At 33.8% G+C, this 57,671-nt stretch carries 58 protein-coding genes and 3 pseudogenes (1 of these 61 running past the window's edge); 29 read left to right on the forward strand and 32 right to left on the reverse strand.

Features of this window, described 5'->3' with window-relative positions; genetic code table 11:
* Positions 1–177: pseudogene (locus MK119_RS18395) on the forward strand (IS982 family transposase); the annotation flags it as partial.
* Between the two features lie 176 nt (positions 178–353).
* On the opposite strand, the gene MK119_RS18400 reads toward MK119_RS18395, so the two are convergent.
* From MK119_RS18400 to MK119_RS18415, 4 genes are all read right to left on the reverse strand, one after another.
* Positions 354–1,121 carry a hypothetical protein gene (locus MK119_RS18400; protein WP_290681844.1) on the reverse strand — a complete coding sequence of 256 codons (768 nt, stop codon included), beginning with the start codon at positions 1,119–1,121 and terminating at the stop codon, positions 354–356.
* A gap of 989 nt (positions 1,122–2,110) precedes the next feature.
* Complete coding sequence (locus MK119_RS18405; protein WP_290681847.1) at positions 2,111–3,028, reverse strand: ion channel; 918 nt, start codon at positions 3,026–3,028, stop codon at positions 2,111–2,113.
* Between the two features lie 9 nt (positions 3,029–3,037).
* Positions 3,038–3,919, reverse strand: coding sequence for a 4-hydroxy-tetrahydrodipicolinate synthase (gene dapA / locus MK119_RS18410; protein WP_290681850.1), 882 nt, complete (start codon positions 3,917–3,919; stop codon positions 3,038–3,040).
* A 2-nt stretch (positions 3,920–3,921) separates the two neighbouring features.
* Complete coding sequence (locus MK119_RS18415) at positions 3,922–4,431, reverse strand: hypothetical protein (RefSeq protein ID WP_290681854.1); 510 nt, start codon at positions 4,429–4,431, stop codon at positions 3,922–3,924.
* Positions 4,432–4,736: 305 nt separating this feature from the next.
* Here MK119_RS18415 and MK119_RS18420 point away from each other — a divergent pair, with 305 nt between their 5' ends.
* Both MK119_RS18420 and MK119_RS18425 read left to right on the forward strand, forming a co-directional pair.
* Positions 4,737–5,486, forward strand: coding sequence for a 5'-nucleotidase C-terminal domain-containing protein (locus tag MK119_RS18420; RefSeq protein WP_290681857.1), 750 nt, complete (start codon positions 4,737–4,739; stop codon positions 5,484–5,486).
* A gap of 11 nt (positions 5,487–5,497) precedes the next feature.
* The gene (locus tag MK119_RS18425; RefSeq protein WP_290681860.1) at positions 5,498–6,415 is read left to right on the forward strand and encodes a metallophosphatase; all 918 of its coding nucleotides are present in this window, start codon (positions 5,498–5,500) and stop codon (positions 6,413–6,415) included.
* A gap of 45 nt (positions 6,416–6,460) precedes the next feature.
* Here MK119_RS18425 and MK119_RS18430 read toward each other — a convergent pair whose 3' ends face one another.
* Both MK119_RS18430 and MK119_RS18435 read right to left on the reverse strand, forming a co-directional pair.
* The gene (locus MK119_RS18430; RefSeq protein WP_290681863.1) at positions 6,461–6,970 is read right to left on the reverse strand and encodes a hypothetical protein; all 510 of its coding nucleotides are present in this window, start codon (positions 6,968–6,970) and stop codon (positions 6,461–6,463) included.
* 250 nt (positions 6,971–7,220) lie between these two features.
* Positions 7,221–7,859: a hypothetical protein gene (locus MK119_RS18435; protein WP_290681866.1), complete on the reverse strand. Its 639-nt coding sequence runs from the start codon at positions 7,857–7,859 to the stop codon at positions 7,221–7,223.
* A gap of 358 nt (positions 7,860–8,217) precedes the next feature.
* Between MK119_RS18435 and MK119_RS18440 the strand changes: the two genes are divergently transcribed.
* Positions 8,218–8,376 carry a hypothetical protein gene (locus MK119_RS18440; protein WP_290681869.1) on the forward strand — a complete coding sequence of 53 codons (159 nt, stop codon included), beginning with the start codon at positions 8,218–8,220 and terminating at the stop codon, positions 8,374–8,376.
* Positions 8,377–8,388: 12 nt separating this feature from the next.
* Here the strand turns inward: MK119_RS18440 and MK119_RS18445 are convergent, their stop codons facing one another.
* The 9 genes from MK119_RS18445 to MK119_RS18485 form a co-directional block, all read right to left on the reverse strand.
* Positions 8,389–9,078, reverse strand: coding sequence for a hypothetical protein (locus tag MK119_RS18445; RefSeq protein ID WP_290681872.1), 690 nt, complete (start codon positions 9,076–9,078; stop codon positions 8,389–8,391).
* Positions 9,079–9,777, reverse strand: coding sequence for a hypothetical protein (locus MK119_RS18450; RefSeq protein ID WP_290681875.1), 699 nt, complete (start codon positions 9,775–9,777; stop codon positions 9,079–9,081).
* A complete protein-coding gene (gene ligA / locus MK119_RS18455) occupies positions 9,778–11,775 on the reverse strand; it encodes an NAD-dependent DNA ligase LigA (RefSeq protein ID WP_290681878.1) in 1,998 nt (665 codons plus the stop codon).
* A 157-nt stretch (positions 11,776–11,932) separates the two neighbouring features.
* Positions 11,933–12,205: a hypothetical protein gene (locus MK119_RS18460; protein WP_290681881.1), complete on the reverse strand. Its 273-nt coding sequence runs from the start codon at positions 12,203–12,205 to the stop codon at positions 11,933–11,935.
* 126 nt (positions 12,206–12,331) lie between these two features.
* Positions 12,332–12,580, reverse strand: coding sequence for a hypothetical protein (locus tag MK119_RS18465; RefSeq protein WP_290681884.1), 249 nt, complete (start codon positions 12,578–12,580; stop codon positions 12,332–12,334).
* 124 nt (positions 12,581–12,704) lie between these two features.
* The gene (locus MK119_RS18470; protein WP_290681886.1) at positions 12,705–14,018 is read right to left on the reverse strand and encodes a sugar MFS transporter; all 1,314 of its coding nucleotides are present in this window, start codon (positions 14,016–14,018) and stop codon (positions 12,705–12,707) included.
* Positions 14,019–14,203: 185 nt separating this feature from the next.
* Positions 14,204–15,220, reverse strand: coding sequence for a N(4)-(beta-N-acetylglucosaminyl)-L-asparaginase (locus MK119_RS18475; protein ID WP_290681889.1), 1,017 nt, complete (start codon positions 15,218–15,220; stop codon positions 14,204–14,206).
* A 122-nt stretch (positions 15,221–15,342) separates the two neighbouring features.
* Complete coding sequence (locus MK119_RS18480) at positions 15,343–17,673, reverse strand: GH92 family glycosyl hydrolase (RefSeq protein ID WP_290681892.1); 2,331 nt, start codon at positions 17,671–17,673, stop codon at positions 15,343–15,345.
* Positions 17,674–17,687: 14 nt separating this feature from the next.
* A complete protein-coding gene (locus tag MK119_RS18485; protein ID WP_290681894.1) occupies positions 17,688–20,612 on the reverse strand; it encodes a GH92 family glycosyl hydrolase in 2,925 nt (974 codons plus the stop codon).
* Positions 20,613–20,652: 40 nt separating this feature from the next.
* On the opposite strand from MK119_RS18485, the gene MK119_RS18490 reads away from it, so the two are divergent.
* From MK119_RS18490 to MK119_RS18510, 5 genes are all read left to right on the forward strand, one after another.
* Positions 20,653–22,962: a family 20 glycosylhydrolase gene (locus MK119_RS18490; protein ID WP_290681897.1), complete on the forward strand. Its 2,310-nt coding sequence runs from the start codon at positions 20,653–20,655 to the stop codon at positions 22,960–22,962.
* A 137-nt stretch (positions 22,963–23,099) separates the two neighbouring features.
* Positions 23,100–23,480 carry a hypothetical protein gene (locus MK119_RS18495; RefSeq protein ID WP_290681900.1) on the forward strand — a complete coding sequence of 127 codons (381 nt, stop codon included), beginning with the start codon at positions 23,100–23,102 and terminating at the stop codon, positions 23,478–23,480.
* Between the two features lie 43 nt (positions 23,481–23,523).
* Complete coding sequence (locus MK119_RS18500) at positions 23,524–23,973, forward strand: hypothetical protein (protein WP_290681903.1); 450 nt, start codon at positions 23,524–23,526, stop codon at positions 23,971–23,973.
* Positions 23,974–24,021: 48 nt separating this feature from the next.
* Positions 24,022–25,200, forward strand: a complete 1,179-nt coding sequence (locus tag MK119_RS18505) for a PQQ-binding-like beta-propeller repeat protein (protein WP_290681906.1) — start codon at positions 24,022–24,024, stop codon at positions 25,198–25,200.
* A gap of 71 nt (positions 25,201–25,271) precedes the next feature.
* Positions 25,272–26,027 carry an endonuclease/exonuclease/phosphatase family protein gene (locus MK119_RS18510; RefSeq protein ID WP_290681909.1) on the forward strand — a complete coding sequence of 252 codons (756 nt, stop codon included), beginning with the start codon at positions 25,272–25,274 and terminating at the stop codon, positions 26,025–26,027.
* A gap of 423 nt (positions 26,028–26,450) precedes the next feature.
* Here MK119_RS18510 and cobC read toward each other — a convergent pair whose 3' ends face one another.
* From cobC to cobT, 3 genes and pseudogenes are all read right to left on the reverse strand, one after another.
* Complete coding sequence (gene cobC, locus MK119_RS18515) at positions 26,451–27,014, reverse strand: alpha-ribazole phosphatase (RefSeq protein ID WP_290681912.1); 564 nt, start codon at positions 27,012–27,014, stop codon at positions 26,451–26,453.
* Positions 26,999–27,781: an adenosylcobinamide-GDP ribazoletransferase gene (locus tag MK119_RS18520; RefSeq protein WP_290681914.1), complete on the reverse strand. Its 783-nt coding sequence runs from the start codon at positions 27,779–27,781 to the stop codon at positions 26,999–27,001. The genes cobC and MK119_RS18520 overlap by 16 nt, the downstream gene beginning before the upstream one ends.
* A gap of 4 nt (positions 27,782–27,785) precedes the next feature.
* A pseudogene (gene cobT, locus MK119_RS18525) lies at positions 27,786–28,785 on the reverse strand (nicotinate-nucleotide--dimethylbenzimidazole phosphoribosyltransferase).
* A gap of 227 nt (positions 28,786–29,012) precedes the next feature.
* On the opposite strand from cobT, the gene MK119_RS18530 reads away from it, so the two are divergent.
* A complete protein-coding gene (locus tag MK119_RS18530) occupies positions 29,013–29,450 on the forward strand; it encodes a hypothetical protein (RefSeq protein ID WP_290681917.1) in 438 nt (145 codons plus the stop codon).
* Between the two features lie 265 nt (positions 29,451–29,715).
* Here MK119_RS18530 and MK119_RS18535 read toward each other — a convergent pair whose 3' ends face one another.
* Positions 29,716–30,249 carry a DUF6261 family protein gene (locus MK119_RS18535; RefSeq protein WP_290681920.1) on the reverse strand — a complete coding sequence of 178 codons (534 nt, stop codon included), beginning with the start codon at positions 30,247–30,249 and terminating at the stop codon, positions 29,716–29,718.
* Positions 30,250–30,279: 30 nt separating this feature from the next.
* On the reverse strand, positions 30,280–30,450 hold the full coding sequence (locus tag MK119_RS18540) for a hypothetical protein (RefSeq protein ID WP_290681923.1): 171 nt from the start codon (positions 30,448–30,450) through the stop codon (positions 30,280–30,282).
* 636 nt (positions 30,451–31,086) lie between these two features.
* Here MK119_RS18540 and MK119_RS18545 point away from each other — a divergent pair.
* The 8 genes from MK119_RS18545 (at position 31,087) to MK119_RS18580 (ending at position 38,433) form a co-directional block, all read left to right on the forward strand.
* Positions 31,087–31,812 (forward strand): copper homeostasis protein CutC, encoded by a 726-nt coding sequence (locus MK119_RS18545; RefSeq protein ID WP_290681926.1) that lies wholly within the window; start codon positions 31,087–31,089, stop codon positions 31,810–31,812.
* Positions 31,809–33,017: a PNGase F N-terminal domain-containing protein gene (locus tag MK119_RS18550; protein ID WP_290681929.1), complete on the forward strand. Its 1,209-nt coding sequence runs from the start codon at positions 31,809–31,811 to the stop codon at positions 33,015–33,017. Before MK119_RS18545 ends, MK119_RS18550 begins: the two co-directional genes overlap by 4 nt.
* Positions 33,010–35,553 carry a glycoside hydrolase family 2 protein gene (locus MK119_RS18555; RefSeq protein ID WP_290681932.1) on the forward strand — a complete coding sequence of 848 codons (2,544 nt, stop codon included), beginning with the start codon at positions 33,010–33,012 and terminating at the stop codon, positions 35,551–35,553. Before MK119_RS18550 ends, MK119_RS18555 begins: the two co-directional genes overlap by 8 nt.
* Before the next feature lie 156 nt (positions 35,554–35,709).
* Positions 35,710–36,264: a hypothetical protein gene (locus tag MK119_RS18560; protein WP_290681935.1), complete on the forward strand. Its 555-nt coding sequence runs from the start codon at positions 35,710–35,712 to the stop codon at positions 36,262–36,264.
* A 9-nt stretch (positions 36,265–36,273) separates the two neighbouring features.
* A complete protein-coding gene (locus MK119_RS18565) occupies positions 36,274–36,780 on the forward strand; it encodes a hypothetical protein (protein ID WP_290681938.1) in 507 nt (168 codons plus the stop codon).
* Positions 36,781–36,857: 77 nt separating this feature from the next.
* Positions 36,858–37,370 carry a hypothetical protein gene (locus MK119_RS18570; RefSeq protein ID WP_290681941.1) on the forward strand — a complete coding sequence of 171 codons (513 nt, stop codon included), beginning with the start codon at positions 36,858–36,860 and terminating at the stop codon, positions 37,368–37,370.
* Positions 37,371–37,394: 24 nt separating this feature from the next.
* Positions 37,395–37,901: a hypothetical protein gene (locus MK119_RS18575; RefSeq protein ID WP_290681944.1), complete on the forward strand. Its 507-nt coding sequence runs from the start codon at positions 37,395–37,397 to the stop codon at positions 37,899–37,901.
* Between the two features lie 13 nt (positions 37,902–37,914).
* Complete coding sequence (locus MK119_RS18580) at positions 37,915–38,433, forward strand: hypothetical protein (RefSeq protein WP_290681947.1); 519 nt, start codon at positions 37,915–37,917, stop codon at positions 38,431–38,433.
* Here the strand turns inward: MK119_RS18580 and MK119_RS18585 are convergent.
* The 4 genes from MK119_RS18585 to MK119_RS18600 form a co-directional block, all read right to left on the reverse strand.
* Entirely contained in the window at positions 38,430–39,002 is a 573-nt protein-coding gene (locus tag MK119_RS18585) for a TIGR00730 family Rossman fold protein (RefSeq protein ID WP_290681950.1), read from the reverse strand. The genes MK119_RS18580 and MK119_RS18585 overlap by 4 nt on opposite strands.
* 155 nt (positions 39,003–39,157) lie before the next feature.
* The gene (prmC, locus tag MK119_RS18590) at positions 39,158–40,027 is read right to left on the reverse strand and encodes a peptide chain release factor N(5)-glutamine methyltransferase (RefSeq protein ID WP_290681953.1); all 870 of its coding nucleotides are present in this window, start codon (positions 40,025–40,027) and stop codon (positions 39,158–39,160) included.
* A 164-nt stretch (positions 40,028–40,191) separates the two neighbouring features.
* Positions 40,192–40,668, reverse strand: a complete 477-nt coding sequence (locus MK119_RS18595; protein ID WP_290681956.1) for a GNAT family N-acetyltransferase — start codon at positions 40,666–40,668, stop codon at positions 40,192–40,194.
* 45 nt (positions 40,669–40,713) lie between these two features.
* Positions 40,714–41,289 (reverse strand): pentapeptide repeat-containing protein, encoded by a 576-nt coding sequence (locus MK119_RS18600; RefSeq protein ID WP_290681959.1) that lies wholly within the window; start codon positions 41,287–41,289, stop codon positions 40,714–40,716.
* A gap of 185 nt (positions 41,290–41,474) precedes the next feature.
* Between MK119_RS18600 and MK119_RS18605 the strand changes: the two genes are divergently transcribed.
* Genes MK119_RS18605 through MK119_RS18625 form a run of 5 tightly spaced genes read left to right on the forward strand, consistent with a single transcriptional unit; the run spans position 41,475 to position 45,088 of the window.
* A complete protein-coding gene (locus MK119_RS18605; protein ID WP_290681962.1) occupies positions 41,475–41,936 on the forward strand; it encodes a hypothetical protein in 462 nt (153 codons plus the stop codon).
* Positions 41,936–42,982 (forward strand): bifunctional diaminohydroxyphosphoribosylaminopyrimidine deaminase/5-amino-6-(5-phosphoribosylamino)uracil reductase RibD, encoded by a 1,047-nt coding sequence (gene ribD, locus MK119_RS18610; RefSeq protein WP_290681965.1) that lies wholly within the window; start codon positions 41,936–41,938, stop codon positions 42,980–42,982. The genes MK119_RS18605 and ribD overlap by 1 nt, the downstream gene beginning before the upstream one ends.
* Positions 42,975–43,589 (forward strand): HAD family phosphatase, encoded by a 615-nt coding sequence (locus tag MK119_RS18615; RefSeq protein WP_290681968.1) that lies wholly within the window; start codon positions 42,975–42,977, stop codon positions 43,587–43,589. The genes ribD and MK119_RS18615 overlap by 8 nt, the downstream gene beginning before the upstream one ends.
* A complete protein-coding gene (locus tag MK119_RS18620; protein ID WP_290681971.1) occupies positions 43,586–44,461 on the forward strand; it encodes an EamA family transporter in 876 nt (291 codons plus the stop codon). The genes MK119_RS18615 and MK119_RS18620 overlap by 4 nt, the downstream gene beginning before the upstream one ends.
* Before the next feature lie 3 nt (positions 44,462–44,464).
* Positions 44,465–45,088, forward strand: a complete 624-nt coding sequence (locus MK119_RS18625) for a YigZ family protein (protein ID WP_290681975.1) — start codon at positions 44,465–44,467, stop codon at positions 45,086–45,088.
* Here the strand turns inward: MK119_RS18625 and MK119_RS18630 are convergent.
* The 3 genes from MK119_RS18630 to MK119_RS18640 are packed head-to-tail and all read right to left on the reverse strand — an operon-like array spanning position 45,085 to position 46,881.
* The gene (locus MK119_RS18630; RefSeq protein WP_290681978.1) at positions 45,085–45,930 is read right to left on the reverse strand and encodes a hypothetical protein; all 846 of its coding nucleotides are present in this window, start codon (positions 45,928–45,930) and stop codon (positions 45,085–45,087) included. The genes MK119_RS18625 and MK119_RS18630 overlap by 4 nt on opposite strands.
* Entirely contained in the window at positions 45,927–46,421 is a 495-nt protein-coding gene (locus tag MK119_RS18635; protein WP_290681981.1) for a hypothetical protein, read from the reverse strand. Before MK119_RS18635 ends, MK119_RS18630 begins: the two co-directional genes overlap by 4 nt.
* Positions 46,422–46,473: 52 nt before the next feature.
* Positions 46,474–46,881 carry a thioesterase family protein gene (locus tag MK119_RS18640; protein ID WP_290681983.1) on the reverse strand — a complete coding sequence of 136 codons (408 nt, stop codon included), beginning with the start codon at positions 46,879–46,881 and terminating at the stop codon, positions 46,474–46,476.
* A 200-nt stretch (positions 46,882–47,081) separates the two neighbouring features.
* Between MK119_RS18640 and dnaA the strand changes: the two genes are divergently transcribed.
* From dnaA to MK119_RS18660, 4 genes and pseudogenes are all read left to right on the forward strand, one after another.
* Positions 47,082–48,509 carry a chromosomal replication initiator protein DnaA gene (gene dnaA, locus MK119_RS18645; RefSeq protein ID WP_290681985.1) on the forward strand — a complete coding sequence of 476 codons (1,428 nt, stop codon included), beginning with the start codon at positions 47,082–47,084 and terminating at the stop codon, positions 48,507–48,509.
* Positions 48,510–48,519: 10 nt separating this feature from the next.
* Entirely contained in the window at positions 48,520–48,975 is a 456-nt protein-coding gene (locus tag MK119_RS18650) for a low molecular weight protein-tyrosine-phosphatase (RefSeq protein ID WP_290681987.1), read from the forward strand.
* A gap of 157 nt (positions 48,976–49,132) precedes the next feature.
* The gene (locus MK119_RS18655; protein ID WP_290681990.1) at positions 49,133–50,527 is read left to right on the forward strand and encodes a PQQ-dependent sugar dehydrogenase; all 1,395 of its coding nucleotides are present in this window, start codon (positions 49,133–49,135) and stop codon (positions 50,525–50,527) included.
* Between the two features lie 30 nt (positions 50,528–50,557).
* Positions 50,558–51,271: pseudogene (locus MK119_RS18660) on the forward strand (SAM-dependent methyltransferase).
* 597 nt (positions 51,272–51,868) lie between these two features.
* Here MK119_RS18660 and MK119_RS18665 read toward each other — a convergent pair.
* From MK119_RS18665 to dapF, 5 genes are all read right to left on the reverse strand, one after another.
* On the reverse strand, positions 51,869–52,507 hold the full coding sequence (locus MK119_RS18665) for a hypothetical protein (RefSeq protein ID WP_290681993.1): 639 nt from the start codon (positions 52,505–52,507) through the stop codon (positions 51,869–51,871).
* A 108-nt stretch (positions 52,508–52,615) separates the two neighbouring features.
* Positions 52,616–53,524, reverse strand: a complete 909-nt coding sequence (locus MK119_RS18670) for a DUF2279 domain-containing protein (protein WP_290681996.1) — start codon at positions 53,522–53,524, stop codon at positions 52,616–52,618.
* A gap of 3 nt (positions 53,525–53,527) precedes the next feature.
* The gene (locus tag MK119_RS18675; protein WP_290681999.1) at positions 53,528–54,103 is read right to left on the reverse strand and encodes an endolytic transglycosylase MltG; all 576 of its coding nucleotides are present in this window, start codon (positions 54,101–54,103) and stop codon (positions 53,528–53,530) included.
* Entirely contained in the window at positions 54,104–54,625 is a 522-nt protein-coding gene (locus MK119_RS18680) for a GNAT family N-acetyltransferase (RefSeq protein ID WP_290682002.1), read from the reverse strand.
* Entirely contained in the window at positions 54,619–55,398 is a 780-nt protein-coding gene (gene dapF / locus MK119_RS18685) for a diaminopimelate epimerase (RefSeq protein ID WP_290682005.1), read from the reverse strand. Before dapF ends, MK119_RS18680 begins: the two co-directional genes overlap by 7 nt.
* A 272-nt stretch (positions 55,399–55,670) precedes the next feature.
* Here dapF and MK119_RS18690 point away from each other — a divergent pair, with 272 nt between their 5' ends.
* On the forward strand, positions 55,671–57,098 hold the full coding sequence (locus MK119_RS18690; protein WP_290682008.1) for a trypsin-like peptidase domain-containing protein: 1,428 nt from the start codon (positions 55,671–55,673) through the stop codon (positions 57,096–57,098).
* A 259-nt stretch (positions 57,099–57,357) separates the two neighbouring features.
* Positions 57,358–57,671, forward strand: the 5' end (the start) of a protein-coding gene (locus tag MK119_RS18695) for a glyceraldehyde-3-phosphate dehydrogenase (protein ID WP_290682011.1). The gene runs 1,135 nt beyond the window's last position; 314 of the gene's 1,449 nt are visible here — the first part of the coding sequence; its start codon is at positions 57,358–57,360; its stop codon lies beyond the right edge, outside the window.

Here is a 57,671-nt window from a genome sequence, read left to right on the forward strand (position 1 = left end):
GAAACCTTGTTCTCACAATTGTGCGATCAGTTCATGATAAGACGCAACTATGCGAAATCTTTTGATGGGTTTAAGACAAGAATACTGTCTAAAAAATCAGCATTAACAACCATTCAATACGTCAATAAGTTTATTTTCAAAAGAAATATTAACAATATTAAAATTGGCATTATATAAAATGCACAACAGGTTAAGTAGATAAATAAGAAGACCTTATATTTTTTTGATACAAGGCCTTTTTTTATTTCTAGTGAAAGGAATATTTATGGTAACATAAATATTGGAATTTCTAAAATGCATGCTTCGTAAACAGGTGAACAGGAAGTTTGTGCAATTTTATAACATATCCGCATTTATTTACTTCTATTAGATTTAGTTCTTCCGCCACTGTGGAAACCAGATCCACCAGATCCTGAGTTCCAGTGTGCTGTATGCCAAGAGCCGTTGTGGAAGTAACGACCGTTAAAATTACTCGGTAATCGAGAATGCCAAGCATTGTTGTAATAGTACTTGTTTTGATTCGATTGCCATCCAGGAGGGAAATTATTGGTACCGTTGTTATTAGAATTTCCGTGCGCCGTATGCCAAGAGCCATTATGAAAATACGACCCCCAATAGTTTGCAGGTAATCTATTATGCCATCCACCTTGGTAATAATATTTTCCTTGATTCCATTGCCATCCAGAAGGGAAAGAACCATGATTTCCATTGTCAGAATTTCCATGTGCTGTATGCCAGGAACCATTGTAAAAATAGGAGCCTCTATAATTACTTGGTAATCTGCTATGCCATCCTCGATAATAGTAATACTTTCCCCTATTGTATTGCCAATTAGGAGGATAGTATCCTTGGTTATCATTGTTGGAGTTGCCATGGGCTGTATGCCAAGTACCATTATAGAAATAAGATCCCCAGTAATTGCTTGGCAACCTACTATGCCATCCGCCTTGGTAAAAGTATTTTCCTTGATTCCATTGCCATCCATCTGGATAAGAACTTGTTCCGTCATGAAATCCTTGTCCATGTCCAAAAGAAGAATCTGTATATAAGGAACAGGAAGTAAAGATAGTACAAAGGCACAACGTGCATAATGCTGTGATAAAAAATGATTTGATATTCATGATTTTAAAATAGATGCTACAAATTAAAACATTATGATGAAACGAACAATAGTTATTGCTAGAAGATTTTTTTTACCACGGTTCTAATACTACGGTAAGTATTTGGAATTACAAATACAGGGCGGTACACAATTATTATGAAACTGGCAGAAACAAAAAAATTATTAATCTCAAAATGGAATATTTACATTAGACTGGACAAAGAGTTAAGAGATTAAATTATTAATTAACTTAACTTTGAAAAGATGTCAAAAAAACGAAAGACGCAAACAGAGTCACTTAAGCGCTAGATAGTAGCATTAAGCTATCAAAAGGATAATGTATAAGAAACTTTCCGAGAATAAGGATTATCAACATCAGTATTGCATTGTTGGCGAAAAGCGTACAATGGATTTGGTTAAAACAGTTTTCCAGTACGTTAAAATCCAAAACAAACAGATGATCCAAAAGAAATAGCCAAACTAAAGAAACAATTACGAGTGCATAGCAAATAAAATGAAATATTAAAAAAAGCGGTAAGCATCTTCTCTAAGACCGACAGGACAACTATAGATTTATAAAACACAATAAGTTGAAGTTTCCAGTTGAGAAGATGAGTAAAGTATCAGAGGTAAGTAATAGTAGTTATTATAGTTGGTAGAGCAAAGGTCCATCAAAACGATGGTTAAACAATCATTCTATAATGTGTTTCATCAAACATATTTTTCAATACAGTTATCAAAGCAATGAAGCAGGAACAATGAAAGCTGAATTAGAGAAATATGGTCATCATATATCTAAACAGAATATAGAAAATCAAAAATAAGCACTGTAAATCCTTAACTTTTTGTCCAGTTTTTTGTTGCTATTCCAGTATTATCTTGCTCAACAAAATGGTCAAGTACTTTAAAGCTTGTGTTTTTTTTAACCTACGGATTTAATGCTATCCGAAGTGAAGGATTAGAAAACAAAGCTGGTTTAACAATCTAAACTAGACTAACAAGTTTAGATTACATTTTCTTAGTATGACTTATTTTTTGATGGTCAAGCACTGTAAAACCTTCATTATCGTAGTAGAAAGCATTTTCGAAAGCGACGTTCATAAGCACTTCTTCAAATGTGTATGAGTGTAGTTTGTAGACTTCTTCGTTGAACGCTTCATCATAATACGAAACCATGATTAGGAATTCCCCATTAAGTTGTTGCAATTCGCTTTCAGAGAACTCATGTAATGGCGATTTTTCATCAATTTCATGCACCAACGTCCATGTGGTTGGCAAATAAGTAATATGATCTCTTTCCAGCTCCAGCTGATAAAAATTACGTTTATAACCTTGTTGATCATCTGCTTCTGTAATTGCCAAAGTTACTTTTACACGCGGATTAATCATTACATCTGTTTTGTTGTTCATCAAACGAAACATCAATGCCTTTCCTTCTTTAAAATCGCGGTAAATGATATTCTCACTAAACTTGATAGATGCTTTCGGTTTGGAAAAACGACCATACAATAACCCAGTGACAAATGAAAAACTCAGCAGTCCAGCTACAGCTTGAAAACTAGAAATAATTCCTGCCAAAACACTTGTAGGCGCCATTGCGCCATATCCTAGCGTAGTAATGGTTTGTGAGGAAAAGAAAAAGGCATTCACAAAATTTTTCAGAAATCCTTGAGGTTCTACAGAAATATACTCCACTCCAATAGCAACATACACTAAAGCAAACACCATGTTTATGACGAAATAAACCAAAAAAACCCACAAGAAAAAACGCGACCAACTGATATCGACCAAATACGCATACAAAGTAGAAATTCCCACTTTACCGTTTACGTGTTTGATGTTAAACGAACCGTCTTTATTGACGATTCGTTTTGCTGTAGTGATAGTTGCTTCTCCTAAGCCTGGATCTTTTACTTTTTTTGCCATCTAGTTTATTTACGCATTCAATGCATCTGTAAAGTTATGCAACTTTTGTTTGAGTGCTTCCGAAGCTTCTATCAAAGGCAAACGCACTGTCGCTGTTGACAGGTTCAACTTTTCAAATACTGCTTTGATTCCTGCAGGATTTCCTTCCTCAAAGATATAATCAATAGATGGCATTATTTTGTAATGTAACTCGTTGGCAGCTTTTATATTTCCTGCCAAACCTAAACGCACCATCTCCGAGAATTCTTTTGGATATCCTTGTCCGATCACAGAAATAACTCCTGCTCCACCAGCATTTACCATAGGCAAAGTTATCATATCATCTCCTGAAATTACTAAGAAATCTTCTGGAGCATCTTTAATTAAACGCATAGCTTGTACAATATCGCCTGCTGCTTCCTTTACTGCGATGATATTCTCAAAATCGTTGGCTAGTCGAATCACCGTTTCTGGCAATACATTACTTGCTGTACGTCCTGGCACATTATACAATACAATTGGTTTTGGACTCGCTTCTGCAACTGCTTTAAAGTGCTGATAAATTCCTTCCTGCGTTGGTTTATTATAATAAGGAGAAACAGATAAAACGGCATCAAAATGCTGCAAATCTGTAGTTTTTAATTCATTCACAACAACAGCGGTATTATTTCCTCCAATTCCTAAGATCATTGGCAAGCGTTTCTTATTTGTCTTGATAATGGTATCAATAACTACCTGTTTTTCTTCCTTTGTCAAAACGGCACTTTCTGCGGTAGTTCCTAAAACTACCAAATATTCTATTCCGCCTTCAATTACATGCTCAACGATGTTTGCTAGTGCAATTGTGTCTATTGAACTGTCTTCGTTAAAAGGTGTTACCAACGCAACTCCAGTTCCTATGAATTTCTTCATTATTATAATTTATTAAGTATGTGTAAATATGTATGTAGTTCTTTTGCAAATGTTGTCACTTCATTTTCTTTTGTTTGAATAATGACATCATGTATTTCCTGATTGCTTCCTGCAATACCGACTTTAAAATTTGCTTTTTGTAAACCTGAAGCCAGTTGTAATGGTAAAATCTCATCACTGTAATAACTGATCAATAAATCGTATGGTTTATTAAGAAATTCCGCAAGCTCCGTTGTTTTAGCTTTTCCTTTCCATCCAAAGTCTTTTTCATAGAAAACAGGATAGTTCACTTCGCGTGTTTTTTGAAAGGCTTTATGATAACACATCACCTCAATTTCAACATTAAGTTGTAAACTCTTAACAATGTGCTGAAAATCTTCTGTTACGTCAGCATTTACGATAATACCAACTGTTTTAATTGGCGCTGCTTCCACTTCTTTTGTAGTGGTTTTGTTAAGCTTTTTCGTAAGTACTTTCTTAGCTAACTTATGTTGTAATCCTTTTAAAAACATGGATGCGAATTAATATTTTACAAAAATACTCTTTTTCGACAAAAAAAGAGATGCATGAATGTACATGCATCTCTCTTGTAACAAAAAAATGTTGATTATGTTCTTCCTCTTGAACGTAAGTTATACACAAAGTTACAAGGAGTTTTTGGGATGAAAAAAATTATTTTATAAGCGTCAATTTTTAACAATGAACGTCAATTTTTGGCAAGTAATCACAAAAAAAGTGTATGTTTTTAAAATTATTTAGTATTGTTGACAACGGTTGTATCTGCTATTTTTTATAATTTGCCGCATATTTTAAGTTTATGAGAAAAATTATTGCGCTGCTAGCCATTTTTATAGCAATTTCTTGTTCCAAAGAAAAACAGTCAGTTTCTAAGATTGAAGGAAAACGTATCAACATCAACGATTCCATAACTACCAATCAAGAAATTGAAGATTTTATCAAACCTTTCCGTAAGCGTATCCAAGAAGATATGAATAAAGTCTTGAGCTATGCCTCAAAGGATATGCACAAGAATGATGGCAAGTTAGAAACTACGATTGGAAATTTAATGGCTGATTTGGTAAAATCGCAAAGTGAACCTATTTATAAAAAACGAACTGAAAAAAGTATTGATATTTGTATCTTAAATCATGGAGGAATTCGTGCTCCTATTCAAGCAGGTCCAATTAAAACACGTACTGCATTTAATGTAATGCCTTTTGAAAACTCAATTGTTGTGGCTGAATTAACTGCTGAGAATGTACACGGCATGATTGATTATCTGGTAAAAGCAAAACGAGCTCATCCTATTTCAGGATTAACGATTAAGTTAGACCAAAATGATAAACTTGTTGAAGCCCTGGTTAATGGAAAACCTATTGAGGCTAACAAAACCTATGCTGTAGTTACTTCAGATTATTTGCAAAATGGCGGCGATCGTATGGATTTCTTGAAGAATCCTGAAAGCCTAGAGATTTTGGATTATAAAATTCGTAATGCAATGATTGATTATTTTAAAACTGTTGACACCATTCCTGCAAAATTAGATGGCAGATTTATTCAACAATAACTTATTAAGAAATGAAAAGAAGAGATTTTATACAAAATTCGTTGGCTTCTAGTGCTTTTGTAACATTGGGAGGTTTGTCACTACAGAGTTTTACAGCGAATTCCGCAAAAAAGCATATCACAATTTTACACACCAACGACGTACATAGTCATATTGATCCTTTTGGGGCAAATCATCCAAGAAACCCAAATCAAGGTGGTGCGGCACGTAGAGCAAGTTTGATTTCAAATATTAGAAAAGAAAATCCAAATACATTGTTGTTAGATGCTGGTGATATTTTTCAAGGAACACCATATTTTAACTATTATGGCGGCGAATTGGAATTTAAGCTCATGAGTATGATGAAGTATGATTTGGCTACCATCGGAAATCATGATTTTGATAATGGTATTGACAGATTATATGCACAGTTACCAAATGCAAATTTTGAATTCGTTTCTGCCAATTATGACTTTAAAAATACCGTTTTAGATACACATGTAAAACCTTATAAGATTTTTATGAAAGATGGTATTAAGATCGGAATTTTTGGTTTGGGTGTAAAACTAGCAGGATTGGTTGATAAACGTATGTATAAAGAAACTGTGTACAACGATCCTATTGAAACTGCACAAGATATGAGTCGTATTTTGAAAGAAGAAGAAAAATGTGATTTAGTAATTTGTTTATCACACATAGGGTATAACTACAAAAGAAACCCAGAACGTCCTTCTGACTTAAAGTTAGCACGTGCTACCAAAGATATTGACTTAATTATTGGTGGACATACACATACATTTTTACCTAAACCTACAATTGAAAAAAATAGCAAGGGAGAATCAGTATTAGTTAATCAAGTGGGTGCATATGGAGTTTATGTTGGAAGAATAGATTTTTACTTTGATGCTGAGAAAAATGTAATTGCCAACGGTAAATCGATTATTGTATAGGTTTTTAAATATTTTTTAGTCTTAGTCACTAGCGTTTTAGCTATTTTATATTTCTGAGCTTGTTTCTTGAGCATCCTTTGTAATAACGTATTCCCACATTTTATAATGCGAGAATATAAAAAGGATATTGGCTATGACTGTATATATAGGCTTTTTATCCAAAAATATAAACGTTCCAAATAGCAATCCCATCAATCCGGTAGACAAGCCAGCAAGCATTAGTTTCTTTGTGATAGGAGTTCTTTTGCTTATATATGCCATTGAAGACATAAAGGCAAAATAGCCAATTGCAAAGGTATAGAAGATGATTTCACCAAAAATTTCATCCTTTATTTTTTCTACAAAAAATATAAAAGGAAGCATGTAAAAAGCTAAAAAAGGCACAGTACTTAAAAGCAATCTTCTAGTAGAAATGTAGTGTGATTGTATTAATACAATAATACCATATATAGATAACGCTATTCCACTACTTATAATTCCATTTGCTAATGCTTTATCTACAAAAAAATAATAATCTGCAATCATAAAAGCAGCCAAAGCAAGCAAATACAGCATATTTTTGACCTCAACATATAAAAAATAGCAGATTGTAATTACGGGAATTGTCAATACAATGGCATAGTTCCGTGGTATAACATCAGGGAAAAAAAACCATATAATATCTACAAACGCAATACAACTAAGTAGAAAGATTAAAAGTGAAGCAATCTTTTTCATTAACAATACAAAGTAACTTATTTCTGTATAGAAATCCTATATTTTTATATTTTCAATCTAATACTAAACGCCCTATTAATATCATTTCTTATTTCGCTGTTACATATCTATACATTGCATAGTGCATAAAAAGAAAGGTAAAAACAATAGCGACTCTTATAATTACAAGATACGTATCAAAAAGAATATATCCATTTAAGATCGTTGAAATGACGAAAACAATTCCCGAACTCAACAACCACAAGTTTTTTGTAGATCGCTGATTGATATACATGAGTGTGGAGATAAAGAAAAACAACCCAATAAAAAACACATAAAACATGATGTAGTTGAATATTTTTACGGGTACAGCATCAGAATAGTAAAATAGAGGAACCAAATACACAATTAAGCAAGGGATCGTTGCCGTAAAAATACTTTTCATGGAGATTACGGCTGTTTTTAAACTAATAATAACATAAAGACACACGCCTATTCCATAAAAAATAAGTGATGGCTTAAAATAAGATTCTGCATGAAAAAATACAATTCCTAAAAATGTAGAAATTAAAGATATAATGTATAGCACATTTACCTTTTTTACAGAAGATAGATATAATAAAATCAATGTTGGAAACGGTAAAAAAGTCACATAATTTTTATCAATAATCTCTGGGTAAATAATTCCAAATGCATTCAAAATAGAAAGAAAAACAAAGAGATATGTTAGGGGGTTTTGTTTTGACATTCAGCAGTACTTCTTAAGTAACTCTTAAGTTACGAAATATTTTACAATAATTAAATCTTTCCTATTTTTTGTAAGTGCTATTATGTCTTGCCGACTACAAAGTCATTAAAAATCAATAATATAAAAAAATACATTCCATTCATTATTCGTCTAGCAGTGGCAGTAATTTTAATACAAACATTACGATTTAAATTAACAGGAAATCCAGATAGGGTCGCTATTTTCAGGAAGCAGGTTTAGAGCCTAATGGCTGTATCGGAATAGGAATAGCTGAGCATATTACAGAAGTTTAATTGTAATCCCTAAAACAGCTTGGATAGGTGCTACATTAACTGTAGGAATCATAGGTGGTGCTATTATGATGCACTTAACGATACTAGGAATTGAAGCTCCACTCAAAGGAGAGCCTGATGGCGGTCTTTTATTCATCACGGCAATTGTTGTGTTTATTTTAAGTGCAATTACACTTTGGTTACAGCGTAGAGAGATTCCATTTATTGGCAAGAAGTTTCTGTAATTTGTTGAATACTTAGACAATGTCAGTCAAAGTATTTTTTTCATCTTCTAGCATAAATTTAAATGAAAAGTATAGCACAAAGTGATTGCAAAATATCGCAATTACAGTAAAAATCGTCTCGTACATGTACAATTCATTTATGGTAATTATGATATTCATAATTCCTAAGTTAGCAGCCACAATTAACATCCACAAATTCGACTGATTTTTGTTTCTTATATAATAATACAATGCTGCCATAAGGTAGATTAGCATTAATAAAACCATAATTGCAAAATACACATAGTCCTCTTTTATCTCAGGATATATCAAACAGATGACTCTGTAGTAAATGTATAATATAGGAAGGAATATAATCAATAGCTTAAGGTACATTTTGATTGTTGTATTCATTTTTTCATTTTTCAAATACATCAATCGAAGGTATATTAAATAGAATATTGAAACTAAGATGGAAACTTCTGGCACATATTGTCCGAAGCCTATAATTAAATAAACTCCACTAGAAAGCCCAAAAATAAGCACAAGCACATATAAAATACTTATCGGTCCTTTTTTTTCAGTCATATACAGCACAAAAATAGAAACGAACGTAAGTGGATATACAAATAGTAAATTTATTTTTTCAAAAAAAAGAGCAACCAACAACGAAATAAAAGCTGTTATAAAGAAAGCTAGATATGTTGATTTTATATACTTCATTTAACCCATTAAATTTAGAATATTATCATCTTCACTGCTATCGTGTAGCATAAACTTCAATATAAAAAACTGTATACATATACTACAAAATACAACAATTACAGTAAAAAAGGTTTCATACATGTACAATTCGTTCAAACCTATGATAATATTCATAAATCCTAAATTAATGGCAGCAATTAGCATCCAAAGATTGGCTGAAGTTTTATTTTTAAGGTAATAATATAAGGCAGTAATGATGTAACTCAGCATGAAAAACATCAAAAAACTAAAGTATATCATCACATCTTTAAGTTCAGAGGAAATAATTTGAATAACTTTATAATAAATATACAGTATTGGGATCGAAATTAGAGAAACATAAAAATACGTCCGAAGTTCTGTTTTCTTCATCACATTGCGTACATACATCAATCGTAAATATATGATATAAAACAATGAAAATAATATAAAAACTGCTTCTAAATAATGCCGCATTCCTAATATGAGCAATATACCTCCAACTAAACCAATTACTTGCGAGAGTAAGTATAAAAAACTAGCAGGCTCTTTTTTTTCTGTAAAATATATGACTAATATGGTAAATACCGTAAACGGCTGCGCATAAATCAAACTAAACTTTTCTAAAAATATAGCTACAAGTATTGTTGCTATAGAAGCAAGAATAAAAACTACATGTGTCGGTTTAGTTAAATTCATTTATATCATATTCAAAAACTCATCTTCGCTTAGTATGGTAATGTTTAGTTTTTCTGCCTTCTCACGTTTGCTAGGTCCCATTTTGTCACCTGCAACTACATACGAAGTTTTAGAAGAAATGGAAGATGATACTTTTCCTCCATTATTTTCTATGAGTTTTTTTAATTCGTTACGCGATACTTTTTCAAATACTCCAGACACTACAAACGACTTCCCTAACAAAGTTTCAGTAAGTCCTTCTAACTGTTCTGCTGAGAACTCCAACTGCACTCCACATTCTTTTAATCGCGTAACAGTTTGCAAATTACTTTCTTCTTCGAAGAATTGCACAACACTTTCGGCGATCTTCACTCCTATTTCGTCGACACTAACTAAGTCTTCCGACGAAGCGTTCATAAGTGCTTCTATTGATTTATAATGTTTTGCTAATTTTTTAGCTACTGTTTCCCCTACATATCTAATTCCTAATGCATACAAAACTCGTTCAAAAGGAATTTGATTCGAGGCTTCAATTCCATTGACCAAATTTTCTGCACTTTTTTCTGCCATACGCTCTAGCGGAATAATCTGTTCTTTCGTCAAATCGTATAAATCTGCATAATTTGTAATCAGATTTTCTTTGACTAGTAAAGCAACAGTTTCTCCTCCTAAGCCATCAATATCCATTGCTTTACGAGAAATGTAATGCTGAATTCTCCCCACAATTTGTGGTGTACAACCTGTTACATTTGGACAATAATGCTGTGCTTCTCCTTCTTTTCGCTCTAATGGTGTATTGCATTCGGGGCAATGTGTTGCATATACAGTTTCCATAGAATCACTAGGACGCTCCTCAAAATTCACGCCTACGATTTTTGGGATAATCTCTCCACCTTTCTCTACAAATACAGTATCTCGTTCTCTTATGTCTAATTTAGCAATTTGATCGGCATTATGCAAGGAAGCACGTTTTACAGTTGTTCCTGCCAATAAAACAGGTTCTAAATTTGCTACTGGAGTAATCGCTCCTGTTCGCCCAACTTGATAGGTAATTTCATTTAAAACTGTTGCTACTTGCTCAGCTTTAAACTTATATGCCATTGCCCAACGTGGTGCTTTGGATGTATAACCAAGCTCTTCCTGATAACGTAAATTATTTACCTTAATTACAACACCATCTATCTCATACGCTAACTCGTGACGATTGTGTTCCCAATGATTGACAAACTCTAAAATTTCATCAATATTTTTTGCAACTTTGGCTACTGTTGGCACTTTAAATCCCCATTTACGTGCTTTTTCTAAACTTTCAAATTGTGTGGTAATTGGCAAACGTTCGCCTTTTATATTATACAACAGACATTCTAACGGACGCTTAGCGACTTCACTACTGTCTTGTAATTTTAAACTTCCAGAAGCTGTGTTACGAGGATTCATGTATGGATCTTCTCCATTGGCGACACGTTCTTCGTTCATTTTTTTAAATCCGTCAAGCGGAAGAATGATCTCGCCACGAATATCAAACTTTGTGGGAAAATCACCTTTGAGTTGTAAAGGCACCGTTTTGATCGTTTTGATATTGTTGGTCACTTCATCTCCTTGAAAACCATCGCCACGTGTGACTGCTTTGATTAATTTTCCATTCTCGTAAGTAAGATTCATGGAAGCACCATCATACTTGAGCTCACAAGTATATTCTACACTATCAACACCTAAAATCTTTTGAATACGCTTTTCCCAATCCTGCAAATCTTCTTTCGAATACGAGTTGTCTAACGAATACATACGGTATTCATGCGCTATCGTATTGAAATTCTTCGTGATTTGTCCACCAACACGTAAGGTTGGCGAATTCGGATCATGAAATTCAGGATGTTTTGCTTCCAATTCCTGTAGTTCTTTGAGTTTCATATCAAACTCATAGTCAGAAATTGTGGCATTATCTAGTACATAATAATTGTAATTATGCTCACGTAATTCATCGCGTAAAGCGTTCAACGTCTCTTGAATTGTACTCATGAAGTATAAATGTTATCGGGGATAATAACAAATATAACAAACTCTACATTGCTTACAAGAAATTTGGTTAGATTATCCTGTAATATTCAATTAGAATTTAAGTCAACTAGTTTTGACCTAGCTTAGGAAGCATTCTATTTTCGATTATCGAATACAATTATTTAAAATTCGAATTATAATAATCAACTATTTTTATGAGGTCTTTTTCGAAATCACTAGCATCTATTTTTGTTACCAATTCAGAACAATCTGAAAAATACTTCTTTGCTGTTTTTTTGAAGTTTTTAAAAACATTGGCAAAAAACTCATTGCTAGCCACTTTTTCATCAGCTCTTTTTATATAAAAGTTATCATAATCTGCATACAAATCACTTTGATTTATATCTGTTCGATCGTTTCCATAGAAAAAATTAGCTTTGAGAGTATACAATGAAACCTTGCCTTCTGTGATCACTTTGAGTATTCGCTGTCATTTTTTTCTGACACAAAAACAGTGGCATATTTTACTATTTCACCATCATTTTTTTTAACCGTAAAAGAACGAAAAGCTTCTTTTTTATATTTTTTCTTTTTCTGTTTTTTTAAAGAATATTTTTCGCATGATAGCAGGAGCACCTCCTAAAGACTTCATGGCACTTTCATACTTGATCAGTCCTTTTAAAGTCTCACCATTATTTAACACCAATTCGCCTTCATACCATTTATTTGAAAAAGTACCATTCTCTCCAAATGTCATTTGAGCAGATGATTCATGAGTACATATTAATAAAAAGCTAGCTAAAATAAATACTGTAATTTTTTTCATCGTCATATATAATTTATTTGAATTAAAATAGAATATTTTTTGGTAAAATCATTTGAAATAACAAAATATTCTTATTCAAATTCGATCTAAAAATTCTAAAAAAGTTACAAACATTATAAAAAAATTACGCTAAATATTTTCGCTTCGTATATCCGTAATACATAATGTACGCATAACAAACCAATACAAGAATTAAAGCTACTTTAAATCCTTGAAGGTCTGAAAATAATCCATACAATGGAGGAATTACTGCGCCACCAACAATTGCAGTACATAATATTCCTGATGCTTGGGGTTTCAATTCGTCAAGTCCATCAATTGCAAGTGTAAATATTGTTGGGAACATAATTGAATTAAATAATCCTACTGCTAAAATTGCCCACATAGAAACCAATCCTGTAGTAGTCATTGATAAAACAATCATAGTTATTGCAAGTATCGCAAAAACACTTAATACTTTAGCTGGCGCTATAATTCGAGTCAAATATGCTCCTACAAAACGACCAATCATGGCTCCAGACCAATATAGTGTTACAAAGATTCCTAATAAGGATTTAGGATTTGCATCATCAAACGATTTACTAAACAAATCTGCTACACTATTGGCAATTCCCATCATAAAATCACTCTCACCTACTACTTTATATAGTTCCATACTCATAAAGTAATCTACCAAATAGCTTCCAATAGACACTTCTGCTCCAACATACACAAATATTCCCAACGCTCCATACATTAATGGCTTATGAGATAGTAATTTTTTATATCCTTTGTTAGATACCTTTTGCAGCAATTTAGGCAATTTTACAAATAAGAACACTACTCCTAGTAACACTGCAAAAGCTCCCAAAATCAAAAAAGGAGATTGTACCGCAGAAGCTTCTGTTGCAAAATATGCTTCTTTTTGCACTTCATTTAGTTGGGCTAATTGCTCTTCGTTTTTTACATGGCTACTAAGAATAAATAATGCTCCAATAGTCGGCGCAATTGTAGTTCCTAAAGAGTTAAATGCTTGTGACAAATTTAAACGACTTGAAGCACTTTCTTCAGGTCCTAAAGTAGCCACATACGGATTGGCTGCCACTTGTAAGGTTGACAAGCCTGCTCCAATCACAAAAACTGCAATTAAAAAGACACCATAAATTCTAAAATATGCAGCTGGATACATCATAAAACATCCAAAACCTATGACCAACAACCCTAAAATAATTCCTTTCTTATATCCAATCTTTGCTAATAATTGACTCGAAGGAATAGAAAACACGAAATATGCTAAAAAGAAAGCCAGCTGAATTAATCCAGATTGAAAGTTAGAGAGTTCAAATACTTCTTTTAATCTTGGAATTAATGAATCGACCAATACTGTAATAAATCCCCAAAGGAAGAACAAGGTGGTTACAAATAAAAAAGCGCTTTTGTACGATTTGTTGGTTGACATTTGAATTTGGTGTTAGGTGTTGGTTACTGGTTCAGTTATTTATTTTTTATGTGTTCAAAGTATGAATTGCTAAACTTATAAACTTTTTAACTTCTTTTTTGTTAATTCATTAGTAGTGGATTTGTTCGTTGTTTTGCGCGACTCATTACTCTTCACTTTTTTAACTCTTAACTTCTAACTGATTCCTACTTGGTTTTTATATAAAAATCAGATTTTATGTTTTTGTTTTCGCCTTCTTTGTAAAGGTTATAACTAAAATGTTCATGAATGGAATACGCGCCCGTTTCTCCTTTTTTATTGACAGCGATATAACCTACTTGAAAGTTTTTGTAATCACTATTAGGTTTGCTTACAATTCGTCGTATCGCTTCTTCACAAGCTTCTTGTGGCGATTTTCCTTGTCGCATCAATTCTACAATTAAAAAGCTTCCCACGGTTTTTAAAACCTCTTCTCCAAGTCCCGTTGCAGAAGCGCCACCAATTTCATTATCTACAAACAATCCGCCGCCAATAATTGGAGAATCTCCTACTCTTCCTGCCATTTTATATGCCAGTCCGCTCGTAGTACACGCTCCAGAGATATCACCGTCTTTATCAATTGCCAACATACCAATGGTATCGTGGTTTTCAATATTGATAATAGGCTTGTATTCTGATTTCACTTTCCATTCTTCCCACGCCTTCCTAGAGTCTTCTGTCAATAGATTCTCCTTCTTAAATCCTTTTTCATACGCAAACTTTTCTGCTCCTTTTCCTACTAACATCACATGCGGCGTATCTTCCATTACTTTTCTTGCCAATGAAATTACGTGCATGATATTTTGAACACCCAAAACAGCACCGTAATCTCCTTGTTTGTTCATAATGCAGGCATCCAAGGTTACATTTCCATCTCTGTCTGGCAAACCTCCTTTTCCGACAGATTGCCCTTTTTCATTGGCCTCTTCAACTCTACAACCTTGTTCTACAGCATCTAATACCGTTCCTCCATCTTGCATCACTTTTGCCGCAGTTTCAACTGCCAAAGGTGTATTCCATGTTGCAATCACCAAGGGTCTTACAGGTTTTGTAGCATCATTTGTGCTTGCTAAAGCAGCCTTTTCTGTTGTTTTTTTATCTTCCGCACAAGCGGTCAAGGCACTACCAACAGTTAACCCTAACCCCGTTAAAGCAGCACTTTGAATAAACTTTCTTCTTTTCATTTGTGAGTAATTTTAAACGCTGCTTTTCAAGATTTTCAAATTAAATGAATAAAATGAAAAACAGTCAATCGTATTTTGACTTCTTTTGATACTATTTAATTGCTATGCTTATTATGAGACAATTATTTCCCTTTGACAGGAGTTTTGCTCATTTCAAAAACTAGTTCGCCTCCATTCATTAATTCTCCATGCAAAATATAATTTCTGTCAATTTCTTTTCCATCAATAGTTACTTTAGAAACATATACATTTTCTTCGCTCTGATTGATCGTTTTGATTCTTAATTGCTTCCCATTTTCTAAATTTAGAATCGCTTCTTTTACTAATGGACTTCCCAAGGCATATTGATTAGATCCAGGCGTCACAGGATAAAACCCTAAACTACTAAAAATATACCAGGCGCTCATTTGTCCTGCATCATCATTTCCACACAAACCATCTACTCCAGGTCCGTACATTGTACGCATAATCATACGAACACGTTCTTGTGTTTTGTAATGCTGCCCTGTCCAATTGTATAAATATGGAATATGATGTCCGGGTTCATTTCCATGCACATAATTCCCTATAATTCCATCTCTGGTGATATCTTCATGTTTGGCTATGTATTTATCATCCAACTCCATCGTAAACAACGAATCTAAATGTTGCCCAAACTGTTCTTTTCCGCCCATCATATCAACCATTTTATCTAGCTCGTGTGGAACGTATAATCCATAATTCCAAGCATTTCCTTCTATAAAACCTTGTCCATGCGTATCTAGCGGATCAAAATTTTCTCTAAATGTTCCATCTGCCAATTTTGGACTCATATAGCCAATTTTTGCATTGTATACATTTTCGTAATACGAGGCTCTTTCTAAAAATTCTTTTTCAATGCCTGTGTCTCCTGCTTCTTTGGCTATTTGTGCAATACACCAATCGTCATACGCCAACTCTAAGGTTTTAGAAACTGAAGAATGGCTTTTATCATCAGGCACATATTTATATTTTATATAATCGCCTAAACCGTCAAAATACGGAACTTTTGCCGTATTCACAGAAGCCTTTAATGCACGATTTACATCAAAATCTCCAACATTCTTAACCTTAGCATCCGCAATTATAGACGCCGCATGATAGCCAATCATACACCAATTTTCATTTGCATAGTGACTCCAAATTGGTAGCATTTTATGTACACTTTCATCATGATGCGCCAACATTGATTTTATCATATCATTGTTTCGTTCTTGCTGAATGACATTGAATAAAGGATGCAACGCTCTATACGTATCCCAAAGCGAAAAAATTGTATAATTAGCAAAGCCGTCCGATTCATGAATATTTTGATCTAAACCTCTGTATTTTCCATCCACATCTTCGTAAAGTATAGGACTCAGCATGGTGTGATACAAAGCGGTATAAAAGGTTTCTGTGTCAGCAGCTGTCAATAAGGTAGCATCTAGTTTAGAAAGTTCTGCATTCCACTTTTCTTTGGTTTCTGCCTTTGTTTTCTTAAAATCCCAATGCGGAATTTCGGCAGTTAAGTTCTTCATCGCACCTTTTGTACTGACTGAGGATAAAGCAAACTTTACATTGATTTCTTCATCTTTTTGGGTGTCGAAATTGAAATAGGCTCGAATATTTTTCCCTGCCATTTCTGGAAAGTTTTCTTCTTCCTTAAATCGTCGGTAAAAACCATTGTAGCTTACATTATCATAGTTTTTGTGTCCATAACTTTTAAAAGGTTTCGAAAAAGTCATGGCAAAAAATACTTTTTTGGTTCGTGCCCAACCTCTTGTCTGACGATACCCTGTTACCAACGTATCATTTTCCACACGAATAAATGTCCATACATTTTTATCGTCATGATGATATACATTATACACCAAATCAAGTAAAATATGAGCATCTTGTGATTCAGGAAATGTGTATTTATGAAAACCTACACGATCACTCGCTGTTAACTCGGCTTTAATATTGTAATCTTCTAAATTTACTTTATAATAACCTGGGCTAGCCTTCTCTGTTTCGTGTGAAAATGTGCTGTAAAAACCTTTTGTTCCCGATTCCGTTTTTATGGGATCAAGTATCAATTCTCCTGTGGTAGGCATAACCAACAAATCACCTAAATCAGAGTGTCCTGTTCCACTAAAATTAGTGTGTGCAAAACCTATAATTGTAGAGTCTTTATATTGATATCCTGCGCAATACTCGTATGTTTTTGAGTTATAACTACCATCTTCCTTAAACATCACTTCCATATTGGTTTGTGGACTCAATTGCACCATTCCAAATGGTGTAGTAGCTCCGGGAAACGTATGTCCCATTTTACTAGTTCCTATGATTGGATTTACAAATTTTGTAAAATCTTTTGTCGTTGAAGAAATAGTTTTTGTGGTATCTACTTGCTTCTCTTTACATCCAAAAATAAGTATCAATCCTAATAAAGTGATCGTTTTTTTCATCATCAAGAACTTTGATTTTATTTAATTTCAATCTCGTCTACAAACAACCAAGAGCGGCCGTCATGTTTGTATCCTAAATGCCATTCTGGAAGTACGCCAAGTTTTTTAGCAACTACATTTACATAGCGTGCTTTTCTAGCACTGAAAGATGCCCCAAATTTTTCAACAACAGGATGATCTGTTGGTCTTGGCTCTTTTACCAATTGTCTTTTTAAAGATGTAAAATTCTTTCCATCTGTAGAAATAAAGAATTGAACTTGTGTTGGTAAGAATATCCACGACTTTTGATCTTTTAAGAAGTTCACGTTGATTTCACTGATATTTTTTTCACTGCCTAAATCAACCATAGCAATTACATCTGTATCAAAATATCCTTGCCATGTTCCTGTACGGAAATCTTCAGTTCCTACAATTCCGTCAATCAAAGCATTTTGTCCTCCTGCATTGTACTGATTTGCATATTCTGTACCTAATTCAATCTTTAAATTAGGATCAATTTTAAAGAATTCCGTAGTGATTTTTGGACTTTCATTTCCTTTGTCATCTGTAGCATACACTGTTAATTTACATGCTTCCGAAATGGTAAAAGGTTTGTCATACATTTTGAATTCAGAATCGTCAATACTATAAAATATTTCTGCTGGAGTGTTAGGCATTGAAAGTGTCACGTCCGTTTGCCCTTTAAATGCAATGTCACCTTTGGCGATAAATGGCGGCGGTACTATTTTATGTTCTATAATTTGAGTAACAGGAATTGCGTCATCTGCTGTTCCCCAATCTGTTGCTGCGTTGGTCATTTCAAACACTAAAGTTCCTCCATTGATGATATCTTGATGATTGATAAAGGTTTTTGGATGATTCTTCCCGTTTAAGCTTACCGATTTGATATACTTATTCTCTTTCGAAATATTATTCGCGACAATGGTAAAGGTTTTTCCATTTTCTAAATTAATCGTTGCCTTGTCAAACAACGGCATTCCAATAATATATTCATTATTTCCCGGTGTTACTGAGTAAAATCCTAAACTACTCAATACATACCACGCACTCATTTGTCCACAATCTTCATTTCCTGACACACCATCAGGTTCGTTTTTGTATAACGTGGTGAGTATTTGATGTACGTATTCCTGCGTCTTTGAAGGTTTGTTGATGAAATTATATAAATATGCCATGTGGTGACTCGGCTCGTTTCCATGTGCATATTGTCCAATCAATCCTGTGATATCTGCTTGATTACGCCCAGAAGTTTCTTGTTTTGCTGTGAATAACTTATCTAACTGCGCTTCTAACTTATCTTTTCCTCCTAACAATTCAATAAAACCAGACACATCTTGCGGTACATGAAAGCTGTATTGCCAAGAGTTGGCTTCAGTATAATTAAAGTTGACTTCATACGGATCAAATGGTGCAAACCATGTGTTTCGGAAACGTCCGCGCATAAACTGCGTTTCTGGATCAAATACATTCTTATAAAACTGCGCACGTTTGGTAAATGTTTCGTAATCTGCTGTTTTATTCATTGCCTTTGCCATTTGCGCAATGGTCCAATCGTCATAGGCATATTCTAAGGTTTTAGAAACCGATTCCGATTCTTTCTCCACAGGAATATATCCTAATTCTTTATAGTAATCTAAACCTAATTTATCACGTGTTGCACTGTGTTTCATAGCTTCAAACGCTTTTTCCACATCATAATCACGAATTCCTTTCATGTAGGCATCTGCAATCACAGGAACCGCATGATATCCAATCATACAACCTGTATAGTTTGCGGACAAATCCCAAATTGGCATGATACCTCCTGATTCGTATTTCTTAATAAATGTTTTGATGAAATCATTCGTACGATCTTGTTCTATAATCGTGTACAATGGATGTGCGGCACGATAGGTATCCCACAATGAGAAAACCGTGTAATGCGTATGATCCTTAGATTCGTGAATTTCCAAATCCATATCACGATACCTTCCATCTACATCTTGGTATAAGTTTGGTGCAATCATCGTATGATACAAAGCCGTATAAAAATTGGTTTTATAATCTACATCATCACTTTCAATCACAATCTTTTCCAATTGTTGTTCCCAAGTATCTTGCGCTAGCTTCTTAACTTCTTCAAAAGACTTTGCGCCTATTTCAGCTTCTAAATTTTTCTTTGCACCAGCCTCATCTACAGCCGAAATTCCAATCTTTACAAAAACAGGTTCGTTATTTGGATTGTCAAGTTCTAAAGCTAACTTATTAGGTGCAATTTCATATTTCCTATTCCAATTCTTTATCGGATGTGAAAACTTCATATGGTAGAATAACTTCTGATTGGTTGCCCATGCTTTGGAATGGCGAAATCCTTGAATTTCTGTTTCTGACTCAAACTGAACTGAACTATCTAACAACTCATCACGGTGAATCAAATCAAAAATGACTACTTGATTTTCTGCCGAAGGAAATGTGTATTTGTGGATTCCGCTACGCTCAGAAACGGTCAATTCTACATCAATATTTGTACTGTCTAAATGTACTTTGTAATATCCAGCTTCTGCTACTTCATTATCATGTGAAAAATGTGCACGATAACCTTCTTTTCCATCTGCTCCATTATTCATAATAGACTTATTTGTTGGCATTAACAAAATATCTCCATAATCGGAAACACCTGTTCCGCTTAAATGTGTATGCGAAAACCCATAAATATATTCATCTGAATAGTGATAGCCAGAACAACCGTCCCAACCATCCAAACGCGTATCTGGACTCAGTTGCATCATCCCAAAAGGCATTGTAGCACCCGGATACGTATGTCCATGCCCACCAGTTCCAATAAAAGGATTTACATAATTGATTAAGTCTTTATCTTTTTGAGCAATTTCTATTTTTGGATCTTTCGCACAACTAAAAAATAGCGAAATAACAATAAAAAAGGTAGTGTATTGAAGTTTCATTAAAATAGATTCGTAGATTTATGGCAACTAATATACTAAAATGAAAAGCAATATTTTTTTCAAATTCATAATTTTCCTTTGTTTAATTAGCTGCTCAAAACCACAGCCAGAACCGCAACCTCCTGTAAGACCTTATATCATACCTATGCCCAGCGATTATGGCTTAGAAAAAGGTAGTTTTTTATTTAATGATCAAGTGTCTTTTCACACAGATACAGAATTGAAAGCTGTGGCAGATTTTGCCAATGATTATTTTAAAGAAAAACTCGGATACAAACTTATCACGCATAGTCGCCCAAATGTCAATGTGTTGAAATTTGAATTTGATAAAAATATCAAGCATGATGAAGGCTATGAATTAGTGGTTGACAGTACCAAAATCAACATTAAAGCAAAAACTGCACAAGGTGCTTTTTACGGATTTCAAACCTTGCGTCAATTTTTTCCACCAAGTGTAGAAAATAGTACATTCCCTAACAAAGAAATTCTGCTACAAAATGCTTTTGTAAAAGATGCGCCACGATTTTCATACAGAGGCATGCATTTAGATGTTTCGCGTCATTTTTATTCGGTTGATTTTATTAAAAAATATATTGATCTGATTTCTCAGTTAAAAATGAACACCTTTCACTGGCACTTAACCGATGATCAAGGTTGGCGCATTGAAATAAAAAAATATCCTAAACTACAAGAGGTAGCAGCATTTAGAGACGAAACACTTATTGGACATTACAACGATTCACCTCAACAATTTGATGGCAAAAGATATGGTGGATTTTATACACAAGACCAAGTAAAAGATGTGGTTGCCTATGCCGCAGAACGATTTGTTACCGTCATTCCTGAAATTGAAATGCCCGGGCATTCACAAGCAGCTATTGCCGCATATCCTGAATTGGGCTGCACTACAGAAAAAATAAAAGTTGCTACAAAATGGGGCATTTTTGAAGATATTTATTGTCCTTCGGAACAAACCTTTGCGTTTTTAGAAGATGTTTTGGACGAGGTAATGCCTTTGTTTCCTGGAAAATATATTCATATTGGCGGTGATGAAGCTCCAAAAACACGTTGGAAAGATTGTGAATATTGCCAAGAGCTTATTAAGAAAGAAAACTTAAAAGATGAACATGGATTGCAGAGTTATTTTATTGCTCGCATGGAAAAATACATCAATAGCAAAGGCAAACAGATTATTGGCTGGGACGAAATTTTAGAAGGTGGATTGGCGCCAAATGCAACAGTAATGTCTTGGCGTGGCTTAAATGGAGCAATTGAAGCAGCAAAATCGGGTCATAATGTAATCATGACGCCAACATCGCATTGTTATTTTGATTACTATCAATCTGATAATGCAGATGAACCTTTGGCAATTGGCGGTTATTTACCATTGAAAAAAGTATACAATTTTAAACCGATTCCAAAAGAATTAAGACCAGAAGAAGCTAAACTTGTTTTAGGCGCACAAGGAAATGTATGGACCGAGTACATTCCAACTGCCAAAAAGGTAGAATATATGGCATTTCCTCGTACCATTGCCATGGCAGAAGTCAATTGGTCAAACCCGTACCGAAGAGATTATCAGGATTTTGCTTATCGTTTGTCACATTACCACAAACGTTTGGATGCGATGAATGTTAACTATGCAAATCATTTGTATGAAATAGAAGGAGTAATTGCGAAACGTAACAACCAAATGGTATTTGATTTACAAACCATTATTAAAAACAAAACCATTCGCTATACCACGGACAATTCGTCTCCAACCATCACCTCTACAGCATACAAAAAATACATTCCTATTGAAAAGTCTACGGTGTTAAAAGCGGCTGTTTTTGATGAAAAAGAAAAGCTAGGACGCGATTTTACATTGACTTTCAACAAACACAAAGCTGTCGGTGCAAATATTACACTCAATCCACAACCATACAAAGCGTATGCAGGAAGCGGGAAAGAAGGATTAATCAATGGAATCTCTGGAAGTAATACTTGTTATGGCGATAAAGAATGGTTAGGCTTTTGGGGCAAAGATGTTACGGTTACGATCGAATTTGACAAACCTACAACTATCAATTCCATTTCAACACGGTTTTACAATGCGAATGGACAGTGGATTTATGCGCCAAAAGAAATTGGTGTAAGTTATGTTAATGAAGAAGATGGCAGAACGCCACATCAAATCAACCAAATTAAAACTACAGATTCCAAACTTATTTCGCATACCATACAAATTGAAGAAATCACTACAAAACACATTGAAATTTTCATCCCTAATTACGGAACTATTCCTGATGGTAGACAAGGTGCAGGAAATCAGGCTTGGACGTTTTTGGACGAAATTATCATAAAGTAGGCTTCGACTCCGCTCAGCCTATCCGTTTGGTTTTGGCTTTGGCCTAATTCGTTTGATATTTGATATAAAAAATAAACTTAAAATACTTAAAAAGAATGACCTTATAATATTTTAACGAACTGGCAAAACAAACACTCTTGATAAGCTCTTTATTGAATGGTTTTTCTATTGCGGTTGTTGCAAACCTGTTGGTTTCCAATAAAAATGAGCAACTTACCAATATCATTTTAAAAGCAGCCACTTTAGCTGCAGGCTGTTTCTTGGTATCCGTATTTGCTATGGTTAATATTGTCATGACCACAACACCTGGCGGTTATTTACAAGAAGTTTCTGTAAATGATTTTCAAATCTCAAGAACTGTAGGATTGCTGACATTTATGATAGGGCTTTTTGCTTTAACGACTATGATTGCATTATCTGGTTGGACGAAATCAAAAAAAGTGGGACGTTTTACAACCATTGTTGGCATATTGACACTTATCCTAATTTTTGTCACGATGATACGATTCAATTTTTAATCCTAGGGAAAAACAGATGAACCATTAATACATAAAAACAAGCATGGGATTTTTTGATATTTTTAAAAAGAAACCGAAATTCAATGACGACCTATTTGGCGAGTTAACATACGTCACTTATAAAGATGCTTCCTTAAACTGTTATGAGGGAACAATTCATTTTCAGGGAAGTACTATTGGAATTGGCATAGATGCAGACGAAAATGGTCCTGCGAAAGCGCAAAAAGAATTCTTTAAAAAATTAGATGCAGAATACCATCATATAAAAGAAACCATTATCATTCCTTTCTTAAAAAAAGAACTTGAGGATGCACTTGAACATACTGGACTTGATGATTTTGACAATCAATTTGACTTTGATGGAATTTCAATAGAACGTATCAAAGACGAAAATATAAAGTGGTCCATTACCTATGACTCAAAACCTATGCGGCATTATGTTACCATTGATTTTGAAAATATGGAGCCTACACTCGTGGGAATTGATGGATAAAGTATTCCTAAGCGAATCTGTAACCATCTGATATAATATTTACGCAATATGAAACGATTTTTAATCATCCTAATAATACTTCTCGCCCTCAATGTCCATGGGCAAGTTACAGAATCATGGAATTTAGATATTGATCAATATACACACAATTCTTCTACGTATGTAACAAAACATCCACCTATTGAAGTTGCTTTATTTTCAAATAACGACATGATCATCCTATTTCAAAAAGGAACATTCACCAAAATAAATAGCAAAGGAGCCATCATTTGGAAAAAAGAAATAGAAGCTTGCGCACAACAAAGAATATTGATAGATAAAAACAATACTATTACAGTAAGTTGTGGCACTACAATAAGTAAGTACAATACAGATGGAACAATCATTTGGGAAAAGGATTATTCAGACCGTTTTACCGAACAAGAGATCACTTTTGATGCCATTACTACTTACAAAGGTAACCTCTATATTGCTGGACATTTTATACATGAAAATGTAATATTTCAATTGGCACTTGATCAAGATGGTAACATATTGTGGAAAACTAGCTTCGAGCAAGAAATAGCGGATACCCATTCATTAATTCCTCCGAAAGAAATCATAATCTATAAGGATCAAATTATTACACAAGCAGAACATTATTCTGCCTCAAGATCAGTATTATATTCTTCTGATTTAGACGGTAAAATCAGTGTAGAAAAACCGTTAGATTATAAAATCAAAAAACTAAAACCATATAATGGATCGCTAATCGCAGTAGGTCAGTCAGGTACTTTTTTTAATGACGATATAATTGTAAATACCGTTGACATCAATTTAACGCTATCCAATTTTTCTACATATTCACTTCCACGTAATGCATTAATTTCTACAACATCTTCTCCAGATGAACTGAAACCTATACAAAGAACCCGCACCAATTATACGGTAAATGATTTTGAATTTTTAGATGTTAACACTATAATCGTTGTGGGGGATTCAAATGTAAAACCTTGGATCATAAACTTAGGAATTAATAACAAAATAATTCGGAATTGGGATCCTATAGACACTCGATATATTAAGTTTAACAATGAAAATACGCACCACTCTTATCAGTTCACAGCTATTCATAAAATAGGCGACAAATTCCTCGTCTCAGGAATCCACAAGGAAGAAGATGATAAGGAAGACTTATTTACTACATATCTAAATCTCTTTATACGAGCATTGGAAATTAAAAAATGAAAAAACACGTACACATCCTATTTTTTGTCATCTGTCTGATACCGCTTAGCGGACTTGCACAAACTTCCATAATGTCTTTCAACATACGATACGACAATCCGAATGATAAAGAAAATTGGTGGGAACATCGAAAGTCTGCACTTACTACTATGCTTTTATATTATGAACCAGATATTCTTGGTGTGCAAGAAGCACTACATACACAAGTACAATACCTAGACAGTTCTTTAGTAGATTATAAGTATATCGGTGTGGGTAGAGATGACGGAAAACAAAAAGGTGAATACACAGCCATCTATTATAATACGAAAAAGTACAAATTGCTCCACTCAAAAACCTACTGGCTCTCTGAAACTCCAAATACCATTTCTGTAGGTTGGGACGCTTCTATGGAACGTATTGTCACTGTAGGAGAATTTCAAGATAAAAGCAACGGAACGCGTTTGTATGTATTCAATGCGCACTTTGATCATATAGGAAAGCTCGCTCGGAAGAAATCGGCAGCATTGCTGCTAAAACTAATTGAAGAAATGGGCATACAAAACCAAAAAATCATTCTAATGGGCGATCTGAATTGTCTACCTAAAGATGCTCCGATACAAACACTTGAAACAGCGCTAGCAGACACGTATAAGATCAGCAAAGCGAAACCCTACGGTCCAGTAGGAACATTTAATGGCTTTGATCTACAAAGCAAACTCACCAAACGAATTGACTATATTTTTGTCAAAAATGTAGAAGTAATGCAATACCTCACTATTGACGATAGAAGAAACAATAAATTATACCTATCAGATCATTTTCCAGTGTTTGTCCGAATACAATAAAAGGATGCTAAAATATTTTATCAAAAGCTGATTGTATGAGTATAATCTTTATTTTACATTTACTCAAAAGAACATAACAGAAAACAAATAACTAATACACAAATAGAATTATTTTTAGGAATTGTGAATATTATAAAGGATTAATAACGACACTAATTGATTTTAAATTTTCATTCTTTTGAAAGCTAAGAATAAACTTAAAAAAGAAGACGAATGGTTTCGGAAATACGTAACATTTTTTAAAATTGAAAGAATCACAGTTTTGATATTCAGGATTAGCGAGTCAATAAAACGTAAAAAATTAAAACCTTGTTTTTCATTTCAGTACAAACTCTAAAGCGAATCCTTATTTACAACTAATTGTCATACACAAAACTTTGCACTACCTGTCCTGAGGATTTTTAACTCTTTAGGTTTTTAAATTTAAATTAATTTGATGATACTATCAAATTGCCGATTTGCTCCTAGATTGAATACAAAGTGTTCGTGAAATCCTACAGGAATTTTAAAAATATTTTTTAAAGGAATTTCAAGCAAATATGCCCATACACATCTAATAACTCCCGCATGAGAGATGATCAAAATTTTTTCATAAGTTTTATTTCTCAAAGCATTCATAAAGCTTGAAATTCTTGCATACATTTCTTCTAGGGATTCTCCTTCAATTGGTGCAATACTTACAAAGTTCTCCATCCAAAGATGCAAAGCCTTTTGATCAATTTCATGCCACAATTTACCTTCCCAAGCTCCGAAATTTAATTCTAAGAGTCTTTCGTCTGTTACAATAGTATCGAATGCTAGTGCTGACGCCAATTGTGTACATCTTTTTTTTGGACTAGAATAGACGATATCATAATCATCGTTTAGCACTTTTTTGATGGCTTTTACATCTTTTTCAAAACTATCTGCTAATGGTACATCTAACTGACCATAACATTGGTTTTTATTAACTTCGACAGGAGTATGTCTGATTACATGAACTTCCATATAGCTATATAACTAAGAATACAAATACATTCTGCTAACTGTTCTACCGCGCCTAAACAATCGCCAGTATATCCATCAATCCATTTTTCAAAATAGTATTTTGATCGGATAAAAAGTACAAAAAGAGGAATAATGACTAGGGCAAACTCCCAATGAAACCAGCTGAGTACTGCAAGTGGTAGAAGACCAAATATATATGCTCCAAAAATTTCTTGAGCTCCATGAGTTTTGGCTATTGGTTTTATTTTACTTGTTGCATCATCTCTTGAATATTGAGAAGTAAAAATAATATTTACGGCTGTCAAACGTGCTAAGGAATGGTACGAAATGAATAGCAAAGCAATCATATGCGTTTGTGCGAATTTGTCAACTGCCAAAATCAATACTCCATATTTAAGTAAAAAAAGTAAAACCAGTGAAATGGCACCAAAAGCTCCAATACGACTATCTTTCATGATATCCAGAATCTTTTGTTTTGTCCATCCACCACCAAAACCATCTACCACATCAGCCAAACCATCTTCATGAAAGGCACCTGTGACAAGTACCCCAATAATTAATGATATAACCACAGAAATAGAGGTATTAAAAACATAGGAGCTTCCCAAGAAAGCTAAAAAGGATAATCCTCCTACTATCCAACCAATTAAGGGAAAGTATCGGGTTGCTTTGTTAATATAATCTGGATGATGGTCAGTGCTACTTGGACAAGGAATTCTTGTGTAAAACATCAGAGCGGTAAAAAATATTCTTATTTCCTTTTTCATAACCTTATGGCTTATCACTAACTCCTGCGCTTTCAAAACTTGCCATATCATTTAAGAAATTTAGTGCGCTTTCGATCATTGGATATGCTAATGCGCATCCTGTTCCTTCACCTAAACGCAAACCCAATTTTAGTATGGGTTCAACTTCCAAATAACTTAATAGTAATTCATGTCCCTTTTCATCACTTTGGTGACAAAAAATTGCATTTTTCATGATGGACGGATTCATTTTAAAAGCGGCTAAAAATACAGCAGTAGCGATAAATCCATCTACTAAAATAACCATGTTTTGAGAATAAGCTTCTAGCATTGCTCCGCACATTTGCACCATTTCAAAACCTCCAAATGTAGCCATGATTTCTTCCACATCTGTCAAAACTCCATGAAATTCCTTAGCTTGTGTTAGGATTTTTATTTTTTGTTGTAATTGTTTATTGTTTAAGCCAGTTCCTTTCCCAACACATTCCTGTATAGGTAAATCACATAGGTAACTCATGAGCATTGAAGAGGAAGAAGTATTTCCTATCCCCATTTCTCCAAACCCTATGATGTTTGTATTTTGTGTCGCTATGTTTTTTACCAATGTTTTCCCCTTATCGATGCATTTGTAATTGATCACTGTTCATTGCCTTATTTGAAAGAAAACTTTTTGTACCATAGCTAACTTTGTTGTCTATAAGTAGGTCATCAGTGTCAAAATCAAAGTTTACACCTGCATCAACTATGCGTAAATCAAAATTATGTTGTTTACTGAATACATTGATAGCAGCTCCATCGTTTAGAAAATTTAGCACCATTTGATAAGTTACTTCTTGTGGGTAGGCACTCACACCATCCTTTGCAATTCCATGATCACCTGCAAAAACTATCAAGACAGGATTCCTCAAAGTAGGGGAAAGACTTTCCTGAATTGTCCCTATTTGTAATGCTAATTTTTCGAGTATTCCTAAAGCTCCAAGCGGCTTCGTTTTTGAATCTATTTTTTGTTGAAGTTTATTTTTCATGGTTTTTAATAACAATATTCAAATATACATATTGCAATATTCAAAATATACTTAGTTTTAAAAATAATCGTAAATTAAAAACTGTATTTTTGAAATAGAAATTGGGTGATCTCTTTAACTGCTTTTGTAGCATCTGTAAAAACTCTGAGAGGAATCTAAAGTTATTTTACACTAGCATTTCATAGTCCTATTAGGTCAAGGTGAATTTTTCAATAAGTAATTAATTATTGAATCCCATAGTGTTTTCGTCCTTCGGCAAAGTTGTTTTAGGATATAAATTTGGATCTAGAAAAACCAAAGAATTTACAGACTCCAACTATTTTGATTTTATATTTTTGGATTTAGACGGCAATATTACTGAGGAAGCACCAGTTGCAGGAGGCTCATGCGGATTTACAATTGATAAGAAAACGCTTGAAATTAAAAACCTGACTTTTAGCGATCTTGGAATGATAGCACTAAATGAAAGAGAAATAAATAATGGATACAATAAGCTTACTGATATTAAAGAAAAGTCAAAATCATTAATGTGGTTAAAGTCAACATATAAACTCTCATCTCCAGAATTACTTAAAATAAAAGTCATCGACACTACTGAATTTGAAAAAGAAACGGTTCTGGAACAAATAGATCAACTCATAAAAACAACAACCAATACTATATAATTACATACATTGATGTTTAAAATCCTTTTATCACTCTGCTTTATCTTTGGATTCTTCTTTTTTAGAGAAGTTGAACCAATTATTTCTGGGAAGATGAAAGCGTTTATCAAAAAAAAGCATCCTGAACTCGTTGAAAAAACAGCTATCTTTTTTAAAATATCCCAAGTGGCTTCTAAAGTAATGTCAATACTATGCCTGGTCTCCATTATTTTAATTTGGACAGGTGTTATAATTATTCCTTTTAAATAAATAATTATTACAAAGCCTACTCCTCCTCTACGCTACGTTTCGATGCCTTTCTTCTCATCTTCACTACTTGATTATATTGTCGCGCCAACTCATAGATTTTATGATATATGGCAGCATACGCTTCATTCGTATTCAATGTCTGATAAGCGCGAATAGCAGCTAAAAATGAACGATAGCTCGTTTTTGCATCCGTACGTAAACTATAAAAGCTAACCATAGGATTTGCAGCGGTATCACTCACTCTCGCTATATAATGTTCATTAAACTCCCTATTTACTTCTTGTAATCGATTGATCCATTCGGTAAGTTTCAACAATGTCACTGCTTCCTGTAAATTACTTTCGGTATTCCAATCAGCAAGCATGCTATCAATAATCGCAGTTTGCGCTTGGTAATTAGCGCGCGTCACTCGCTTTCCGTAACTCTGCATATGGAACAACAAACGCTTGGCAGCTTCCTGTTTTACAGCATCAAAATGATAGGTATTTCCTTGTAACACGTATTTGATCCCTAAAAAAAGCTGATCGCGTTGTGCATCCAATGTTTCCAAAACCTTAGTATAGCTATGTTGCGTATTTTGTTAAAAAGCAGTTTCAAATGCTTCCGTATGTATAGTCAGCGCATCACGCAGTGCTGCAAGTCCTAAGGAAGTCACATCAAAGGCGTTTACCAATTCCACTACATCTTTCATATACTGCAAAAACTCGCTATTGCGATAGTCATTCAATATAGGTTCTTTATAGGTATTCATTTAATAGATTCTTTTATAATATTTACAACATAACTCACTACAAAACAAACATTTGACAATTCATGTGTAATCGAAATTCTTTTTTATAAAAAGCTCATGGATTACAGATTCCTCAAAAAAAATAGCATCCCAGAACTTAGGGAAGTCTCTCCCCATTGTGCAAGTAGCATCCCCGAACTTGGGGAAGCTTCTCCCGTTGTGCAAATAGCATCCCTGAACTTAGGGAAGCCTCTCCCTGTTGTGCAAGTTGTATCCCCTAACTCGGGGAAGCTTCTCCCTGTTGTGCGAGTAACTCCCCCAATTACATAAATCCTACTTGTTCTTCTGTTTGTTTTTATGAAGTACTAAAAAATCAATGAAACATCCAAAGAATCTTTTATGAGCGTCGTAAATATTTTATAAGCGTCATTTTTTGAACCAAAAACAAACATTTTATACACACTAAAAAGTCCTACAATCAAAAAATCATATCAATAATTGCAGGATAAGTCGCAATAGAAAAGATTAATAAATAATATATTTGGTACATTGCTTCAACAGGCTCAGTATAAATAATGCTCAGCAATCATAAAAGAAGTTGAATATGAGCTAGACTAATTAACGAATAAACAAACCAACAAATAACTATTTCAAAGTATGCTCCTAGAAATCTGCGCAAGTTCCTATCCTTCTGCCATCAATGCTGAAACAGCAGGTGCGCATCGTATTGAATTGTGTTCAGAATTGGCGGTTGGCGGAATTACACCTTCATACGGATTACTTAAAAAAGTATGTGCAAATCTCAACATTCCCGTTTGTGTACTTATTCGTCCGAGAAGTGGCGATTTTACATATACAGCTGCTGAATTTGAGATTATGAAAGAAAACATTCAACTGTGTAAAGAATTGGGTTGTGCAGGCATCGTTTCTGGCGTATTACACAAAGATTTTACAATTGATATCGAACGTACACAGGAATTAGTTGAACTATCAAAACCGATGACATTTACCTTTCACCGCGGTTTTGATTGGACACCAAATCCTAAAGAAGCTATCAAGAAATTAGCTGCTATAGCTATAGATCGCGTGTTGACTTCTGGACAAGCTGCTGCCGCCAAAAAAGGCATTCCACTTTTAAAAGAATTACAAGAAATTGCAGGAAATGATCTTATCGTTATGCCCGGCGGTGGCATCAATCCTGAAAATGCTTCACTATTTAAAGAAAGTGGTTTTCAAGAAATTCATTGTTCAGCAACAAGTTTACAGGAATCCATCGATGAACCAAAAATCAGTATGAACAGTCACAAATTTTTAAGTGATATTCATATAGCAACTTCAGATACCAAAAAAATAAAACAAATACTAGCGAGTATTCAATCATGAAAAATATTCAAAAAATAAGTCTATTCATAATCATCTTTTGTACTGCATGTACAGAACAGAAATTAGAAAGCATAGGCGATACTTCTATTACAGTATTCAATAAAGAGAATTTACATTTTAACATGGCTTTCAAAGAAAATGTAGCGGAAGACGAAAACGGACTCTTGCGATTGGATGCTGGTCGTGTGCTTGTCAAAAAAATAAAACTTCCAGACTATCAACTACAGCCAGAAGTCACACTACATGTAACACTTACTTCAAATGGTGATCCTTGGGACAAATCGGGTTCCATGTTTGTAATTCCAAAAACTTCCAACCTAAGTTTAGTGGATTTTGAGACAGGGAAGTTTGATCTTAAAACACTAAAACAAAAATTTCCTGCAATTTCTACGTATAAAAAAGACAGTCTTTTACACGAACCAAATCTGGAGCTGTTACGTTTTATGACACCATTTGGTGTAGGACATTTTACCAATGATGAGCGTGTTAAAAGTCGCAAACCAGTGTACATTCCGAAATGGGAAAACGAAGTCAATTGGTCGCAAAACATTACACATTTATTGCCTTTATTAGAAGATGAAGTATATGTCGGCGTATTTATTGATACATGGACAAAAGAAGGTTATAACATTACCGCTACATTGGATTTTAAAGAAAGTGAAATTCCAAATCATGCTAAAAAACAACAAACCATTATACCCTTAGTGAATACTTCTAAATATGCTTCTGATCAAAAATTATATGATGAATTTTCTCGTTCGGACTTAACTGTTACATTTGAAATGCCGGCGAGTTATAAAAATGCCAAACTGTACTATATCACCACAGGACACGGCGGACATGCTGGTGGAGATGAGTTTGTAAAAAAAGAAAACAACATCTCGTTAGACGGAGAAACGATCAAAGCATTTATTCCTTGGCGTGACGATTGTGCGAGTTTTAGACGTTTCAATCCGACTTCGGGAACTTGGAAAGCTAATGAATTTTATGATGATGTAGATGATTGTGAAAAAATCGCCTCTTCCGATTTATCACGCTCCAATTGGTGTCCAGGAAGTGACATTCAACCTGAAATCATTCCGTTAGATAATATTTCACAAGGAAAACACACATTAAAAATATCAATTCCAGAAGCACAAGAAGCCAAACAAGGCGAAGACAACTATTGGATGGTTTCTGCTTACATCGTATATGACAATGAATAAAATTTTCACACTTTTACTCGTACTCCTAATGATTAGTTGTGCCAAAGACGATCGACCAACTGTAGCAAATATTCACCAAAACTGGGAATTTAAAGAAACTACAGATACCAATTGGAATACGGCAAGTGTTCCCGGAAATGTATATTCTGACTTGCTTTCACATAACAAAATTCCAGATCCTTTTTTGGGTTCCAATGAGTTGAATGTCCAATGGGTTCCTACCAAAGATTGGGAATATCAAACTACTTTCAATCTAGACGAAGAAACATTAAAGAAATCAAATATTGAGTTGACCTTTGAAGGTCTGGATACCTATGCTAGTATTTACCTCAACGATTCGTTAATCGGGAAAACCAACAACGCTTTCCGTACGTGGAAATTTGATATTAAAGACCTGGCTAAAGCTGAAAACTCATTACGCATTGGTTTTCAAAAAACTAGCGTTCACGAAGAAAAAGAAACAGCCAAACTAGAGTATTTATTAAATCCAGGTATTCGTGTATTTACTAGAAAAGCGCAATTTCAATATGGTTGGGATTGGGGACCAATTGTGAATACGTCTGGAATTTGGAAGCCGATCAAAATTACCTCCTGGAACAACATGAAGTTGGACGATGTCTTTTTTAAGCAAGAAGAACTCACCGATTCCATAGCTTCTTTGAATGTAGAATATACAATCTCTGCTGACGAAGATGTAAAAGATGCTACTTTTGAAATAAAAAACGGAGAAGCAATTCATACTGTCAAATTCCCTGTATACAAAGGAACACATACTTATACGACACGATTTCAGATTAAAAACCCAAACCGTTGGTGGACGTATAATTTAGGAACACCGCATTTATATGAATTAGATGTAAAGCTGAAGCAAGGGAACGATTTAAAAGCACAGAAAACCGTAAAAGTTGGATTGCGTACTATTGAATTAGTTAGAGAAACTGACGAAAAAGGAGAAACTTTCTACTTTAAACTCAATGGCATTCCAGTGTTTATGAAAGGAGCCAATTACATTCCGCAACACAGCATGCAAGACAAAGTAACGGATGCACATTATGAAAAACTATTAAATGATGTCAAAGACGCCAATATGAACATGTTGCGTGTTTGGGGCGGCGGAATTTATGAAAACGATATCTTTTACAAACTCTGTGATGAAAAAGGAATTTTAGTATGGCAAGATTTTATGTTTGCTTGCGCGATGTATCCTGGAGACAAAGCCTTTTTAGACAATGTACAACAAGAAGCGATTGACCAAGTAAGTCGTTTGCGCAACTATGCCTCTATTGCACTTTGGTGCGGAAACAATGAAAACAATGAAGCGTGGCATCGTTGGGGCTGGCAAGCGGACAAAACCGAAGCGCAACGAAAAGCAATTTGGGATAGTTATTTAGCGGTTTTTGATCGTATTTTACCAGAAACAGTTGCCAAATACCATCCTTCCATTTCTTATTGGGAAAGTTCGCCGAGTTACGGACGTGGCGATGAAAGATTTCAGTTTGAAGGCGATGCACACGATTGGGGCGTTTGGCATGATGCCTTGCCTTTTGAACGCTTTGAGCAAAAAGTACCACGTTTTATGAGCGAATTCGGTTTTCAATCCTTTCCATCGTATGAAGCCATTCGTGCGTTTACAGGAGAAGACAGTATCAGTATCAATCACGATAGTTATATCACGCATCAAAAGCATCCGAGAGGTTTCAAGCTTATTCGTGAATATATGGAACGCGATTATCCCGTACCAACTGCTGGAGATGATTATGTATACATGAGTCAACTTACACAGGCCAAAGGAATCACCATGGGCATGGAAGCTGAACGTCGTGCGATGCCATATTGCATGGGAAGTTTGTATTGGCAATTAAACGATTGTTGGCCTGTAGTTTCATGGTCGAGTATCGATTTTATGGGGAATTGGAAAGCTTTACACTACAAAGCAAAGAAATCCTTTGAAGACGTGTTAATTTCTTCTATTGTAGAAAATGATACCATCAATACCTATATTGTTTCTGATAAGTTGCAAGACATAGAAGGTGATTTTACTTTAGAGTTTTTGGACTTCAATGGAACAATCATTCATAGTACAAAACAAAAATTAACGGTTGTAGCAAATACAAGTCAGATAGTAGCTAAAACACCTATGACTGATATCAAAGGGAATGCGAGTGAATATGTGATGAGAGCAGTCTTTATTTCGACTCCGCTCAATACAAATGCTCAGACTGGTGATACTTTGACTTCAAATTCTCTTTTCTATGTAGCACGGCCTAAAGAGTTGAACTTACCGAAAGAAGACATCTCCACAAAAGTTACCAAAACAGAAGATGGATTTACGATTGAGGTTTCTGCTAAGACCTTACAAAAGGATGTATTTTTATATACAAAAGCCAAAGGTCATTTTTCAGACAACTTCATTGATGTTTTACCGAATCAAACCATTACGATTACATTTACCACCGAAGCAGAAAGCATTGATGATTTAGCGTTTAAAACCTTGAATGGGATTCAACGAAAAGTAGCAAAATCTGCAAACTACTAAAGACAATAAATATTCATCAAAAAGCACATTCATTGAATGGCTTTTTCTTTAGGTGTGACTTTTTACTTTTATGGTAGTAAATTCAAATTAAATTTACCTTCCTTTGAAATTTAAATTCACAATGAAAACTGTATTTTAGCTTTACAATCATACTACATGAAAGATAACGATTACGCATATACCATAAAAGATACTGAAATAATAGGAAACTATGTAAAACGCACTGCCAATCAAAATATGTTACGAATTGCTAGTGTAATGACTATTTTATTACTACTCCTTTTTTGGTTTACGTATAGTTATCATGCGCATACAGTAATCATGCCGCCAATGGCAATGATGCTTGTCGGAGTTACAGTATTTGTATATATCTTTTCTTTTATTCAAATTAGAAACATTGCAAGTAAAACTTTTTTCAATATTACAGAAACCATTGTTGAAAAAGTTGTTGTCAAAGAAGAATTGAATTGGACAAATCAATTCGCACAAAATAGACTTGAAAAAAAGTATGGCGAAAAAGCAAATCGAAGCTTTCTAACCCATGAAATAGAAACGACCAAAATAACACCGAATGACATCATTGTAAAAAGTTATGATTACAATTTATTTAATGCTAATGGGAAAATTGTAATTCCTAAAGAAATAAATGATTTCCATAAGGTAAAAGCGTTTATCTTAGCGCATCCAGAAAAATTCAAAATAAATTCCTAAGGTGCATTTATGAAAAAATCCATTTACATTGCTATATTCTCTTTTGTCTCTATGGTATGTATTTCCTGTACTTCAGAGTCGAAACCAGAAGATTTTGCTTCAAAAAAAGCGTTTGGTTTACTGCAAAAAATGAACACGATGTCGCAAGAAGAGTTTAACAGCCATTTTATTTCATTGAACGAATTGCGTGAGATTGTAAAAGACACTGCGGTAAATGAAACTTTTAGAAATGCTATTACCCGTGTTTCAAAGGAAATTCACAACAACAGACTACAACAATCGTATACCATGATAAAAGAATCAGGAAAGCGATTTGAAATTGATTGGAAAGACATCTCCTTTAAAGAATATCCGTATGTCATGCGAGATGAGGAAAACGCACTCACATTTCAAGATGGTTTCTTAGCCTTTGATTACAAAGAAAAAAAGTTAGTCGCTAAAATTGTTTCTATTCAATATAAAGACAAAAAATACTTATTTAATTTTTCTAATATAGAACCTGTACGCAAGCAATAATCGTAGAAATCATTCTGATTGTAGTTATAGGCTTGGTTAATTTTTCTATCTTTAGAAAATAACTTACGCATATCCCGATGAAAAAAATACAACTTATTGTCACCGTTTTGGTTGCCGCTGCCTTATTCATTTCTTGTAAAAACTCTAAAGGTGTTTCTAAACCTGATGATATTGGGAAATACGCCTTTGCGATGTTGAAAGATTTTGACAACATTACTAAAGACAATTATATCAATTCAATTTTCACGATTGACGAAATTAAAGCATTTGGAAAACGAAATGCTGAAACCTTAGAATCAAAGGCACTTAAAGAAATTGAGAGACTTGAAAAAGGAAATTATAATCGACGCATGGGGAACGACTACAATCGTTTGAAAGAAAGAGCTATAAAGGAGGGAATTTCTTGGAATGCGATTGCATATGACGATTATGAGTTTGAGGAAAGAGATGAAGATGGAATTAAAGCCTATCGTGGAAAGTTAACATTCAAACACAAGGATAAAACCTATAATGTTTCTACCATTTCAGTGTTGATTGAAGAAACATATACCTTAGTTCGAATTTTCAGACTTAATAAAGAAGCAAAATAAAATTATAATACAGAAACTTTTTCCATGAAAAAATTACAATTCATTTTTAGTATCATCCTTGCTACTGCTCTTTTAATCTCTTGCCAAAACCCAAAACATTTTTCAAAAGCAGAAGACCTTGGAAAGTATACATTTGACTTTTTAAAAAAGCTGGAAAATGTCTCCAAAGAACAATTTCTAAATAATTTATTAACGCTTAAAGAATTTAAAGAATTTGCTAATAAGAAAGACGATTCGATGCAAGATATTGTAAAAGAAAGCATTGAACGATTGGACAAAAAGACTTACGAAGCAGGGTTGCTTAGACAATACACATTACTAAAAGAAAAAGGCAAGCAATACAATATTGTATGGAATGATATTAGTTATGTTGACTTTACCTATGAACAACGAACAGATGATGTTATGACCGGAATCCGTGGGAATTTAATATTTAAACATAAGGATACTGAATACAAAGTACTCACTTCTGCATTACAAGATGGTGATATTTATGTTCCAGTAATCATTAACAGATTATCTAAAAACTAAAAACTACAGACTCATGAAAAAGATATCTTTTCTTTTCATTGCATTTTTGACGATCTCTTTTTCAGGATTTAGTCAAAATTCAGAACCAATTAAAAATGCTGATGGAGTTGGTAAATACACCTTGAACCTCCTAAAGAACTTTGAAAATACTTCCGAAGAAGAATTTGTAAATAGTTTGATGACTACTGAAGACATCATAAAGTTTGCTGAAAAAGTTGCTGATACCGCTGTTGGTAATAACTTGAAAAAAGAAATTACCAAAATGGGCGCTACTAAATATTATAGCAGAGTAGCAGAAGTATATCACGACCTTAAAGAAAAAGGTAAAGAATATGGTATTGTATGGAAAGATATTGCCTATGTAGACTTTACCTATGAGCTTCGTGATAAAAAAGGTATCAAAGGTATAGAAGGTGCGTTAGTTTTTTCATGCAAAGGAACTAAGTATAAAGTAAAAACAGATGCCTTGTATGATGGTGACGCTTACCTGCCCATCATTGTTAGAAAATTATATAAGAAAGACGATGACTAAATTTTCAACCATTTTGGAGTCGCTTGTGGTACAAAGTTGCGCATGCGCTCCAATAATTTTGTGACATCAGTTTCTATGATGAGCATGTCAAAATTCTTTTCTTTAAGTAGTTGTTTTTGCATCATGGTTTTCATCAAGGCAATCAATTCGTCATAATAACCATTACTGTTTAGTATTGCCACAGGATGTGCTATTTGTGCCAATTGTAGCGCTGTAATTACTTCAAAAAATTCTTCCATGGTTCCAAATCCGCCTGGAAGTGCAATAAATCCTTCCGAAAGTTCAATCATTTTCATCTTACGTTCTACCATGGTTTCAGTAGTATGTAACTCTGTAAGATTGGTATGTGCGATTTCTTTTCGTTTCAAAAACTCAGGAATAACACCAATTACTTCTCCTCCATTTTCTAAAGCCGCATGAGCAACAGTTCCCATAATTCCAATTTTTGCACCGCCGTAAATGACTGCAATATTTTCTTGTGCTAATTTTTTTCCTAATTCCGTAGCGTCTTCTACGATTTTGGGATCGTTTCCTAAGCTACTTCCACAATAAATGGCTATACTTTTCATTTGTTAGACTTGTTATACATGTTATACTTGTTATAAACTATAAAATATGAAACGTCATTGCGAAAGTTTTGAAAAAACTTGTGGCAATCTGTTTGTATTGAAACAAATTACTTCGTCATACTTCCTCGTAATGATGTTTTCATTTACTTCAAATTTTAAATATCTGCCTTCAGCATTCGATCGACTCCAAAAATATCTTTTCGCAGTTCAATATTTTGAAATTGCTTTCCATCTAATAAATCAATCATTTCTTTTCCTAAATATTGATTGATCTCAAAATACAAACTACCATTAATTTTTAAATACTTCATGGCAAGGTTGGCAATTTTATCATAAAAAACCAACGGATTATTATCTTCAACAAACAAAGCTGAATCTGGCTCATACTCCAATACATTTTTTCGCATTTCAGCTTTCTCCAAATTCCGCACATAAGGTGGGTTTGATACAATAATATGAAACGGTTCGTCGTTATTTTTAAATATATGCAAATCATTCAACGACAACACATCTGCCTGCACAAATTGTACCTCAACATCGTTATCCTTTGCATTCTTTTGCGCTACTTCCAAAGCATTTTCTGAAATATCAATAGCAAAAACTTTAGCATATGGAAGTTTCTTTTTTAAAGCAATCGCAATACAACCACTTCCTGTACCAATATCTAAAATACTGAGGTTTTTATTAGTCGCATATTTTGCTTTCTCTAAAATAAATGTGATCAATTCTTCCGTTTCTGGTCGTGGAATCAATGTGTGTTCGTTCACTGTAAATTCCAAACCATAAAAATGTGCCTTTCCTAAAATATGCTGAATTGGCTTTTCAAGTCTTAATTCGCTTAACGCTGAAAAAATAGAAGTTTCTTGTTCTTTAGTAATTACGATATCAGGATCTAAGGCTAAGGTGAATCGCTCTATCCCAAAATAATCTTCTGTCAACATAAAAAAGAAACTATCTACTTCATTTTTTCCGTAAATCTCATCTAATTCTTTGTGAAATATGTCTTGTATATCTTTTAATCGCAATTGGTTTGGAGTTTTAAACTGTTTATTCTTTTTTTTCTATCGAAGGTTTAACCATTAACTTACAAACAGCTAAATTCTTTTTTTATGTTAAATATTAAATTATAAATTCTGAATTCACTACGAAAAAATTCTTATACCAAAAACCTAACATTTAATATTCTACATCACAATTCTTTCAACATCCAAACATCGCAGGAATAATGTCCTGTAGCACCTAATGGTGTGTCTAAATGTTCAAATCCGTATAATTCGTAAATATGAATGGCAGCTTTAAAGTTTGGTGAAGATTCTAAATAACATTTTTTGTATCCAAATTCTTTTGCCGCTTCCATGCATTTTTCAAATAGCTTTTTTCCATAGCCTTTTCCTCTTATTTTAGCGAAAAAATACATTTTTTGAAACTCACATACATTATCTGCATTGTCGCGCAATTCCTTAATTCCCGCACCGCCAAGTACTTCTCCATTTTCTTCAATCACATAATAAACTTCACGTTCACCTTGGTAGGCTTCAAACATCGCATCGGTTTCTGGATCTTCATACGCCGTTCCAACTTTGGGCATTCCAAATTCTGGAATCACAGATCGGATACACGCTGCCATAGCTGGATTATCTTCTGGTTGTATTTTTCTAATGATCATATTTTTTTGATTGAATGATTCAAAGGTTAAAAAATAAAATAACTCTTAACTCTTAACTACAATATCATATTTGGTAAGCAAACCATGAATTTCCTTTCGGGAAAATTTTGCCTTTTTCAATTGATTTTCTGTCGGATCAATCGTGTAATTACGTGCCGTTGTAAAATCTGCTTTCTCTACATTAGTTTGCTCAAAAATTGCAGCTTTCAAATTACAATCATCAAATACAGCACTTTCCAAATTCGTTTCAGTAAAATCTACTTTTTGCAAATTGCATCCTTTAAATACGGTCTGTTTGATTGTCAATCCTGCAAAAGACACCAATTCTAAATTGCAAGTATCAAAACGTGCCGAAAACATAAAATCGTTACACATACTAAAATCGACACCAAGCAATTTGCAATTCACAAAACCTACTTCATTAAATGAGGAACTTTTTACTTTTGCATTTGTCAAGTCACAAGTATCAAACGTACACTCTAAAAACGTCATTACTGCCATGTCTACATTTTCAAATTTACAATTGATAAACGTACAATTGTCGTATTCTCCATTCGGGAAAACTTGTTGTGTATAATCAATTTGAGTAAAAGTTTGATCTTGATAGAATTCTTGGTTCATTTTGTATGCGCTTCAAATAGAAATTGCGTAGTTTTGCGATGCTGTGAAGATACTGATTTTGGGTGAATTTTGAAGTCAAAAAACAGATCTTTGAATCGTTATTGTGATCTCCAACTTGTTTTGGAGAGAAGCAGATTACTTCGCTTTCATTCGTAATGACGTATCAATTATATTAAATAATATTCATGAAAAAACTTTTAATCATTCCGTTAGTACCCTTATTTATAAGTTGTAGTGTCCGTGAAAAGCCTTTCTTTGTAAAGATTGATACTATGAAAGTAGCATCTTCTTCCTTAGAAAATATTGTACTGACGGCAGATGCATACTTTATCAATAAAAATGATATTGGTGGAAGTTTGGAAAGCAAGAATATTGATGTAATTATCAATAATACCACAGTAGCCAAAATGAGTTCGGAGATATTTGAAGTGCCTGCGGGCGAAGAGTTCACCATTCCACTCAAAGTGGTTATTCCCACAAAAAAAATATTAGACAATAAAGAAAGTGGTGTTTTAGGAGGTATTTTAAATAGTATCCTCAACAAAAAGATCAATGTACAGTACAAAGGAATAATTACGTATCATAAACTCGGTTTTTCCTATGATTATGAAGTAGATACCACACAAGAAGTTAAAATTAAAATCTAGTGCTCAATACACACGAAACATATATGAAACGCTGCTTGCAACTGGCCAAAAATGGTTTAGTTGCTGCCATGCCCAATCCTTCCGTTGGCGCTGTCATTGTTCATAACGACGTGATCATTGGCGAAGGCTATACAAGTGCGTATGGAGGAAGTCATGCAGAAGTCAATGCTGTTCATTCTGTAAAAGATAAATCGCTACTTAAAGAAGCTACGATTTATGTTTCACTTGAACCGTGTAGTCATTTTGGGAAAACACCGCCATGTAGCGATTTAATCATAAAACATCAAATTCCGAAAGTGGTAATTGGTACCATTGATCCATTTGCAAAAGTAGCTGGTCGTGGTATTCAAAAGCTAAAAGATGCAGGTCGTGAAGTCATTTTGGATGTTTTGAAAGAAGAATGTATTGCTTCCAACAAACGATTCTTTACTTTTCATCAACACAAACGCCCATATATTATATTGAAATGGGCACAAACATCTGAAGGCTTTATTGATAAAAGTAGAAACGAAAACGATCCTGTGCAGCCGAATTGGATCACCAACCAATATTCACGTCAATTGGTTCATAAATGGCGAAGTGAAGAAGCCGCAATTTTAGTTGGAACAAATACAGCAATTACAGACAATCCAAAGTTAAATACGCGCGATTGGCAAGGTAAGAGTCCTGTGCGAATTGTGTTGGATAAATCACTTCGAATTCCAGAACATTACAGCTTGTTTGATGCATCTGTAAAAACCATTGTATTGACGGAACAAGAAAAAGTTTCTTCTGAAAACCTCATCTTTGAGAAGATTGATTTTTCTCAAAACCTGGCGCAGCAAATCTGTGAAGTTTTATATCGTCACAATTTGCAATCTGTTATTATTGAAGGTGGCAAGCAAACTTTACAAACTTTTATTGCTGCCAATTTGTGGGATGAAGCCCGAGTTTTTACAGGAAGTGTTTCGTTTACTGATGGAATTCGAAGACCAAATCTAAAAGGAAAATTACAATCCGAAACCCTCATTTTAGACAATTTATTACAAACGTATATCAATGATTAAAAATATAATTTTCGATTACGGAGATATCTTTATCAACCTAGACAAAGCTGCAACCAATCGTGAGTTGCACAAATTGGGAATTGATGACTTTACTCCTGAAATGATTGCAATAAATCAGGCGTATGAAAAAGGATTGATTTCTACAGAAGAATTTGTCAATTTTTATCACGAACAATTCCCAAATACAACCAAAGAAGCGTTGATTGATGCCTGGAATGCTATTTTGCTCGATTTTCCAAAACATCGTATGGAATTCATCAAACAATTGGCAAAAGACAACAAGTATCGCTTATTTATATTAAGCAATACCAACGATTTGCATATTTCATGGATTCAGGAAGATTGGGGAATGGAATTGTATACGGAATTCAAAAATTGTTTTGAGCAATTCTATTTATCTCATGAAATTCATTTCCGTAAACCAGATGCAGCTATTTACGAATTTGTACTAAATGAGAACAAGCTAAAAGCGGAAGAAACTATTTTTATTGACGACACGACTGAAAATACAGAATCAGCTGCAACACTCGGAATTCACGTATGGAATTTGATTCCTGGCTTTGAAGATATCGTTGATTTATTCACACACAAAAAGTCACTATTTTGATTTACCTTATCCTAAGTGTTTTTATTTCGAGTTCGTTATTTGTCATCTTTAAACTATTTGACAAATATCAAGTCAACACATTTCAAGCCATTGTGATCAATTATATCACGGCGTTTTGTTGTGGGTTTTTCTTTTATGGAAATGGTATCACGCTTACGGAAATGATCGAGCGTCCTTGGAATATTGGTGCCATCATATTAGGTGGCTTGTTCATCTCTGTGTTTATCTTAATGGCTTTGACGGCACAACGCAATGGACTTTCTGTAGCTTCTGTTGCTGGAAAGATGTCAGTTGTTATTCCAGTGATTTTTGCCGTAATCGTATACAAAGAACATTTGAGCACATTGAAAATAGCAGGAATTCTTCTGGCTTTACTCGCTGTATATTTAACAACCGTAAAAAATGATGGCGGCACCTTTGATCGTAAAAAACTACTGTATCCTATGCTACTATTTTTAGGTTCAGGAGTTATTGATACTGCCATAAAATATATAGAAACTAACTATGTTGCCAAAGGTGAAACGCCTATCTTTTCTGCGGGGATTTTTGGTTGTGCTTTCCTTGCGGGAATCATCATTCTATTTTTACGACGTGATTTTAAAATTACAGGAAAGACTATTTTGGGAGGAATATTGCTTGGAATTCCGAACTTCTACTCTATTGTATTTCTTTTAAAAGCCTTACGTCCAGAACATATTGGCGATAGTTCTACGGTATATCCAATCAACAATGTGGCAATTGTCATGTTATCCACTATATTTGGTATTATCTTATTTAAAGAAAAACTTATTGTTAAAAACTGGATTGGAATTGCCATTGCTATTATTAGTATTGTGATGATTGCGATTTCTGCTCAACCTGTAAATGCTTAATATTTGGAAATAAAAGACACATACAAAACCATTGATGTAGCTTCGGAAGAAGTATTATTTAAAGACAGAAACAGTAAGTTTTTTGGCTATGCATTTCCAGTTTCTAATGAAGCAGATATTAAGAAACATTTAGAAGCCTTGAAGAAAAGTCATCATACAGCGCGCCATTGGTGTTATGCTTGGCAATTAGGGAAAAGTGAGCCGTTTCGTTTTCGAGCTAACGATGATGGCGAACCTTCTAACAGTGCAGGAATGCCAATTTATGGACAAATTCAGTCTTTTGATGTCACCAATATATTAATTGTAGTCGTTCGTTATTTTGGTGGTACCAAATTAGGCGTTGGCGGATTAATCAACGCATATCGAACAGGAGCACAAATGGCTTTGGAAGTAGCTGACATTAAAGAAAAAACCATCAATATTGACTATTTACTCATCTTCGATTACAAGAACATGAACAAAGTCATGCGTGTTATCAAAGAACGAAACCTTAACATTACAGCACAACAACTGGAAATGGATTGTCGTATTACTATTTCCGTTCGTCAAAAAGATGCACAACAGATTTTTGACTTGTTTACCAATATGTATGAGATTCAGATTAAATCACTAGAAGAAATAGTTTAACTACATCCGCCACAACCACCACAACCGCTGCAGCTTGAACATCCACTATCAAATACTGAACAACCTGAAGCATCAAATTGTGTATCAAAAGAATCTAATGTATCATCTAGATACGATTGGAAAGAAGTACCATTGTCAAAATCATCACTAAACAAATCATTGTGTTCATAAAAATCCATATGTAGATTCCAGTAACCATAATCATCAGACTCGCTATTTGATTCTGACCTCTTTTGTGCTAACAGTTGTTTATCAATATTTTTCAGAAGTTCAAAATTCAAATTCTTCAATAAAAATATATTGCCTCCTATGGTTAACAATATTTCCAAAGCTTTCTCCTTATCATTCTCTAAAAGATGATTGATTTTTGAATCAACTTCTTTCAAGTAGTTTGAAATTTCTTTTTTAGTTTTCTCGCCTTGTTTATTCAATCGAATCATTCCGAATAAATTCAAAAAAAAGGAACTTTTCAGAAAAGCATCTAGGTTTCCCGTTTTCTTTACTTTTTTCTTGTAGCCTATACTTTTTCCTGTTGCTTCATAACCGATCTTCACAAAATGATGAAACAATATTTGAATATCGTCTTCTTCTTCAAAAGGAGTTGTATAAATTGATTCATGCGGATTGGGTTTACAGTTAGCAAAGTTTTTCCCTTTTTCTATATATGTATAAACTCTACTATCATTCCTAGGATGTGATTGTTTTTCAACTTCCACAATCTTAATCACTTTTTTAAGTAACAAATCCATGAAAGTCAATTTCATTAAATCTTTAAATGAAGCTGTTCTATTTTCTAAAATAAGTTCCGTTTCTGCTGGTGTCAATATTGAAAGTAATCTCATGAGCGCTTCAATAATAGTTTAGGAAATATCCAGTTTTTATGTCGATTAACACGTGTAAAGTGATTTTCTTTAAATCGTGTTTCTACATCTACCCAAATATGCTTTGGTGGCTTCTTTTTAAACACTGATTCGTAAAACTCAAGAGTTTTGAGATATTGATCTTTAAACAAAGGCTTTTGTTCTGCTCCCTTAGTTGGACCATGATGAATATCTTTTTGGATTGTATTTTTGCAAAAATCTATCCAGTAGGATTGTGTATATAATAAATGTAAATGCCAAACTTGATCAATTTGATCAGATGGTGTTAATGGAAAATCTGCAATCAATATGAGGAAGAGAAACTTTTTATATTCAAAAACAGCTTTTATAGCGTATTCAATTGTCCAATTATTCTCTCTTGCTAGTCGATCCGTAAATGTAAAAGAAGAAGTAGGATCATCAATTTCAAAATTTCTGATTTTATTCCACAATACAATTTGTTCTTCTGTCATAATTTTAAGTTGCCTGTACAATTAGAATAATTTCAGACCAAAAAGTTACACATCAGAAGTCAATTGTCGATAATTTTTCGATCAAATGCTCAGGGCATTTCATAGGTCTTTTGGTTTCCATATTAATGAATGCCAAAACCGTGTTAGCTTCTGTAATAATTTCCTTACTTTCGTTCAAAATCACATAGTCAAATTCAATCTTAACAGACGGCAACTTTTTAAGAGTAGTTCGTACCGTTAATTCATCGTCATAATAAGCAGATTTTTTATAATTAATTTGAATAGAAATTACAGGGAGCATCACTCCCATTTCTTCCATTTCCCTGTAGGAGATACCTAAGGCGCGTAACCACTCAGTCCGCCCCATCTCTATAAATTGCACATAATTTCCATGATAAACTACACCCATTTGATCGGGTTCTGCATAACGGATTCTTGTTTTTATTTCGTGACTTCTCAAAGTTTTTTTTATATATGTTATGTTAACGAATTGTAAAGAAATTGTTTTCAATCATGCGAAAAAAATTCAAGAAATTCAATAGATATCAAGTTTTTTTTTCACTTTTTTTTTCACATATTTGTTCACGCTAAAAAATAATGGAAAAAACCCCGATTTTCTTTTTTTCCTACACCTAATAATAACAATTTTAACGACAATAAATGAGTGTAACTGCGCAATCAGTATGGGATAACTGTCTGTCTTTCATAAAGGACAACATTCAACCACAAGCATACAAGACTTGGTTTGAGCCTATAAAGCCTGTAAAGTTAACAAATAAAGCGCTAAGCATTCAAGTTCCCAGTAAGTTTTTTTACGAATGGCTCGAAGAGCATTATGTGAAGTTGTTAAAAGTAGCTTTGGTAAAAGAATTAGGGAATACTGCTCGATTAGTGTACATTATTAAGATGGAAAATACGTATGGTAACAAAAAGCCATTTACGGAAAAAATCCCAAGTGCAAATCGCAGCAATGTAAAAGCACAAGAAATTGATGTGCCAATTAAAAATAAAAGTCCTGAACTGAAAAATCCTTTTATCATTCCTGGTATCAGAAATGTTAAGATTGAGTCTCAGTTAAATCCAAATTATAATTTTGACAATTTCCTAGAAGGTGACTCTAACCGTTTGGCGCGTTCTGCTGGAATGGCCGTTGCTAACAAACCTGGAGGAACTTCGTTTAATCCACTTCTAATTTTTGGAGGTGTTGGTTTAGGTAAAACACATATTGCGCATGCAATTGGTGTTGAAATTAAAGATAAATATCCCGAAAAAACAGTATTGTATATTTCTGCTGAGAAATTTACACAACAATATATAGAATCCGTAAAGAAGAATACACGTAATGATTTTATACATTTTTATCAATTAATTGATGTATTGATTATTGATGATGTGCAATTCTTCTCTGGAAAGTCTGGTACGCAAGATGTATTTTTCCACATCTTTAATCACTTACACCAAAATGGAAAGCAAGTGATTTTAACTTCAGATAAAGCTCCTGTAGATATGCAAGATATTGAACAACGCTTATTATCTCGTTTCAAATGGGGACTTTCTGCTGAATTACAAACACCAGATTTTGAAACACGTGTTTCTATTGTTAAGAATAAGTTATATCGTGATGGTGTTGAAATGCCTGATGACATTATTGAATATGTTGCCAAAAACATCAAAACAAATGTTCGTGAACTAGAAGGTGCTATCATTTCATTGATTGCGCAGTCTTCTTTCAATAAAAAAGAAGTAACGATCGAATTAGCGAAACAAGTTGTAGAAAAGTTTGTAAAGAATACCAAACGAGAAGTTTCTATAGATTATATCCAAAAAGTAGTTTCCGATTATTTCCAAATGGATGTTTCTACCTTACAATCAAAAACACGTAAGCGTCATATTGTACAAGCGAGACAATTAGCTATGTTTTTTGCGAAGAAATTTACAAAAGCTTCTTTGGCTAGTATTGGGTCTCAAATTGGAAAGCGCGATCATGCTACTGTACTACATGCCTGCAAAACGGTTGATAATTTGTCATCTACTGATAAGCAATTTAGAAAGTACGTTGAAGATTTAACTAAGAAACTTTCGCTGTAAATTCCACCATATGAAGACTAAAATTTTAATGGTTTGCTTAGGGAATATTTGCCGATCTCCTTTAGCGGAAGGAATTTTAGCATCTAAACTTGACCCTACTAAATATTTTGTAGATTCTGCAGGAACAGCAGGTTATCATACTGGTGAACTTCCTGACAGACGCTCTATTGCTATAGCAAGACAATACGGATTAGACATTTCCCACCAACGATCGAGAAAGTTTGTTAGAAATGATTTTCAAACGTTTGATTACATCTTCGCCATGGATCAATCGAACTATACTAATATTTTAAGGTTAGCTGAAACTCAGGAAGATCGTGACAAAGTTCAAATGATTTTGAATCAAATCAGTCCAAATTCCAATGCCGAAGTTCCTGATCCATATTACGGCGGCGATCAAGGTTTTGAAAATGTATATCAAATGTTAGACGAAGCCTGCTCAGTTTTTGCTAAAAAAATTCCTTAGACTGTTCATATTCAAAATAGTATGTGTTATTTTTTGTATCTTTCTATAAATTAGCAATCTACTTTGTTATGAAATACACCTTCGCCTTAGTTCTCTCGAACTAAACACACCTTTTTCCTAGGCTGAGTATATCAAACAAGGTTAAAAGACACAACCTATGAAAAAGAAATTACACCTATTACTAGGGATACTATTCCCTATGCTATTATCTGCTCAAGGGATCGCTATAACCCCATTTGCCACTGGCTTTTCACGACCCGTAGACATCAAACACGCAAACGACTCTCGACTATTTATTGTGGAGCAAGATGGTGTGATCAAAATTTTGGACGATCAAGGAAACACAAATGCCACACCTTTTTTAGATATTGACACACGTGTTCGCTCTACTAGTAATGAACAAGGCTTACTTGGTTTAGCTTTTGATCCAAATTACACTACAAACAATCGCTTTTATGTAAATTATATCAACAATAGCGGCGATACCGTTATTGCAAGATTCACAACTTCAGCAAATCCAGATATTGCCGATGACACTTCTGAAGAAATTCTATTGACCGTTTCTCAACCATACACCAATCATAACGGAGGTTCTTTAGCTTTTGGAACCGACGGATATTTATATATTGCTTTAGGTGATGGCGGAAGTGGTGGCGATCCTGATAATTATGCACAAAATTTACAATCGCACTTAGGAAAAATTTTGCGAATTGATGTGAGCAGCACTACTGGATATACAGTTCCTTCAACGAATCCTTTTGTGGGAAATCCTGCTGGATTGGATGAAATTTGGTCTTATGGATTACGAAACCCTTGGAAAATCTCTTTTGATAGCGATAATGGCGAATTATGGATTGGCGATGTAGGACAAAACAATCGAGAAGAGATTAACAATGTCCCTATTGTAAATACAGGTTATAATTTTGGCTGGAGATGCTATGAAGGAAACGCCACATTTAACACCTCTGGTTGTCCAGTAGCAGCCACTACCACTTTTCCTGTAGCAGAATACAATTACGGAGGAAGTCCGTTTCGATGTTCTATTACTGGCGGCTATATTTACAGAGGAAGCATGTTTCCAAATATACAAGGATGGTACGTTTTTGCAGATTATTGCAGCAACGAACTTGGTCTGTTAGAACCTACTCTAGGGAACACCTGGAACTTAACTATGACAAATTCTGGTTTTTCTCCTAACATTTCCACGTTTGGAGAAGATGTGAATAAAGAATTATATGCAGCTGGATTGAGCAATGGAACAATCTATAAAGTATTTGACCCAACTTTAAGCGTTCCTGAAAATTCACTTACAAACAACTTTCAATTGTATCCAAATCCTGCGAAAGACTATTTCCAGATTAACAATCAAAATAGAGCTTTAGCACTCAAAGAAATAGCAATATTTTCGTTTAACGGAAAATTGATTTCTACCACAAAAATTACAACTGAAAATCAAAATATTACGACAGAACAACTTACAGATGGAATCTACATTGTACAATTAATTTCAAATAATGGCAACGTTTCGTATCATAAATTAGTTAAAAATTAGTTTTATTTGTAATAATCAAACTCCAAATCTATGCAAGTACCAAACGGAATTTTATATTTGATTCCAACTACTTTAGGTGATAACGAACCTTTGGAAGTATTGCCGTTGTCCGTAAAGAAAATCATTGAAGCTACGAATCATTTTATTGTTGAGAACGAAAAAACTGCACGTCGATTCATAAAAAAGATCACCCCAAAAAAAGTGCAACCTTTATTGGAATTGCATGTATTGAATAAATATACACAAGACCAAGAGTTACCTGCCTTTTTAGAAGCTATTTATCAAGGAAAAAATGTAGGATTGCTTTCTGAAGCTGGCTGTCCTGGTGTTGCTGATCCGGGCTCGGAAATTGTAAAAATTGCACATGAAAAAGGAATTCGCGTTGTTCCACTTGTTGGACCATCTTCTATTTTAATGGCAATGATGGCATCAGGAATGAATGGACAGAATTTTGCATTTAATGGATATTTACCAATTGATAAAGACGAACGTAAACGCGCTATCAAACAATTGGAAAAACGCGCTATTGATCTTCAACAATCACAAGCATTTATAGAAACACCGTACCGAAACGATAAATTATTAGCAGATTTAATAAGTACACTTTCTGCAAATACACGCTTATGTGTTGCTTGAGATATTACACTTGCTACCGAATATATTCGAACGCTGACTATTAACGAATGGAAAAAGACTTCTGTGAATTTACACAAGCGACCAACCATGTTTGTGATAGATAAGTAGATTGGTTAGACTTGTTAAACTCACTGATGCTTTAGACTTTTAAATCGCTTACGCTACTCTATTTTAGATATGTCTTTGCGATAAGCATAGCTCCGTGGCAATCTAGTTCTTTAATAATAGCATTTTCTTTGTAGTGACTTTTAAGATGTTATAAACAAACTAATTGCTTTCAAATCTTCTATCAAAAAGTTCGATTTTAAAACTTTAGGTTTTAGATTAACAGACTTGTTTTACTTTCAGATTCTTCTTGTTTTTAATGCTAATTCTCCCAATTAGAATGTGATTCTTATGCCATTTTGAATTACTCCTAAAACTTGACCTACAAACTTTAAAAACCTCAAATCATCACTTCGAGTGGTTTTTCGAAATAAAATGAGGAAAAAATGTATCGAGAAGTACTTTAAAATATTAGACTACGAATACTGTATCTTGAATTATTTTTAAAACTAAAAAACTTTAAAAGTCTCTTAGATTATTTAATTCAGATTATCAGATAAATTTTAACTTAATTATATAAAATAAAAAAACCTCAGCATATAATTATACTGAGGTTTTTTATCTATAATGTTAACCAAATTTGAGTACAACCAACCAAACTTATACTCTTGCTTTCTTGTTGGCTTTAATTGATGAAACATCATATCCAGCAAATCGCTTCATATAATATTTCACAGTTGTACCATAAGCATCAGAAAATCCATGTTTTCCTCCACTTCTTAAATACTTCTTTACACTTCCAGGTCCTGCTAAGTGTGCCGCAGCCAAAATTCCTGACTCTGTTACAACTACACCGTTGATTCGCTTACCTACTGAGCGTTGAATGTCTCTTCTAAGAATCCACTTATTCCTTGAGGCGTTGGCTTCAAAGGCTCTCTCTTGTAACTTTGGATCTTTTAAGAATGCTTGCGGATTATAAATTCCGATAAGTTCTAATGTTCCTTTTCCAAATTGGTACTTTCCGAGATAACCTAAGGTATTTACCACAAAGTAATTTCCCTGAGATTCTTTAAATGCTACTGCTTCTTTAAAGCCCAAATATCTTTGTCCTGTAAACGGAATTGGCGCTTCCTCGAAGTAGTCGTCACCTATGGGGTTTACTGTAAACAGTTCAGGTGACATTTTATGATTTTCAATATTATTTTTAAGAACGTTGGCTTCTTTTCTTGAAGTGAAACCGAAACTTACAAATGTTAAAATAGCTATTAAAATTGAGAATTTTATTGCTCTTTTTCCCATAAAATTTGATTTCTTTAAGACTTACTAATTCGAGAATTAAGCTTAAAATTTCAGCGTGCAAATATAAGACTCTTTTTTTTAAAACCAAATTATTTCGTTAAAATTATATTAAAAATAGATTGAATGAAACTTAAACTCACCTAAACTATTGATTTCCAATGTTGGAGCAGGTATTTTGATGAAGTTTATAACGTCAAAAATACTATTAAGAAACTTCGATTTTGTCTGTATTTTTGTTAAATCAATGTCAATACTGAAATAAAACTGCCGAAAACGTTTGAGTTCTGGAAAAATCTCGCGTTGTGTCTCCATAGTTCCTGCTACCAATCCATCTGCTCCATACCCAAAAGCAACATTGAACCATTTGGGAATTTTACTTTGTTTAAAAAAGGAATGTACGTTGGCACTTAACCAATAGGTTTGTCCATTATAATCTTTTAGAGTTTCTTCTAAAAAACCACTTCCAAGCTTATTTGGTCTTAATTCGGCAAATCGTGTTCGATGAAAAGAATACTTTAGTTTGATGCGTTGCTCATTCCATAATAACTCCTGCCCTACGTATAAGCCTGTTCCGAGTCCGTTAGCAAGCACATCGCCCCAAGAACCTCCCCATTCAGCAGAATATCCATCCATGACTTCTACGGCCGTTAAAAAGCTAAATCCGAGCGTTGCTCCAAAAATTAATTGATTTTTCTTTGAAACGCCACTCCATCTGAGTACTTCAGCTCCAATGTTTCCCACATAATAAGAAGTAAAGACATGTCCCGCTTTATCCATTTGCAACCACTCATTATTATCATTAATAAATTTAAAAGAAGAGCGCGGAAAATCTGCATACCAAATTCTATCCAACCCAATTAATGTCACTGTTGCTAATGAAGCTTCTGTAATAGCCACAAAATTACGTCTTGGTTTGTGCAAAGTATCAGAAGCTACCCAAAAATTAGGCGGTGTTAGTTGTGCACTCGCAGTGTTTGCGATACAGACTAAAAAGAGGAATCGTAAAAGTAGTTTCATCAACTATTGCTGATTTTGTTGTTGACTATTCTTAATCATAAAGTCTCTAAATGCTTCTGCAGTGGTACTCCAAGGCATTTTATAGGTTCCAGGTTTGTATATATCTCCGTTGACAAGTTTTTTTTCTTGTATAAGTTTTTTTAGAAACATTGAATTCGACAAAACTATTGAAAGTTCTTTTTTTGTAGCTTCAATATATTTGGAGATTTCTTCTGCCCTTTCCCACGATTTATTTGTATCAGGAATTACGACATCAACCAAAACACTTTTATCTAACAATGTTTTTACGATATCGTTACTGTTCATTCCTTTTCGAATGATATACTTTCCCCCTTTTACTCGCTTTTTATATCCAAGTTTTGCTGCTAGCGTCTCAAAAGCATCTATATCAGTTAACAAAGGTTCTAAATCTTTTTTAACATATTCAAAATTTGCATCCGAAGGAATGTAAATATACGCTACTTCATTTTTAAACGCAGTAATGGGTTTAAATATGGTTTGCGAAATGTTGTACATAATATAGCAACCTCCCAAGATTCCAAGAATCAAAATTCCAATCAATATTTTACGTATGTACATTTAGTTAAGTTTTTGATAAAGGAGTTCGTTTTTAAATTCGCCGTTTACAAAAGTCCAATCTTTTTTGACACCAATTTGCTGAAAATCCAAACTTTCAAACAATTTAATACTTGCTTCATTGTTCTCTCCAATATTTGCATAGAGTTGATGCACATGTAAATGTTTGAAAGCATAGTTACAAACTAATTGCAATGCTTCTTTTCCGTATCCTTTGTATCTAAATTCTTTTTTAGCAATCAATAAACCAACACCGACACGTTTATTTTTTGGGTCAAATTCAAAAAGGTCAATCAAACCAATATTTTCCTTTTTATTACTTACCATCACCAAGCGTAATTGTTTCGCTTCATAAATATCTTGATGTGCATTTTCCAAATACTGTTTGATTAAGAATCGTGAGTATGGAGTTTGTGTCGCACTGATTTCCCAAATAGTTTCATCATTTTCTATCTCATAGATAAAATCTAAATCTTCTGGTTCTAATGCGCGTAAATATAGTTTTTCACCTGTAAGTGTTAGCATGAAATTTCTCCTTTAAATACTTGTGTTGCTTTTCCTTTTAAAAAGATGTTTTTGTATGCATTTGAATCATATTCATATGATACTTTTAATGTACCACCTTCTACTTGCAAAAGTACTTCGTTTGCTGTTGTTTCTTTTAAATGATGCATTGCCAAAGCTACTGCAGTTACACCAGTTCCACAAGAAAGTGTTTCATCTTCCACACCTCTTTCGTAGGTTCGGACTCTAAATTCGGTATCTGAAATCTTTTTTACAAAGTTTACATTGCTACCTTCTTCAAAATAAGGCGCGCCATAACGAATTGTTGCTCCTTCTTTTTTAATATCAAATTGTTCAATTCCTTCTTTGAAAGTGACGTGATGTGGCGAACCAGTATCTAAAAACACATGATTTTCATGATCTTCTATCATTGTGACGTCTTGCATTTGCAAATGCACAATATCATCTTCTAATGTAGCATAATGCTTTCCATCAATAGCAACAAACGTAGTTTCTTGCTGAATGACTCCAAGAAAATTCGCGAAAGCTACAATACAACGTCCACCATTACCACACATCGTACTTTCATTTCCATCCGAATTGTAGTATACCATTTTAAAATCACAATCTGCATCGTTCTCCAAAAGGATTAAGCCATCAGCGCCAACGCCAAATTTTCGTTCGCACAAATGGTGTACAAGTTTGGTATCATTTTTGGGAAATATATCCTGTCGATTATCAACAAGAACAAAATCATTTCCTGTTCCTTGATATTTATAAAAAGATAGTATCATGTATTGCTTTTGATGGCAACAAAAGTACAAAATAAAAGATAGGAAATTATAACGAAATTGCTTTAGAAAATCACATTTTTACAGGAATCTGTATGAATCCGACAAAGTGTAAATTATATTCGTTTTAAGTCCATTTTAACAGACTTATTAAAATTGAGTTAAAGTGTCGTTAAAGTTGTAATGCGACTACAATAAATATGTAATTTTAAGTGTTATAAGAAGACAAAGACATTAGAATTATTCATAAAAATCAATAAATAAAATAACTAAATATGAAAAAATTTGCAAGTTTACTATTGGTTTCTGCATTAGGAGGCGTTATTAGTATTGGAGCTTATAAATTTCTTTCAGAATCCCCTGAAAAAGTTGAGCAAGCTTCTGTTGTTGAACAAACATCTTATATTCCAACGAATTTTGTAAATAGTCCCACAAAGACAACTACTACAAATGCAGCTACGGCAGGTATTGATTTTACTGTTGCCGCTGAAAAAACTGTAAATGCAGTTGTTCACGTAAAGAATAAAGTAACAAGAGTTGCTCCAAGAAGCATTTGGGATTTATATAATGGTACGGGAAGACCTGAAACTCAAATAGGAACTGGTTCTGGAGTAATTATTACACCAGATGGACATATTGTTACAAACAATCATGTTATTAAAGGTTCAAATGAAATTCAGGTAACTTTAAATAACAATAAAAATTATGTCGCAAAATTGATTGGAACTGATCCTAATATGGATATTGCTTTATTAAAGATTGATGCAGACGAAGAGTTGCCTTTTATTTCTTTTGGTAATTCTGACAATGCCAAGATTGGAGAATGGGTTTTAGCTGTTGGGAATCCTTTTAATTTAACCTCTACTGTAACTGCAGGAATTATTAGTGCCAAAGGAAGAGATTTAAATGAAGGAGATAATTTAAGTCAATCATTTATACAAACAGATGCTGCTGTAAATCCAGGAAACTCTGGTGGAGCTTTGGTAAATACAAATGGTGAATTGATTGGAATTAATACAGCTATCACCTCACAAACAGGTTCTTATATTGGATATTCGTTTGCGGTACCAAGTAATATTGCACAAAAAATTGTAGCCGACTTATTAGAGTTTGGCGATGTACAAAAAGGATTGCTCGGTGTTTCTGGTGGATCATTGAATGCCGTTGTTGCTGAAAGAATTGGCACCACAGAAACAGAAGGTTTTTATGTTGGCAAGGTATTTGCCGAATCAGGAGCAGAGGAAGCTGGAATCCAAGAAGGCGATGTTATTAAAAAGTTAGACGAAGTTAAAATTTCAAACTTTGCAGACTTGTCAGGGTATTTAAGCTCTAAGCGCCCTGGAGATGTTGTAAATGTTACGGTAATGCGAAACGATGATTACGAAACATTGGCAGTTACTTTGACAAAAGAAGAGCGAGCAAATTCTGTAAAGCTGATGAATATGCAGCTAGAGAATTTAAGCAAAGACGATGCTTCAAAATATGAAATAGATTACGGTTTAAAAGTTACCGATAACAATAACAAACAATTATATCAAGAGCTAGGAATTACGCCAGGATATATTTTAATAGAAGTGAATGGTAAAAAAGTGCAATCTGCGCAAGGATTACAAAACTTTATCGACTCATACGGCGAAGATCAGGTTCGCATCTTAGCATTCATAAATCCGAAAGGACAATACGAGCGTTTTATCTTTCGATAAAAAGTGCCAACTCTATATAGTTGAAAAGCGAGACACCTTTAAAGTGCCTCGCTTTTTTTATGTTTTCTTTCGTATTCTTTCAAAATCAAGTATTTCTGATTCTGCCCCTTAATATAAAAGTTTTTTTGACGTGTTTTCTTAGCCTCGAATACGTAGCTAAAATTCTATATTAAAAAAACTTTTTCTTTTGTTTACGAAAACGTTTGAAATTGTATACTTTTGCGCAAAATTTTAAACACAACTCCACAAACGTAAGACTATGAGTTTTAATGAAATTTATGAAAAGGAACTCACTTTTCAAGCAGATAGAAGACGTGCTACTGTTGAATTCATCAAGAATGTAAGCGATTTATGGTATGATAAATCAATTGAACTTGTACTTTTTAGAAATCAACTAATTGACAGAAATGTTAGTGAAATTTTAAATCTTCACGAATATGCTGGTCAATTTGTACAAAAACCTATCTCAATTTTTGATACTGTAGAAATTGCACAAGCGATTGCTAAGATTGATCTTCCGCCATCCAAAATTGATATAGGAAAATTAACGTATGAGTATCACTTAGAAGACAA

The organism is Kordia sp., from assembly GCF_022447245.1.
Taxonomy (GTDB): Bacteria; Bacteroidota; Bacteroidia; order Flavobacteriales; family Flavobacteriaceae; genus Kordia.

Excerpts from the sequence above, each read along its gene's own strand:
- MK119_RS18400 (WP_290681844.1), bottom strand. The coding sequence starts at position 1,121 with ATGAATATCAAATCATTTTTTATCACAGCATTATGCACGTTGTGCCTT.
- MK119_RS18405 (WP_290681847.1), bottom strand. The coding sequence starts at position 3,028 with ATGGCAAAAAAAGTAAAAGATCCAGGCTTAGGAGAAGCAACTATCACT.
- dapA (WP_290681850.1), bottom strand. The coding sequence starts at position 3,919 with ATGAAGAAATTCATAGGAACTGGAGTTGCGTTGGTAACACCTTTTAAC.
- MK119_RS18415 (WP_290681854.1), bottom strand. The coding sequence starts at position 4,431 with ATGTTTTTAAAAGGATTACAACATAAGTTAGCTAAGAAAGTACTTACG.
- MK119_RS18420 (WP_290681857.1), top strand. The coding sequence starts at position 4,737 with ATGAGAAAAATTATTGCGCTGCTAGCCATTTTTATAGCAATTTCTTGT.
- MK119_RS18425 (WP_290681860.1), top strand. The coding sequence starts at position 5,498 with ATGAAAAGAAGAGATTTTATACAAAATTCGTTGGCTTCTAGTGCTTTT.
- MK119_RS18430 (WP_290681863.1), bottom strand. The coding sequence starts at position 6,970 with ATGCTGTATTTGCTTGCTTTGGCTGCTTTTATGATTGCAGATTATTAT.
- MK119_RS18435 (WP_290681866.1), bottom strand. The coding sequence starts at position 7,859 with ATGTCAAAACAAAACCCCCTAACATATCTCTTTGTTTTTCTTTCTATT.
- MK119_RS18440 (WP_290681869.1), top strand. The coding sequence starts at position 8,218 with ATGATGCACTTAACGATACTAGGAATTGAAGCTCCACTCAAAGGAGAG.
- MK119_RS18445 (WP_290681872.1), bottom strand. The coding sequence starts at position 9,078 with ATGAAGTATATAAAATCAACATATCTAGCTTTCTTTATAACAGCTTTT.
- MK119_RS18450 (WP_290681875.1), bottom strand. The coding sequence starts at position 9,777 with ATGAATTTAACTAAACCGACACATGTAGTTTTTATTCTTGCTTCTATA.
- ligA (WP_290681878.1), bottom strand. The coding sequence starts at position 11,775 with ATGAGTACAATTCAAGAGACGTTGAACGCTTTACGCGATGAATTACGT.
- MK119_RS18465 (WP_290681884.1), bottom strand. The coding sequence starts at position 12,580 with ATGAAAAAAATTACAGTATTTATTTTAGCTAGCTTTTTATTAATATGT.
- MK119_RS18470 (WP_290681886.1), bottom strand. The coding sequence starts at position 14,018 with ATGTCAACCAACAAATCGTACAAAAGCGCTTTTTTATTTGTAACCACC.
- MK119_RS18475 (WP_290681889.1), bottom strand. The coding sequence starts at position 15,220 with ATGAAAAGAAGAAAGTTTATTCAAAGTGCTGCTTTAACGGGGTTAGGG.
- MK119_RS18480 (WP_290681892.1), bottom strand. The coding sequence starts at position 17,673 with ATGATGAAAAAAACGATCACTTTATTAGGATTGATACTTATTTTTGGA.
- MK119_RS18485 (WP_290681894.1), bottom strand. The coding sequence starts at position 20,612 with ATGAAACTTCAATACACTACCTTTTTTATTGTTATTTCGCTATTTTTT.
- MK119_RS18490 (WP_290681897.1), top strand. The coding sequence starts at position 20,653 with ATGAAAAGCAATATTTTTTTCAAATTCATAATTTTCCTTTGTTTAATT.
- MK119_RS18500 (WP_290681903.1), top strand. The coding sequence starts at position 23,524 with ATGGGATTTTTTGATATTTTTAAAAAGAAACCGAAATTCAATGACGAC.
- MK119_RS18505 (WP_290681906.1), top strand. The coding sequence starts at position 24,022 with ATGAAACGATTTTTAATCATCCTAATAATACTTCTCGCCCTCAATGTC.
- MK119_RS18510 (WP_290681909.1), top strand. The coding sequence starts at position 25,272 with ATGTCTTTCAACATACGATACGACAATCCGAATGATAAAGAAAATTGG.
- cobC (WP_290681912.1), bottom strand. The coding sequence starts at position 27,014 with ATGGAAGTTCATGTAATCAGACATACTCCTGTCGAAGTTAATAAAAAC.
- MK119_RS18520 (WP_290681914.1), bottom strand. The coding sequence starts at position 27,781 with ATGAAAAAGGAAATAAGAATATTTTTTACCGCTCTGATGTTTTACACA.
- MK119_RS18540 (WP_290681923.1), bottom strand. The coding sequence starts at position 30,450 with ATGAATACCTATAAAGAACCTATATTGAATGACTATCGCAATAGCGAG.
- MK119_RS18545 (WP_290681926.1), top strand. The coding sequence starts at position 31,087 with ATGCTCCTAGAAATCTGCGCAAGTTCCTATCCTTCTGCCATCAATGCT.
- MK119_RS18550 (WP_290681929.1), top strand. The coding sequence starts at position 31,809 with ATGAAAAATATTCAAAAAATAAGTCTATTCATAATCATCTTTTGTACT.
- MK119_RS18555 (WP_290681932.1), top strand. The coding sequence starts at position 33,010 with ATGAATAAAATTTTCACACTTTTACTCGTACTCCTAATGATTAGTTGT.
- MK119_RS18560 (WP_290681935.1), top strand. The coding sequence starts at position 35,710 with ATGAAAGATAACGATTACGCATATACCATAAAAGATACTGAAATAATA.
- MK119_RS18565 (WP_290681938.1), top strand. The coding sequence starts at position 36,274 with ATGAAAAAATCCATTTACATTGCTATATTCTCTTTTGTCTCTATGGTA.
- MK119_RS18570 (WP_290681941.1), top strand. The coding sequence starts at position 36,858 with ATGAAAAAAATACAACTTATTGTCACCGTTTTGGTTGCCGCTGCCTTA.
- MK119_RS18575 (WP_290681944.1), top strand. The coding sequence starts at position 37,395 with ATGAAAAAATTACAATTCATTTTTAGTATCATCCTTGCTACTGCTCTT.
- MK119_RS18580 (WP_290681947.1), top strand. The coding sequence starts at position 37,915 with ATGAAAAAGATATCTTTTCTTTTCATTGCATTTTTGACGATCTCTTTT.
- MK119_RS18585 (WP_290681950.1), bottom strand. The coding sequence starts at position 39,002 with ATGAAAAGTATAGCCATTTATTGTGGAAGTAGCTTAGGAAACGATCCC.
- MK119_RS18595 (WP_290681956.1), bottom strand. The coding sequence starts at position 40,668 with ATGATCATTAGAAAAATACAACCAGAAGATAATCCAGCTATGGCAGCG.
- MK119_RS18600 (WP_290681959.1), bottom strand. The coding sequence starts at position 41,289 with ATGAACCAAGAATTCTATCAAGATCAAACTTTTACTCAAATTGATTAT.
- MK119_RS18605 (WP_290681962.1), top strand. The coding sequence starts at position 41,475 with ATGAAAAAACTTTTAATCATTCCGTTAGTACCCTTATTTATAAGTTGT.
- MK119_RS18615 (WP_290681968.1), top strand. The coding sequence starts at position 42,975 with ATGATTAAAAATATAATTTTCGATTACGGAGATATCTTTATCAACCTA.
- MK119_RS18630 (WP_290681978.1), bottom strand. The coding sequence starts at position 45,930 with ATGAGATTACTTTCAATATTGACACCAGCAGAAACGGAACTTATTTTA.
- MK119_RS18635 (WP_290681981.1), bottom strand. The coding sequence starts at position 46,421 with ATGACAGAAGAACAAATTGTATTGTGGAATAAAATCAGAAATTTTGAA.
- dnaA (WP_290681985.1), top strand. The coding sequence starts at position 47,082 with ATGAGTGTAACTGCGCAATCAGTATGGGATAACTGTCTGTCTTTCATA.
- MK119_RS18650 (WP_290681987.1), top strand. The coding sequence starts at position 48,520 with ATGAAGACTAAAATTTTAATGGTTTGCTTAGGGAATATTTGCCGATCT.
- MK119_RS18655 (WP_290681990.1), top strand. The coding sequence starts at position 49,133 with ATGAAAAAGAAATTACACCTATTACTAGGGATACTATTCCCTATGCTA.
- MK119_RS18665 (WP_290681993.1), bottom strand. The coding sequence starts at position 52,507 with ATGGGAAAAAGAGCAATAAAATTCTCAATTTTAATAGCTATTTTAACA.
- MK119_RS18670 (WP_290681996.1), bottom strand. The coding sequence starts at position 53,524 with ATGAAACTACTTTTACGATTCCTCTTTTTAGTCTGTATCGCAAACACT.
- MK119_RS18675 (WP_290681999.1), bottom strand. The coding sequence starts at position 54,103 with ATGTACATACGTAAAATATTGATTGGAATTTTGATTCTTGGAATCTTG.
- MK119_RS18680 (WP_290682002.1), bottom strand. The coding sequence starts at position 54,625 with ATGCTAACACTTACAGGTGAAAAACTATATTTACGCGCATTAGAACCA.
- dapF (WP_290682005.1), bottom strand. The coding sequence starts at position 55,398 with ATGATACTATCTTTTTATAAATATCAAGGAACAGGAAATGATTTTGTT.
- MK119_RS18690 (WP_290682008.1), top strand. The coding sequence starts at position 55,671 with ATGAAAAAATTTGCAAGTTTACTATTGGTTTCTGCATTAGGAGGCGTT.